Below are 55,806 nucleotides of genomic sequence, written 5' to 3' on the forward strand. Positions count from 1 at the left end.
GTGGCTGAGGAGCTTGGCTTCGACACTGTTGCTTCGGGTGCCGACCCGGTACACACGATCCTGGGGGCAACGGGCGGGGACGGCGCGGACATCGTGTTCGATTCGGCCGCCCACCCCTCCGTGGCGGCACTGCTGCCGAAGGCAGTTCGCGTCTTGGGCACCATCGTGCTGGTGGGTGTCTACAAGAAGCCCGTCGAGGTTGATTTGCAGGCCCTGACTTTTGCGGAAAACACGGTGGTGGGCGTCCGCGTCTACACGCGGGCCGACGTCGAACGGGCCGTCAAGCTCATCGAGGGCGGCGAGCTTGGGCTGGGACGGATCCCTGTGGAGGTCTTCCCGCTCGAAGAAACCCGGGCCGCATTCACCAAGGCCATGACCGCTGGAGCGGTCCTCAAAGTATTCGTTGGGCCGGCTACGGCAGCCGTCCCCGGCAAGGGAGAAGCATGACAGACACAGCAGCGGCGCCGCGCGCGCCTTTTGACCTGACAGGGTCGACGGCGGCCATCACCGGAGCTTCCCGCGGCATCGGCCTGGGGATCGCCCTGGGCCTGATCCGGGCGGGCGCGAACCTTGTTGCGCTGCAACGTGGTCCACTCGCTCCGGAACTGGCCCAGGCTGCGGCGGAGGCAGGCGTTACTGCCGAAGCAACGGCCATCGACCTCTCCAGCCAGGACTCGGTGGCGCACGCGATCGAAACGACGCTGGCGAAGCACCGGATCGACATCCTGGTCAACAACGCCGGCACGCAGATCCGCCATGACTCCGTGGAGTTCCCGTTGGAGGACTTCGATGCGGTCATGAACATCAACACCCGGGCAGTGTTCCAGCTCTGCCAGGGCTTCGGTAAGGCCATGGTGGAGCGCGGAAACGGCAAAATCATCAATTTGGCATCCCTGCTGACGTTCCAGGGCGGATTGCGGGTTCCGGCCTACGCGGCGTCCAAGGGTGCAGTGGCCCAGCTGACCAAGGCGCTGTGCAATGAGTGGGCCCCACAAGGCGTCAACGTCAACGCCGTGGCCCCGGGGTACATAGCCACGGACATGAACCAGGCCTTGCTCGCCGACTCCGTCCGGCATGAGCAGATCTCCAGCCGTATCCCCGCCGCCCGATGGGGATCAGGCCACGATCTCGCCGGCGCGGTGGTGTTCCTGGCTTCCCCTGCCGCAGATTACGTGCACGGCGTTGTTCTTCCGGTCGACGGTGGGTGGCTGGCCCGATGAGCACCATCCAACCAGCGGGCAAACTGCACCGGCCGGCTTCTTCCGCGATCCTGAAAGCCAATCCCGTGGTGGCCGTCATGCGGGCACACCACGCCCGCGAGTACGCCCCCGTGATCGAAGCCCTGGTGCGCGGAGGCGTCCGTTCCATCGAGTTGACCCTCAGCACCCAAGGAGTCTTCGAGGAACTGCCCCGGCTCAAGGAACGCTTCGGCCCGGACGCCGAGATCGGCGTCGGAACCATCACCACCGTGGACCAAGCCCTGCAGGCCCTCGACTGCGGAGCGGACTACCTGGTCACCCCGGCGATGGTTACCGCAGTGGTGAGTGCCGCCGTCGAGCGTGACATCCCGGTGTTTCCGGGCGGGCTGACGCCCACCGAACTGCTGGCCGGCTGGAACGCCGGCGCCACAGCGGTGAAGCTCTTCCCCGCCTCGGCCGTGGGCATTGGGTACGTCGACCAACTCCGCGGGCCGTTTCCGGAGATGCGGATTGTGCCCTCCGGAGGCATCGGGATCGACGACGCACCGGCGTGGATTGCGGCCGGCGCCCTGGCCGTCAGCCTCGGCGGGCCTCTGCTGCGCGATGCTTTCTCAGGCGGAAGCCTGACGGAGCTGACCGCGCGGGCATCGAAGCTCAGCCACCTTGTAGCCGACGCCGTGGAAGCGCGGGCAGCCAAGTGACTACCTACACCGACGTAGTGACCATGGGCGAAACCATGGCGCTCATGAAAGCCGAGACACCCGGGCCCTTGGCCCATGCCGGCTCGCTGGGGCTGGGCATGGGCGGGGCCGAGACCAACGTCGCCATCGCATTGAAGCGCCTGGGCACCAGCGTGACCTGGCTCGGACGCGTGGGGCAGGACAGCCTCGGCGATTTGGTGCTCCGCGAGGTGTCTGCCGAAGGAGTCGCAACCATGGGGATTCGTGATCGTGGGGCACCCACAGGCCTGATGATCAAGGAACGCCGCACCTTGGAACACCTCAAGGTCTGGTACTACCGTTCAGGCAGTGCCGGCTCGAGATTGGCTCCGGAGGACATCCCGACGGACACCATCCGGAATGCGAAGCTCCTGCACCTGACCGGAATCACGCCCGCCCTTTCCAAATCAGCGTGTGAAGCCGCGCTGTACGCGGCGTCCGTGGCGCGGGAAGCCGGGGTGACCGTCTCCTTCGACCTGAACTACCGCGCTGCGCTGTGGACAGAGGGCCAGGCCGGGCCGGTCTTCCGCACGTTCATTGAACTGGCAGACCTTGTTTTCGCCGGCGACGACGAAGCCGCAATCGCAGTGGGCCGCGGCCCGGACTCCCTCGAACTCGCACGCAAGATCGCAGCAATGGGACCACAGCAGGTAGTCATCAAGAACGGCCCGCTCGGTTGCGTCGGTGTGATCGACGGCGCCGAATACCGTCAAGACGCAGTACGCATCAACGCCGTGGACACCGTCGGTGCAGGAGACGCATTTGTGGCCGGATACATCTCCGACCTCCTTGCCGGAGCCTCCGTGGAAGACCGGCTACGCACCGCGGTGCGGACAGGCGCCTTCGCTTGCCTGGTGCCCGGCGACTGGGAAGGCATGCCACGGCGCCATGAGCTTGGTTTGCTGGACGCTTCAGAACCCGTGACCCGGTAGCAGGGATCGGGTCCGGCCCTTCCCTGCGCGGCTCAACAGCACTAGATCCAGGCCCTTTCGAACCCCGGCGGCAGGCAACTTGTGAGCTCCGGCTGGAACTTCTGCAGCAACGTAACGAGGGATTGGATACGCTCGGGATTCATGTGGACACTTGGGGCTGAGACTGACACGGCGGCAGCCATGGCCCCGCTCAAGTCAGGTATCCCGATGGCAAGGCATGTGATTCCGAGTTCGTTCTCTTGGTCATCCATGGCATAGCCGTTGTGCTTGGCCTCATGCAGCGCGGCCAGGAATTCTTCGGCCGTCCTGATGGAGAGCGGCGTTGGCGTGATGGTGTGGTTAAAGGCTTTGATCGCCTCGGCGTCGCTCTTCTCGGCCAGCAGCACTTTGCCCAGCGCCGTAGTCTGGGCCTTCCGGCGAACGCCCGGATAGGACGTCATCTCGAAGCCCCGGTGGCCACGGGCCTTGGCCAGGTAGACCACTTCATCGCCGGACAGTATTCCCAGATGGGTAGCGTCCAAGGTGATGCGGGCAATATCGGAGAGGACTTGCTGCACGGCCCCCGGCAAGTCGATGCTGGTTTGTGCTTGCGTGCCCAACTCCAGGAGTTTCACGCCCAAGTGGTAGCTCCTGTCCTCCGACTGGCTCAGATACTTGGCTCCTACCAAGGAGGTCAGCATGCGATGGGTGGCCGATCGGCTGAGTCCTGCGGCTTTGGTGATGTCCTCCAGCCGGTGAGAGCCGGCCGCTACGCAGTCGATCAGGCTGAGTCCGCGTTCGAGTGTCCGGGCTCCTGCGGTGGTGGCTTCCATGTCTCCGATTCTCCCACGGAACAGCCCTCCATCCCTATATGCGGGAAGCCTCAGGCGCGCGGGAAGCGTCAGACGCGCGGGCAGCGCACAACGGCGAGCTGCCGCCGTCGTGCGCTTGTGTGCTACCCGCCGCAATCCTTGGCGGGCTGGCCGTGGCCTGCCCTCGCCACTGCTGTAACAGCATTTTAGTAAGCATCCTTGCTTTCTAGCTGAAGATGGTGTTTTGCTTGGTTTACCAAAGTTCAGGCAACCGGATCAGGAGCTGACATGGTTGATGGATATGACTCGGGATCAAGCACTCCCAAAGCCCGCAGGGACGAGGTCGTCCGGGCGGAAAAGGACCGTTTTGGCGGCATCAAATGGGGCTCGGCCTTCTTTGGCTGGCTAACGGCCGTCGGGATGACCGTCCTTCTCACCGCCTTGGCTACGGCCATCGGGGTTGGCGTAGGAGCGGCGAACCCGTCAGGCGCCGGTCAGGCAGCAGATCAGGCCCGGCAGAACGCAGAAACCCTGGGGGTCGTCGGTGGAATCGTGCTGGCAGTCGTCCTGTTCCTGGCCTACTACTGTGGCGGCTACGTCGCCGGCCGGATGGCCCGCTTCGATGGTGCGAAGCAAGGGCTCGCTGTGTGGTTGTGGGGCATTATTGTCGCCATTCTCGTGGCGATCCTCGCGACAGTAGCAGGTAACCAGTTCAACATCCTCGATGACCTCAACGGCGCACCCCAGATTCCCCTCGACGGAAGCCTGATGACTGCCAGCGGGATCATCGGGCTCGTCATCGCCTTGATCGTCCCGCTTCTGGGCGCCATCGTCGGCGGAAAGGCCGGCATGCGTTTCCACCGAAAGGTGGACCAAGCAGGCATCGACCACCAAACCGGAGTCGCCGGATAAGAGCCTTCTAACGGCGGCCTGCAGGTATTGGAGGAGCCTCCGACGGTAGTTTTCCACATAGCGCAGATGAGGGCTTATAGCGGTCAAGCCATCGTGACAGGCTTGATTTATGGATGGCATAGGGCAGATCGTGGCGCGGCGGGCAGGTTCGTCCGGCGCCCCTCAAATGTCATCATTCTCTCTGGACTCGATTACCGGACCCGCTGTCCGCACGTGCCCGACGCCGGCAGCCGGCGATGCTGTTACCGACCGGAATTCCGGGCTGCTTCCTCGACTCGATTCGTTGCCCGCTCCCGGTGAACCTCTGCCTCAGGCATTGCTGGAGGCGGCGGTGTCCGCGGGCTCGCGCGAATACCGGGGATCTGCGCCCCCAAAGGTGCCTGAGGCGTGGCCCAAACCCGGGGCATCCGCGCCAGTGATGCCAAGAAGGGCGGCGCTGACCGCGGGATCGAAATCCGCGCCAGGGGAAGGTCGGGGCCCGTTGTCCGCCGAGCCGTCATTACCTGACGTGCCCACATTGGAAGCGGCGCTATTTGAGGGTGCCGCCGCAGCCGACGCGTTGCGATCGATAGCTGCCAGTGAGGCGCGGCTGTTTGGGTTTGTTGCAGCGGCTGATTTTGCCGGCAAGGTCGAGGAGATCGCCCGGTCGGTGGAGTACTTGCAGGTGGTCGCGGCGCAGGCTGTGGAACGGACCCGGACCGAAGCTCTACAGGCCGGTCCGGGGTCCTCGTCGGCTGCACCGCAATGGCGGACCGGCTGGACCGAACCAGAGCCAGGCACCGACACCGCTGCGGCGACCGATGGTGAAACAGGATCAGCACGTTGGGCATCGGAGGCCAAGGTCAGTGTTCTGGATGACGGGTACCGGAACGCGGCCCAGTTCCTGCGCGCACGGTTGCGGATCGGCATCGGAGAAGCCAAGCGCCGGCTCGCCCTCGCACCCGACGTCCTCCCCCAAACCGGGATCACCGGGCAGAACATCCCGGCCCGCCACGCAATCCTCTCCCAAGCGGTTGGTTCCGCACTGGTGCCTTCCCGTTCGGCCTCGATCATCAGCACCGCCCTGGACAAAGTCCGGAACCTCACCGACGAGGACACCCTCACCCGGATGGAACACGCCCTCACCACCACCGCGGTCGAAACCGACCCGGACTTCGTCACCACAATGGCCAAACGCTGGATCGACGCCATCGACCACGACGGCCCCGAACCCACCGAAGAAATCCTCCGCCAACTCCAAGGCGTGTTCCTCCGCCGCCGACGCCGCCACGGACTCCACCACCTCGAAATCTTCGCCACCGACGAACAATACGAAATCCTCACCACCGCCATGAACGTCGCCACCAACCCCCGCCTCACCACCCCCGACACAGGCACCACGGAAAACACCGAAACCGGGGACACCCCACACAACAACCCACACAACGGCCCAGGCACAGGCACAGGCACCAGCCCGGACCTGGACCTGGACCGGCGCAGCCGCCCACAGAAACTCCTCAACGGCCTCACCAGCGCCTGCAGCCTCGCCATGCGCACCGAAAAACTACCCGCCAACGGCGGCCTCCCACCCCAACTCACCGTCACCATCGGATACCAAGAACTCCTCGAACAAGTCCACAACCAGCACAACCCCGGCACCGGCACCGGCACAGTGGCTGGGATAGGGACAGGCACCGGGAGAGGGACAGGGGCTGGGGCAGCACCAGTAACTGGGATAGGGACCGGGGCCGGGGTAGGGACAGGCACCGCGACCTTCACCGGCCCGATGCACCCGAACACCATCCGCAAAATCGCCTGCGACGCCGACATCCTCCCCGTCCTGCTCGGCAGCGACTCCCGCATCCTGGACATCGGCCGCACCACCCGGATCTTCCCACCCCACATCCGCAAAGCCATCACCGCCCGCGACCAAGGATGCGCCTTCCCCGACTGCACCATGCCCGCACCCTGGTGCGAAGCCCACCACACCACCTACTGGTCCAACGGCGGCACCACCTCAACAGACAACGGCACCCTGCTCTGCAGCCACCACCACCACCTCATCCACAAAGAACAATGGCGCATCGACATCAAAACCGGCATCCCCTGGTTCATCCCCCCACCCCACATCGACCCACACCAAACACCCCGACGCAACCACCACCACACACCCCACAGAACATAGGAGGCCCGGGTTCAACTGGGGGGAAGAGGCCAAGGGCCCGACCTTGCTCCGGGGGCGGCGACCCATCGCCATCAGGAGATGAGCCACCGTCAAGCGCTTGCTGAACGGTTCGCCCGGCAAATCCGCGGGCTTAGCGCGAGGCGGGCCAGCCTGTGTAGGACTCTGCGAGGTATGCCTTAGCGTGCTCGGAAGTCACCACCGAGTGCAGTTCACCGAGTTGTCGGGCGCGGTCGAAGTCGTCGGCACCCGGCACCGTGTGCAGCATGGAGGTCATCCAGTATGAGAAGTGCTGGGCCTTCCATACGCGGTCCAAAGCACGGTCGCTGTACGAATCCAACAGCGCCGTGGATCCCTTGGAGTAGAAGGAGTCGAGGCCCTCAAAGAGCATTTTGACGTCATGGATAGCCAGGTTGAGGCCCTTGGCTCCCGTGGGTGGAACAGTGTGCGCCGCATCGCCGGCCAGGAAGAGGTTGCCGTAACGCATGGGGGTGTGGACGAAGCTGCGGAACGGCAGGACCATTTTCTCCAGCACGGGCCCTTCCTTGAGCTCAAACCCGTTGCCGTTGACGCGCTTGCGGAATTCGTTCCAGATGCGTTCGTCATCCCAGTCGGCCACGTTGTCCTTGGGATCGCACTGGAAGTACATACGCTGCACAGTTTCGGTGCGCTGGCTGATCAGGGCGAATCCGTTCTCGGAGTTGGCGTAGATCAGTTCGTCGGCGCTGCGCGGAGCTTCGGCGAGGATCCCGAACCATGCGAAAGGGTACTCGTGGAAGTACCACTTTCGGTCGGCCTCGGGGATCTGGAAGCGGCAGTGGCTGCGGGATCCGTCAGCTCCCACCAGGAAGTCGGCCTGGATTTCGAATTCATGGCCGTCGGCGTCCGTGAACCACACCTTTGGCTTGCCTTCGAGGTCGTGAACCGTGGTGTCCGTGACGCTGTACCGGACGTCGCCGCCGTCGGCCTCCCGCTTCGCTGCGAGGTCCATGAAAACGTCAGTTTGCGGGTACAGCCAGACCGATTCGCCGACGAGTTCCTTAAAGTTGATCCGGTGGCTCTCGCCATTGAACCGCAACTCGATGCCGTCGTGCCGGTCGCCTTCGCGAAGCACCCGGTCGGAGACGCCGGAATCCACCAACAAGTTCACAGTCCCGTGCTCAAGAATTCCGGCGCGAACCGTCTCCTGGATGTCCTTGCGGCTGCGGATCTCCACCACTACGGACTCGATGCCCTGTTTGGCCAGCAAATGGGAGAGCATGAGGCCTGCGGGGCCTGCGCCCATAATGGCCACTTGGGTGCTGATGGGTGTGCGTACCATGGTTGTTCCTCGCTTCGTTGCGGATCCCGGCTTGCTCTGAAGCGGGATGAATCTGGAATCAGTGTGGCCCGCGACGGGTGATTGGCGTTACAGCAATTCCGTTGAACGGAAGCTCCATCAATCACCCAGTTGGCGTCCGATGCCGCGGGCTGCCGTTTGGAGCGCGGGTACCAGCGCCTGCAGCCTCATCTCAGCCAGCGGGACCACGACACCCAGTGCCGCCACGGTCCGACGCTTGCCATTCATCACAGGAACGGCAATGCCCCACGTGTCAGGATCCACAACACCCGCGAGCTGCGCGTATCCCTGCTGGGCCGTTTCGGCCAGGAAATGACGCACGACGTCGGCAGTCACCTTCCCGGATGGATCCTCGAATTGTTCGAGGTACTCCGCCTGCAGTTCCCGTGATTGGTGGGACATCAGGGCCAGCCCTGCCGAGGAGATGTGGACAGGCATCCTTCCGGCGATCCTGGCCCGGTTGGCCACTGATCCCCTCCGCGAAAGCCGCTCCACGAAGAGCGCCTCCCACCCTTCCAGCACGGCAAGGTTCACGTTCTGGTTCAGGACCTGCTGGATATCCTCCATGAAGGGCATGGCAGCTTGCCGGAGGGCCAAGGTAGGCGAATTGCGGTTGACGAGTTCCCACAGACGCAGGCCCAGGCGCACCGTCCCGCCGGCACCAAGATCCAGCAACCCGTGCTCCGAGAGTTGGCGGACCAATCGATGCGCCGAGGATAGCGGGAGCCCGGCCCGGTCAGCCAACTCGGTCAATTGCAGCGAGGTTACCCCCTCAGGAAAGGCTTCTATCACCCGCACTACGCGGTCAACCACGGAATCTCCGGATGCTGAGTTGGCCACGATGCGCTCCTTTGATGGCTGGTCGGTTGCTTGCTGGGCGGTTACTTGCTGGTCAGGGGGCCTGCTGGTCGGTTGCTTGCTGGTCAGGGGGCCGGCTTTGTGGAGAGTGGGTGACATCCATGCCTGCAGACGCCTTCCATTCAATGGTAGAACGTGTGCCACACAACATCAGACGGTGATACAACTCTCATGACCGACCGAACGTTCTTTGGCTCTGGAATCGATCAGCCAAGACCAACAACAACGAAGTACCGAGGACGCTATGCCAACGATGTCATCTGCCCGCCGCTCCCAATGGCCCGTTTGGCTGTGCTGGCTGGCCATGGTTCTGGACGGCTTCGACCTCGTGGTTCTCGGAACTGTCATCCCCACACTCATCAAGACCGGTGAACTGGGCTTCGACGCGGTCGGAGCCACCTTCGCGGCCACTATCTCCTTGGTTGGCGTTGGTCTCGGGGCGCTGTTCATCGCGCCGCTATCGGACAAGTTTGGCCGTAGGAAACTCCTGATCGCCTGCGTGGCAGGCTTCTCGCTGTTCACCATCGGCGTTGCCTTCGCCCCGAACGTTGCGGTCTTCTCACTGCTCCGCCTGCTGGCCGGTCTAGGGTTGGGCGCCTGCCTTCCGGCGGCATTGGCATACATGAACGACTACGCACCAGCAGGATCAGCCGGAAAGTCCACCACCCGGACCATGACCGGGTACCACGTGGGCGCCGTATCCACGGCCTTGTTGGCCATTTTCATTGTTCCCGACTGGCGGCTCATGTTCATCATCGGTGGCGTGGCTGGGCTGGTACTGCTGCCATTCCTGTGGGCCAAGTTGCCCGAATCCCTCCCGGAAGCAACTCCTGCCAACGAGGGCGAGTCCAAGGCGGGCGGATCCGCACAGGCGACGGCCGCCGTCGAACATTCTGCCGGTACCAAACCAAAGACCGGCTTCCGCGACCTCCTGCAGAAGCCCTATCCTCTGGTGGCGGTTGGTATTGGCATTGCATCCTTCATGGGGCTGCTGTTGGTCTACGGGCTGAATACGTGGCTGCCGCAACTGATGGCTGCCGCCGGATATCCCGTGAGCACCGGGCTGACGCTGTTGCTGGTCCTGAATGTGGGCGCCGTGGCGGGGCTGTTCGTCGCCGGAATCCTTGCCGATAAGCATGGGACCAAGAAGATCGTGCTGCTGTGGTTCGGGTTGTCGGCGGTGTTGCTTGCCATCCTCAGCGTCAAGATCCAGAACGAATTCCTGCTCAACGCGGCCGTTTTCGTGACGGGAGTCTTTGTCTTCAGCTCCCAGGTGCTGGTGTATGCCTGGGTCAGCCAGCTCTTCCCGGCCAGGCTCCGCGGAACTGCACTGGGCTTCGCTGCGGGGGTCGGCAGGTTGGGCGCGATCGTTGGTCCTGCGGTGACCGGAACCCTGGTGGCCGCGAATATCGCCTACCCTGCAGGCTTCTACGTCTTTGCAGGTGCCGGTGTCCTGGCCGTTGCCGCGTTGTTCCTGGTGCCGCATGAGGTCAAAGCCGCCGACACCTCCGTGCCGACCCACCACTAACTCCTTTTCACCACCGCGGACTCACCACCGGGGGCTCACCGCCCGGGATTCATTGCCCTTGGCCCTGCCGCAGTGACCCTTGCGCTTTCACGAGCAGCTGCGGACCCTCCGCGAAGAAGCGGTCCGTGGAGTTCTGCAGCGCGGGAAGTGCCAGGACCGCGGAATCGAAATGGTCGCCCCGGATCATGATTTCAAGGGCCCGGCACTGGTTTTCCGTTTCCAAGGCCCCCACCATGGCGGAGGAAATCTTGAGGCTCAAGACCGCGTCCATACTGGCATCGGCATCGCGCAGGCAAAGGCCCGTGGAGATTCTAAGGATCCTGCCCGGCAGCATGGACAGGTATGTGGAGAGGAAGCTGATGGCCGGCGCAGAGTCGTCCAACTCCTCAGCCAGCGCCTGTAGCGTGCACGCCTCCAGAACAGATTCCGATGGTGTCGGGTGTGGTTCAGCGTGACTCATCACTGCCCGCCAGTCACTCACCAGGTGCTGCTTGGGGCTCTGGGGCGCCAGTGGTGATGATCTGGGTTTTCACCCGCTGGTCTTCGCCCGGGATGTGGCAGGTAGTGACCTCGGCTGCCTTGATGCCCGTGCTGGGGGTGCTGTTGAGGGTGCTCATTGTCCTGGCGTTCCTTCCGGGTGTTGATCGGCTTCCGGGGCGAGCCTGCATCGAAGCCTGCATCGCCCGGCTCCGGCTTCCTGCGGAAAGTCCTCAAGGCTGGCTCAGGACCAGGGTGTGACCAGGGATCCGGCGTACTCATTAGTACAGCTGGCCCGGAAATATTGGCTGCCGGGAAAATACCGGCGGACCTGATCGGGCAGGGGGGCGCCCGACCAGGCCCGGCGGGGCTTGATGGTGTTTCTGTTGCGGCAATCGCAGCTGACTGCCCGGTGTTACCGCGGGCTGCCTGTTGGGGGTCAGCGGGGTGGGTGTTATTTGGTGGTTTCGGTGCGCTGGGTGCCGGTGAAGGAGAAGGCGATGGTGGAGGTGGCGCCTTGGAAGTCGTTGTTCGCGCTGGTGGGGAACGCGGTGGTGATTTTGAGGTTGTCGGTCTTGGCGGACGTCAGTGCGGTCAGGTTGGCCAGGGCCTTGTTAGCGGTGATGACCGGGGCGGAGGCCAGGACGGTGCTCTTGGTTCCGGTGCAGGTGTAGGGGGCTGCGGTGCCGGTCCAAGCCACGGAGCAGTTTTCGATGGTCAGTTGCAGACCGTTGGTCACGTCGGTGGTGAGCAGGGATCCGGTGGCCCCGGCGGAGGTGGTGAGGGTGACGTTGTTCAGGTCCGAGTTGCCGGTGTTGGCCAGGGTGACGAGCTTTTCGACCTTGTCTCCGGGCAGCAGTCCTGCGATGGGGACGTTGAGGGTGTTGGCCGGGCCGGGGGCGCCCAGGGCGATGGTGACCGTACCTGCGGTGACAGCCTGTGACGCGGAGGTCGATGAGGTGAACGCACCGTAGGTTCCCATGCCGGCGACGGCGGCTGCGGTGCCGACCAGTGCGACGGAGGCGAGGATTTTGCCGGAGGTGGTCTTGAGGCTGATGGCCATCTGAGTATGGTCCTTTCGGGAGGCCACCGCGGGTCCGGCCGGCCGTTTCTTCCAGCCTCTCTGGCTGACAAGAACTACTGTGCCGGGGCTGGATCAAGAACTAATCCTGCAAACCCGCAACAGTTCCTCAGGAAAACCTCAAGACTCACCACAGCCCCACCAACCCCATATGAAACACTCATGGGGCACGTGAAAGGCAAAGGAAAGGGCACAAGAATGCCGATGTGGTTGCAAGCCCTGATGTGGGGAACACTGGCAGGCGGAGCCCTGGTTCTCGGCGCGGGCATTGCCTGGCTGTGGAAAGTCCCGCCCAAGGTTGTTTCCACGGTGATGGCTTTCGGCGCTGGCGTCCTGATCTCAGCCCTTGCCTTCGAACTGGTGGACGAAGCCGTCCAAGGCGGCGGATTGATCCCCACCATCTTGGGCTTCCTCCTCGGTGCGCTGATTTTTGTGGGCTCGAACGTTCTGCTGGCTCGCGCCGGCGCCAAACATCGGAAACGCTCCTCCGGACCCCAGCCGTCCGAAAAGGACAGCCCCGGCAGTGGAACGGCCATCGCCGTGGGCGCGCTGATTGACGGCATTCCCGAATCGGTGGTGCTCGGCGTCGGCCTCCTTGCCGGCGGGGCGGTGAGCCCCGCCATGCTGGCCGCCGTCTTTATCTCCAATGTTCCCGAGGGCTTGTCCAGCACAGCCGGCATGAAAAAGGCCGGGCGAAGCCCTGCCTACGTCTTTGGCACGTGGACCGGCATTGCTGTGTTCAGCGGACTCGCGGCGCTCATCGGCTACACCGCGTTGGAGAACGCCCCCGGGACTGTCATTGCGTTCATCACCGCGATCGCCGCCGGCGGAATCCTGGCCATGCTGGCGGACACCATGATTCCCGAGGCTTTCGAAGAGCACCATAACCTCACGGGGCTGACGGCCGCTGTCGGGTTCTTGAGTGCCTTCACGATCCATCACGTCGGCGGCTGACGGTGAAGGCCAAAAGAGGCTAGTGCGGCAGCAGCCCCAGCAACGGCAGGGCGACCGCCGTCGACACTGCCATGGCCGCCGTGTTGCCGATCACCGGGTGAAATCCGGCGGGCAGGCGAGCGGAAACCACGCGGGCAAGGGGTGGCGCCAGGACTGCTCCCAGCACGGCGCCTCCCACCACCGCGGACCACGAGCCTCCGTAGGCCAGGACGGCGGCAGGAGCCACGGACACCACGGACGCATAGGTGGCCGCCCACCCACCGTCGCGGTACCAGCGCTGCCAGAGGACGACGCCGATTGCCGAGGTCAGCGCCTGGGCGAACAGTATTTGGGGCAACAGGTGGGTTCCGTACGACGGAAACGCCGGGTTGAGCACGAACGCCGCCGAGACGGCCAGAATCACGCCGATAGCTGCGAGCTCGTTGGCGAAGAAGTGCGTTTCAGTGAAGTCCTTGAGGACGCGGCGGGCAGCCCACGCGGCATCGTTGCGGAAGGTGCCGTGAACGCCCGACGGCGGCCGGCACGGTTCCGGCGGTCGCCCCGGCTTGTGCAGTGCCAGCCACGGCAACCGTCTGGCGACCATGAACGCCAGCACAGAACCAACGGACATCGCGAGGACGTTTGCCACCACCACGGGCAGGCCGAGCGGCATCGAAAGGGCCGGAATGAACAGCAAAGCCAGGGGCGTTGTGGTGGCTGCTCCCAGAACGGCGCCGGTGACACAGGTCTTCCAGCCGGCCCCGTAGAGAAGGACCATGGCGGGAGCGACGCAAACAAAAGGCACGAACGTGGGCTGCCACCCGTCGTCGAGCATCCACCCGAAAGCCAGGTTGGATAGGAGCAAGCTCAGCGACGCCGACGCCAGCACCCACGGCCAGAGGCCGGTTCCGTAGGTGAGCGATCCCACCCAACTCTTCCCCCGCCGTCCGGCCCACCATGCCAGCGCGGCCCCTGACAGCAGGCCAAGTGCGGCGAGGTCCGAAGCCCAGAACAGGGGCTCGGTCATGTCGCTGAGGAACCAGCGAAGGGCAGTCATCGGTGAGACGGCGGCGGCTTCCGACCAGCCCGTGTAAACCGGGCCAATCCGCGGAGACTGTCGAGCGAGTGTGTGCACGAGCAGCGCGAAGACCCCGACGACAGCCGCCATGCTGAAGGCCCCCAGTGCGACCGCTGCCGAATGGTGATGGGGCGCTTGCTCCGACCCTCGCGTGACCTTGGCTTTGGTTGGGAGGTCAACTGCCGGAGGAGTTGGTAAAGAGTGCGTCATTGGAACCCTAAAACGTGCGGTGGTGCGTGGCTTTGAGCAGCGTAACCGACCGTTTGACGCCAACTGCAACGGCCAGGTTATGGGGAATTTGTGACCGGAGCGGGCACCCAGCCCAGCCGCCCGTCGTCGGGCCTCACAATCTCCGCTCACCCTTAGTGGGTGATCTTTCTGCCCAATCGCTGCCGATCCAGCGCAGACTGCCGCTGGCGGGTCCGGGCGAATCGAGAATGGTGTTGTGGTCCCGCCGGGGAACGGGTCCCTTGCCGGATGACGACGGCCCTGCCCCGGGCCGAACGAACGATGGGAAAGACACCATGAACTTTTTGGAATCGTTGTGGAGCATCATTGTCGCTTTCTTCTTCATTGCCTATTTGATCCTCCTCTTTCAGATCATTTCGGATCTTCTCCGCGATAAAGCCCTGGGCGGCGGCGTAAAAGCCCTGTGGATCCTGTGCCTGTTCGTGGCACCGTTTATCTCGGCCCTGATCTACGTCATCATGCGCGGGAAAGGTATGGCGCTTCGCAGCGAAATACGCGTCCGTGAGTCAGTGGAGGAAACAGAAAATTACATCCGGGAGGTTGCTGGAGCGCCGACGCCCACCCAACAAATCGAATCAGCCAAAGCACTGCTTGCCGCTGGCGACATTACCGAGGCGGAGTACGCCCGCCTGAAGGAGCTCGCGTTGGCGTGATTCGCGCGACGGCCCACCATCCATATACCGCCGAAAGGGACCGCATGACGCGATTGAAGGCATTTCCGCTGTTGGAAGCCGGGCCGTTCCGATTCGGCCTGATCACGGCATTGGGTGTCCTGGTTGCCTTGGCTTTGGGTTCGGCCGTCATCACGTTGCGGTACTCGCTGACGTTGATCTTCGCGGCCTTGTTCATCTCCTTGGGCCTGTATCCCTTGGTCCGTTGGCTGGAAAGGTGGAAGCTCTCACGTGGCGGCGAAGTGCTCGTGGTAGCGGTTGGCTTCCTGGTGCTCGTGGTTGTGCTGATCCGTTTCGTGGTCCCCATCCTGGTGGAGGAGGGCGCGGCGCTGGTCAGGGTGCTGCCGTCGAGTTTCGAGGCCGTGAGTGAACAAGAGTGGTTCCGGGACGTCAACGGTTCATTGGGCGGAGCACTGACTCCGTTGCTGGAATGGCTGGAAACCTCGGCGGCGGATCCCAATGTCTGGCTGGCCATTGGCGGCGGAGCGGTCCAGGTTGGCTACAACGTAGTGAACGGGACCTTCGCCGTGGTCTTCGTGGTGGTCTTGACCCTCTATTTCGTAGCCGGACACGAGGTCATGAAATCCAGCCTCTATGCACTGGTGCCGGCATCACGCAGGGAATCATTCGCCGATATCTCCGAAACAATCATTGCCTCCGTGGGTAAATACCTGAGCGGCATGTCGATCCTGGCATTGCTGAATGCCGTCTTCACGTTCATCCTCCTTTCCGTGGCCGGGGTCAGGTATGCCGCTGTACTCGCCGTCCTGGCATTCCCCATTACCCTCATTCCCCTGGTGGGCAGCGCGATCAGCACCGCCATTATCACCGTGGTTTCACTTTTCACCTCGCCCTCAACGGCGCTGGTTGTCTTCCTCGTCATGCTGGCCTACATGCAGATCGAGGCCTACATCCTGACGCCCCGTGTGGTGGGCAAAGCGATCAGCATCCCGGGTTCCCTGGTGCTCATCGGCGCGATGGTGGGCGGAACGCTGCTGGGCCTGCTGGGGGCGCTGATCGCCTGCCCCACCACGGCTTCCATCCTGCTGATCATCAAAAAAGTGGTCATCCCGCAGCAGAACGCCAAGTAGCGCGGCATGCAAGGACTACTGCCCGACGCCGATGCCGCCGCCTTGATCTTGTTGGCGCTCCATATCGTGCTCGGATCAATTGCCGCGGTGATGGTTTCGGCCAACCGGAAACCGTCGTCGGCCATTGCCTGGGTGCTGGCGATCATTTTCATCCCGTACTTGGGCACGGTGGCGTTCCTGCTGGTGGGCCGCGGCAAACTCCCCAAGGCCCGGCGCGACAAACAACGCGCCGTCAACGAGCTGATGCTTGGACGCACGCCTGGCCTCTCAGCAGTCAGCCACAGTGAGGACTGGCCCGCCTGGCTGCGTTCCGCCGTCGAACTTAACCTCAGGCTGGGCGCGCTGCCCATGGTGGGCGGCAACCGCGCCGAATTGCTGGAGGACTACAAGGGTTGCTTCGACCGTATGATCGCGGATATGGACACCGCTGAAGAGTACGTCCATGTGGAGTTCTACATTTTGTCCCTGGACCCCACGACTTCTCCATTCTTCGATGCCCTGGCCAGGGCCCGCCAACGCGGTGTTGCGGTCAGGGTGCTCTTCGACCACCTGGCAGCACTGGGCGACCCCAAATACAAGGACATGCTGCAGGCTTTTGACGGTATGGGCGCCGAGTGGCACGCGATGCTTCCCTTGCGCCCCTTCAAGGGTCAATGGCAACGCCCGGACCTGCGGAACCACCGGAAACTGGTGGTGGTGGATGGAAGGGTGGGCTACACCGGCTCCCAAAACCTGATCGATGCCTCCTACAACAAGAAGCGGAACATCAGACGCGGCCTCCAATGGCATGAGCTGATGGTGCGTTTGGAGGGGCCTGCGGTGCGGGAGCTCAACGCGGTGTTCGTCACCGACTGGTACAGCGAATCCCAGACCCTGCTTCCGTTGGACACTTCACCGGTGATCCTGGGGTCGGAGCCGGAGCTGATCGACGCCCAGGTCCTGCCCAGCGGTCCCAGCTTTGACAACGACAACAACCTCAAGCTCTACACCACGCTCATTTACAAGGCCGAGCACCGCGTCAGCATCACCAGCCCCTACTTTGTGCCCGACGAAGCCATCCAACTGGCCATCGTCACCGCAGCGTCCCGGGGTTTGAGCGTTGAACTTTTCGTCTCGGAAGTGGGCGACCAGGCCATGGTCTACCACGCCCAGCGTTCCTACTACGAAGTCCTGCTGCGGGCCGGCGTCCGCATCTACCTTTACCGGGCCCCGCAGGTCCTGCACGCCAAGCACTTCACCATAGACCACGACGTCGCCGTTATCGGCTCAAGCAATATGGATGTCCGCTCGTTCAGCCTCAACATGGAAGTCTCAGTGCTGGTCCATGGTCGATCCATCGTGGACCGGATGCGTGAGGTCGAAGACAGCTACCGCGCAGCAAGCACGGAGCTGCTGTTGGAGGACTGGCTGCGGCGACCGGTGGGCCAGGTGGCTCTGGACAATCTGGCCAGGCTGACGTCGTCGTTGCAGTAGCGCGGGTCTCTTCAGCAGCACGGGCGGGATAAGTCAGTCGTCCAACTGCAAATACCACGTCACCGCGGCGCTGATTCCCCGGCCCAGCAGCAGCGAGAAGGCAATGGCGATGACAACGGCGAACTCTGTGGAAAGCCCCGGCAAAAGCCCTGAAAGGGCGCCAATCCCCACAGAGTAGGCGGACCACAGGATGCCCGCTGCGACGGAATAGAGGATAAACCTGCCACGCGGCACCGGGGTGATGGCACTGGCTACGTTCATGGTCAACCGTCCCAGCGGGACAAACCGGGACGTCAGGACCCACGATGCGGCGTGCTTTGATAGACGCTCCCTGGAGGCATGCAGGGCCTTCTGCGTCCGGGGGCCCTGGAGGATCTTCCAGGTGGCCATGTCCCGGCGCCGGACCAATTCATACGCACCGAGGTCACCGGCAACCGCTCCGGCCAGCATCGCGGCCACCAACAGGTATCCGTTGGGAAGGTTGTCGGTGGCGGACAGGGCCCCCAAAGCCACAAACAAGGACGTAGTGGGAATGGGTGGAAAGACTGCGGACAACGCCACGAACACGGCCCCGAGCGGGTAGACCCAGCCGGAATCCGCAGCGCTCATGATGTCCCTGAAAGCCTGCACGGTGAAACCCCCCTTCCGGGCTTCGCCCAAGCGTCTCACGGCGGACAACACAATCCTTACGCTCAGGGGCCGCCTCGCGGATCGCCTGTACTGGGTGAATCCTCGCAGTCCCACCCCTACACTGAAGGAACCCTGGCGGACCCTACGCCGGCTCCACCACTGCCGCGTTGTTCCTGGCCGAGTTCGTGGGCGACATCCCGGGGCGCACTCATCGAGTTGGCCCTCGACTATTCAGCCACCTGACCGTACCCCTGAACTTCACCGCTGGACGCCGCACCGCAGAAAGCCACGAGGCCCCGACGCAGCAGCGTCGGGGCCTCGTGGCGTTCAGGCGGTGTGGCTATCAGGCGGTTAGGCCTTCTTGCGGGTAAGCAGTCCCCAGATGATGAGGACCAGCAGTGCGCCGCCGATGGCGAGCAGCCATGTGGACAGCGACCAGAACTCATTGATGCCGACGTTGAAGAGCGCGCTGCCGATCCAACCGCCCAGAACTGCGCCGACGATACCGAGCAGCAGCGTAGCGATCCAGCCGCCGCCCTGCTTGCCAGGCTTAATGGCCTTGGCGATGGCTCCAGCAATCAAACCCAAAACGATCCAACCAATGATTCCCATTTTTCATCTCTCTTTCATAAGTAGGACCCAGTTCGGCATAAGGACGCATGCCGCTATCGACCTGATTGTTGGCTACCAGCTGAGCCGTCGGAGCATGCCGACGGTTTGGCTGGCAGACGGCCTGCCGGCAGGATCGGGGTCTGTCATGGCATGAAGCACCATGGACCAGCGCCGCCGAACCGTACCGGGAATTCGGGGTTCCCCCAGAGTCCTTGCAACCATTGACTCGAGAGGAGGGCCTGGGAACGCTTTGGTTCCGGTCAGGCATTCAAGTGCCACCAAGCCCAGCGAGTAGATATCACTGGCCGACGTGGACGTGCCGCCGCACACCTCTTCGGGACTCAAGTAATGCGGTGTTCCCGACGACGATTTGGGCGCCGAATGGCGCCCGTCGATGGCTATCCCAAAGTCGGTCAACTTTGCGATCCCGGGACCGTCCGGGTCCGCGTGGAAATCCACCAGGATGTTGCCCGGCTTGATGTCGTTGTGGACGATCCCCCGGCGATGGAGATGCGTGAGTGCCCTGGCGATTCCGCTCATCCACGCCACCGTCTGCTCGGGCGAGGCCGGGTGCTCGTGGAGGATGGACCGGAGGTCGTTGCCGTCCATCAGATCCATCACCAGATAGTTGCGGCTTCGCTGGGAGTCCTCGTCCGCCGTCGTGCCCGAACCGAGCACCGCGACGATGTTCTGGTGGCGAAGCCTGCTATGGATGTCCACCTCGCGGCGGAAGGGCGAGTCCTTGGCGAGGTCCGTTGTGGAGGGATCCGTTGCCCGGAAGATCTTCACGGCCACGTGCTTTCCTGTGCGGAGGTCGAGGGCCTCATTGACGTAGGCTTCCGAGCCGCCGCCCAGCCGACCGCCGAGACGGTACCGTCCGCCGAGCACTGCTGCACTTGGTTGGACTGCACCTGGCTGCGCCATGCTTGAACACCCGGCCCCGCGATCAAGGCGGACGGCCGCAACGTCAAGCGTGGTCACGCCAGGAGTGTTTCGATCTCGGCGGCCGGAACGCCGGCCACCTCCGCAAGCGCCTGAGGGTTGACTCCGGCGTCAACGGCCTTCCTAAAGGCCAAGGCAAGAGTGTTCTGGGAGATAGCGAGCTCATGCTGGAGACTCTGGCGGCGAAGCGCAGCGATCCAGACCCCACTCACGGGATCAATGGCGTCGATGTCCATGCGGAAGCCGCACCCGCAGGCCCACTCCGGCCAGATGGGCTCTACCGAAACCCACTTCATGGCGTCATGGGATGGTCCGGCGGAGATGGCCATGTGCGCCCCGCAATGCACTGGTCCCACGGGAATTACCTGGTCCGTAACAACGTGCACGTCATTCTCAGCCACTGGTGTGGAACTTGGTTCACGCAGCGCGACTGTCATCGTCTTCCCACACATTCACTAGTAAGTAGCTTGGCTATCTAGTTATATGTGTACTTATCAATTATGTCCAGCCGGGACGTCAGGGGGTTGCGACGCTGTCAATGGCTGCGCGCATGCGCCGGAGGAACTCCACCACCACGGCGGTGTCTTCTGCGCTCAGGGTTTCCGCGGCCTCCATCATCCGCGCATGCATGTCCCCCAAAGTGCCGCGAACCTCCTGGTCGGAACCCGGGGTCGGCCGCAGAATGAGGGCCCGCCGATCGGTTGGATGCGGTTCCCGGCTCACGTAGCCGGACCTGACCAAGCGGTCCACCAGGGAGGTCATGGACGCCGACGTCACACCGAGACGGACGGCCAACTCCTTGGGTCCCACATCGCGCCCGGCCCGCTCGGCTTCAAGGAGGTAGCGCAAGGCTAGAAGATCGGTTTCTCCCATTCCCATGGAGGCGCGCGTTCGGCGGCGCATATCAGCCTCGGCGGAGCGATAGTCCCTGAGTGCATTCAGGACGTCCACTGCGCCCATCTGCTTACGGCTCTCCAGCCCGTACCAATAGCCCTGACGTTCACTTTTGTCGCTCATCACCAGTCCTTTGGTAGACATGTATCTCGCTTGTCTAACCAATCGATCCTAGGCGATAACTTGCCGCACCGCTGACGTCAACCCGCTCAGGCCCTGGACAATCCCCCGCGCACCCGCCGCCAGACCGCCGGGGCCACCACCACTGCGACGCCGACGGCGGCACCAATGACCGTCTCGATGATGCGGTCCCGGAGGAGCAAAGCAGGATCGACCGGCGCCGCCAACAACGTGGCAATCAACGCGAGCGGAGTCACGAAGACCTGTGCCACCAGGTACTGCCGGGCGATGAACATTTCCGCGCCGAACTGGCACGCCGCGATCACCAGGACCATGGCCCAGGGCGCCGGGTTGAGCCACAGGATGCCGGCCAGCAGCACCAGCCCGATCACCGTTCCTGCGATCCTTTGGATGCCGCGGCTCACGCGGTGGCGCGTCGAGTGGCCCACCAGCGGAACCACGGCCGCAACCATCGCCCAGTAGGTGTGCCCGAACCCGAGCCGCTCCCCCACCAGCGTCGCGATGGTCCCCGCAAGGCCCGCAGCAATCAGGTAACCGCCGCCTTCCAGCCAGATCGCCCGCCGCTCGGCCTCGGTGTGACGGATGGGAGGCGGACGTTTCCACGGTGTCCGGTGGCTCTTGACGACGCGGGACGACATGCCAATCAGGAGGCAAAAAACAGTGGTCAGAAGCGATACCAGCATCGCTTCCCACAGAGGCGGTTGGGCGGCGATGGACGCGATGGCAGCGAACGCAAAGATGTGAAAGAGCGAACCGCCCGGACGGAGCCGCCAGGCAGCCACCACCACGGAGCACACGCCGGCCACAATGGTGGTCGCAGCCGTCAGCAACCACGAATATGCGGCACCTTCCAGCCCCGGGCTCTGCGCAAAGCGGGCCATGAGAGTGGCAAGGAGAATGATGAAAAGCATGAAGCCGCCGGCGCGCAACTGGCTGCGGAAGCGGATGCTGTGGGGCTCGTTGCGGCCATAAATTCCGGTGAAGGCTCCGAACGAGGCAAACACTGCCAGGTCCAGGCGTCCGATCAGCGTCAGCGTGATCAGCGGAACAAACACACCTACGGCGCAGCGGAGGGCGGGATGGTGGTCCTTGTTTCCAGGACCCATCGTGAATATTTCCGCTACAGCCTTCAAGGGGGCGGCTCGCCTTTCGTCGCAAGGATCAAAACGTACGACGACGGCGCTGGCGTCCGTCTCAAGGTTACGCCCCGGCCGCTGGGCTACTCCGGGATTGTGGACAGATAGTGCCCCTCATCACGCGTGATAAGGGGCATTTTCTGTCCAAGGGCTCCGGGGTGCTGCGTTAGAACCGCGAGGCGGTTCCCGGCACTGTGGTGACCACCAACGGGTTGCTGGCTATGTCGGTCAGTCCGGAGGCCGGGGTGTAGGTCGGCGTCGGGAGTGGAAGTGTCGCAGGAACTGTCTTGGTACCCGCGGTTCCCTCACCCAGCGTGATGGTGAGTGTTCGCGCCCCCGCTGCCGGATTCCACTGGAGGATTGATCCGGCGGCGTTGTTTCCGGCGAACGTCAAGGCTGTGGAGGTGTAGTCGCCGCCAAGGGCCACGCTACCGATCCTCAGCGTCTGGCAACCTGCACCCGTCACCGTGAGAACGCTGCCGGAACTGATGTTCACCACCACCTGGCTGCTTCCGTTGCCGGATTGCGTCTGGGTGCCGGTGCTGCTGTTGTTCCAGGCACTGCAGATGGTGTTGGCGTTCAAGGGCTCCGAGAAGGTCAGCGTTACCTTGTCGCCCTTATCCACGACTCCTGCGAGGCCGCCGTTGGTCAACTGGACGCCGGTCACCGTCGGCGATGAGACATCCTTGGTGGACGTGGCCGTTCCCGCGGCGCCGGTGTTGCCTGCCGCATCCGTAGCCCGGGCCGAGTAGTTGATGGTTCCGTCAGTGAAGACCCTGACATCAACCGGATTTGCTGTCCAACTGCCCGAACTGTTGGTGATGATCGTCTGGGTGATCGGAGCAGAGCCAGTGCCACTGACGGTCAGGACAACCGATGAATTGGCTTCGGCCGTGCCACTGACAGGCACATTGGCGGCGTTGCCCTGATGAATCGTCTGAAGTGCCGTGACGAGGGGTGCCAGAGGTGCAGTGGTGTCCGTGACGGGGGTCGTGGCCGTGCTTCGCACACTTTCAGTCCCCTGCCACAGCGAAAGCGTGGGAGTCACCGTGTAATACCAGGTTCCGGCGGGGACACTGGACTCAACGCAGCTCAGCCCTGCGACCGAAGTCCCGCAGGTTCCGGTGGCAGCGACCTTAGTGCCACCGGTCGCGGAACCATAGCGGGCGATACTGTAGCCGGTCACGGGCCGTCCTGCCGCCGTCGTGCTTGCAGTCCAGGTGACCGTCACGCTGGTTCCGGATACGGCTGTGGTGGGCTTGGCGCCTTGTGCTACGGCGTCGGCCTTGGCTGCCCCGAATCCGCTGCTGACCGAACCCCAGAAAGCGCTGGCAGCCGGCCCTCCCCAGGAAACCAGGAATATTCCGAGGACAATCACGACGATCCTGTTCCAGCGCCCGAGGGTGGCGGGCGAAGACGCCACCCTGCCTTTGGTCTGACGAAGCCGGCTCACTTCCGTACCTCCAGAATGACGGGAACATCGAATGCAGCGCCTTGGCAGGCGGACACCGACGCCGCACTCATGCTGGCCGCATTGCCAAGCGTGAGCTGGATGGAGGTGTTCGGCTGGATGGTTACTGCCGGCGCCAAGGGTGTCGGCGGAGGCGTAAAGGTCACCCCCGTCGTGGTGCAGCCGGGGTGGGCCGCATCAGCTGTCACAGGGCCGTTGGCCGCGAAACCGTAGATGGTCACGGGGTGGGCATTGGGGTTGGTGGCGCGGAGGATGACATCAGCAGTCCCACCGGGGACCAAACTGGTCTGCAGGGTATCGCCCGGGACGAGTGCGTCCACCGTGACGGCCTGCATGGTGCCATTCGTTGCTGAGCCGCTGCCGGTTCCGGTGGTAACCCAGTAGGCATAGGCGGAACCCGCACCACCGAGGATGCAGAGGGCCACGGTGGCAGCCGCAGTTCGCGCCAGGCGTCCCTTGCCGGGAATACGGGGAATTCGGACTGTCGTCTTCATGTCAGTTCGCCTGTCCCGTGCCGGAGTATGCGAGCTGGAGGGTCGCGCCTTTGCAACCGTCCTGGAGCTTGGATGTGTCGAGCATGGCAATTTGTGGTCGCTTGGATTCGGGCACGCCCAGCTCCGACAGTGTGCGGGTGCCGGGTGCAACCGTCAGCGGATACGTTCCCGAATATTGGGTGATCTTGTAGTCCGCCGTGGTGCAGACCAGATTGGCAGCGACTGCCGCGGGGGTTCGAACCACCCGGCTGATAGCCACGGTCAGGTTGGTCACCGCGATGCTCTTGTTGTTGGAGTTGGAGATCTGGAGATTCATCGGCCGGGTGATTCCCGGCGCAAGCAATCCGTCCACCGAGCCCGAAACGTCAAACGTCCTCTTGACCTCCAGGATTTGGAGTTGCGCCGGCGCGGAAGCCTGCACTGAACCGCTGCTGCCCTTCACCGTGAAATCCGCCTTACCGGCGGGTGTCGAGGGGGCCGTCTGCACTGTCATGGTCACATGCGCCGTGCTTCCGGAGGTGAGGACCACCGACGACGGTTGCCACGCCGCTACCGCTCCGGTGGGCAACCCGCTGGTGGCGAATGTGACGGTTCCCGTGAAGCCTCCCGTGGACGTGGCCGACACCGTATACGTGGTGGACTGCCCCTGGTCCAGTGTCCGGCTTGAGGGAGACAGCGTGACCACAATCCCTTTGGAAACCTTGGCTGGGGCACCTTGGGATGCGCCCTGCCCGCTGCTTGCCGCGAGAGCCGCCACAGGGACGAGGGCAACCACCAGCGCCAGTATCAGCGCACGGAGTGGCACTCGTGCTTTGCGGAACGGCGTTGTTCGCTGTGGCCGGTGGTCCATGGAAGCTCTTTTCGGACGTGTTCGGTACTGCGGGCAGAAAGACGGAGGCCGGGGACCACCACTCGCGAGGTGGTCCCCGGCGGTCAGGGGCTACAAGCTGGTGACGTTGACCGTGACGACTGCACCCTTGCAGGCATCTTGGTTGACCGTGGTGCTGTCGTTGAACTTCAGCACGCCGCTGCCCACGGACGTCCCTGTGCTGTTGGCTGCGACCGGGCTGTTGCTGGTGGCGGCAGTGACCTCAAACCAGGCTGGAAGACATCCGGCGACGTCGGTGGTGACGTTGGCGCTGAGGGCGCCGACGACGGTGCTCGACGACGTGGAGTTGTCGGCGGTGTACGCCACATCGACTTGGTTACCCGGTGCCAGTCCGCCGTTGAACGTAGCGTGCAGCGTGACGGTTCCGCCGCCGGCCGAGTTGGTCGCAGTGCCGTTGCCCGAACCGGTGGTGGTCCAGTAGGCGTACGCGGCTCCGCCACCTACTGCTACCAATGCCACGCCTGCGACGGCTGCGGTGACCCGGCTCTTCTTGGAAAGCTTGCGCATGATAAGACTCCTTGGTTGATCTACGTCCCGGGGAGCCGCCTCGCAACCCCCAGCATCCGGCCGTTGTTGTCGGATGAAGCGATGCCCCCAATGGTTCAACCAAGCGCGGGCCCGTGGCTACGTTTCCGGGTACGCCTCTTTTCCTTCGAACAGCGGGCGAAAAATACCCACCTTCGCGATGCCATTACTCACTTTTTGAACCCGCACTACTTGGTCCCCCGTCCGAGACCTCAGTCATGGCGGGGGTGTGGGTACTCGCCTTCCCCGGGCATGTCCAAGGAGTGGGCACCGCTGAATTTCGCCGCAATCGTCCTGACCTTGGCTTCGGTGCGCGAACATTGTGCCCGTCTTGAGCAAAAAATGCGCTGGTGTTCGATACTCCCCGCTTCATTACTTAAGGCCCGACGGCGGCCGGCCGCCCCCGGGTTGGCCCCGACGGAGATTTCAACGCGGGTGGGCGGCGAGGATGGTGGAGGCTTCCTGGCGGGTGGTGCCGGAGTCCTGGATACCCTCGGCAATGTGGGCGAGGTGGGCGGGGATGTCCCGGCCCTTCTTCCGCATCGCGGTGGCCCAAAGGCGCCCGGCCCGGTACGAGGACCGCACCAACGGACCCGACATCACACCAAGGAACCCGATCTCCTCGGCCTCGTGCTGGAGATCCACGAACTCCTGCGGCTTGACCCACCGGTCCACCGGCAAGTGCCGCTCGGACGGGCGCAGGTACTGGGTGATCGTGATCAAATCACACCCGGCCGCGTGCAGGTCCCGCAGGGCCTCGGAGATTTCCTCCCGGGTCTCGCCCATGCCCAGGATCAGGTTGGACTTGGTCACCATGCCCAGATCACGGCCCTGCGTGATGACATCAAGGGACCGCTCGTACCGGAACGCCGGACGGATCCGCTTGAAAATCCTCGGCACGGTCTCGACGTTGTGCGCGAACACCTCGGGCTTGGAATCACAGATCGCCGCGATGTGCTCCGGCTTGCCGGAGAAATCCGGGATCAGCAGCTCCACCCCGGTGCCCGGGTTCAGTTCGTGGATCTTCCGGACCGTTTCGGCGTACAACCACACACCCTCATCGGCCAGGTCATCACGGGCCACACCGGTCACGGTCGCGTAGCGCAACTGCATCGCCTGCACCGATCGGGCCACCTTGGTGGGTTCGAACATGTCCACCGGGGACGGCTTGCCGGTATCGATCTGGCAGAAATCACACCGCCGGGTGCACTCGGACCCGCCGATCAGGAACGTCGCTTCCTTGTCTTCCCAGCACTCAAAAATGTTCGGGCAGCCGGCCTCTTCACACACAGTGTGCAGGCCTTCCTTCTTCACCAGGTTCTTGAGCTGGACGAACTCAGGACCCATCTGGACCTTGGCCTTGATCCACTCGGGCTTGCGTTCAACCGGGACCGCCGAGTTACGCTGCTCAACGCGCAGCAACTTACGGCCTTCAGGTGCGAGTGTCATGAGTTTCTTCCCTTGTTGGTTGTTCAGCATTCGACGACGTTGACGGCGAGGCCGCCCATCGCGGTTTCCTTGTACTTATGGGACATGTCCTTGCCCGTTTCCCGCATGGTCACGATCACCTCATCCAGGGACACCCGGTGCGTCCCATCACCCCACAACGCCATCTTCGCCGCGTTGATCGCCTTCGCCGCCGCGATCGCGTTCCGCTCAATACACGGAATCTGCACCAACCCACCAATCGGATCACACGTCAGCCCCAGGTTGTGTTCCATCGCGATCTCCGCCGCGTTCTCCACCTGACCCGGCGTACCACCCATCACCTCAGCCAACCCGGCAGCAGCCATCGACGACGCCGACCCCACCTCACCCTGGCAGCCCACCTCAGCCCCCGAAATGGAGGCCTGTTCCTTGTACAACACACCCACGGCACCGGCAGTGAGCAGGAACTTCACCACCACATCATCCCGATCCTCCTGGGAGGCCTGATCCATGCCCGGGGCATAATTCAACGCGTAATACAGCACCGCCGGAATGATCCCCGCAGCACCATTGGTCGGCGCCGTGACCACCCGGCCACCCGAGGCGTTCTCCTCATTGACGGCAAGGGCGATCAGGTTCACCCACTCCTGCCAATACTTCGGATCGTTCCGGTCCTTGTCCTCCTTCAGCAGCCGCTCCAACCAGTCAGGAGCACGACGCCGGACCCTCAACCCACCGGGCAACACACCCTCACGCTTCAAACTCGTTTCAACACAGGCTTCCATCACATGCCAGATATGCAGCAAACCCTCCCGGATCTCCTCCTCCGACCGGGACGCCCGCTCGTTGATGAACATGATGTCGCTGATCCCCAAACCCTTGGACGCACACCGGCCCAACAACTCCGCCGCCGTCCGGAACGGCAACGGCAACTCCTTCTTCGACTCCTCCAACTCCTGCTGTGCAGCGTTCTCCTCACCCTCCCGGACAATGAACCCGCCACCGACCGAAAAGAACGTCGCCTCCCGCAAGGTGTTTCCCTCAGCGTCGGCCACGGCGAACTTCATCCCGTTCGTATGCCGCGGCAACACCGTCAACGGATGCAACACCATATCCTCCACCGCATACGGCAGCTCCACACCTTCACCGGATGCACCGGCCAGGTTGAGCTTTCCCGTCTCAGCAATGGAAGCCAACCGCTCCTCCACCTCGTCAGGAAGGATCTCCTCGGGGTCGTATCCTTCCAGCCCCAGCAGGACAGCAGTGAAGGTGCCGTGCCCCTTACCGGTGGCGGCCAACGATCCGTACAGATCAACCCGCAAACCGGCAATGGATTCAAGGTCACCGGATTCACGAAGCTCACGGGCAAACACCGCCCCGGCACGCATCGGCCCCACAGTATGAGAGCTCGACGGCCCAATGCCTACAGAGAACAGATCGAAGACCCCAACGGCCATGGCTATTTCCTCACTAGTAAAACGACATTGAACCCGCCCCGCCCCCAACAAACGGAACGGACCCCAAACCCCCCTTCGCCGATTCGGGGCTTCGCTGCACAACATGCCGCGCGAACGGCACGTCCCGCAGCAACCCCCCGAACCGGACAAAACACCAACGAGCCAAAACCCCGATTAGGCGAGGTTCGCGACTCCCGGGTACAGCGGGTGCGCCTTCGCAAGAACATCAACACAGTGACGCAGCCCGGAAAGGTCCGCGTCGGCGTCGGCGATTAATGCCTCGGCGATGATGTCGGCCACCTCGCGGAAGGCTGCTTCACCGAAGCCGCGCGTCGCCAACGCCGGAGTGCCGATGCGCAGTCCGGAGGTGACCATGGGCGGGCGGGGGTCGAACGGGACAGCATTGCGGTTGACGGTGATGTCGATCGTGGCAAGGCGGTCTTCGGCTTGCTGGCCGTCGAGTTCGCAATTGCGGAGGTCGACGAGGACCAGGTGCACGTCCGTTCCTCCGGAGACGACGCTGATGCCCTTGGCGGCGACGTCGGGCTGGACCAGTCGCTCGGCAAGGATGCGGGCACCCGCGAGGACACGTTCCTGACGCTCACGGAACTCCTCCGAGGCGGCGATCTTGAACGCGACGGCCTTGCCGGCGATCACGTGCTCCAGCGGTCCGCCCTGCTGTCCCGGGAACACGGCCGAGTTGATCTTCTTGGCGATGTCGGCGTCGTTGGAGAGGATGATGCCGCCACGCGGACCGGCGAGGGTCTTGTGCGTGGTGGACGTGGTGACGTGCGCGTGTGGGACGGGCGAGGGGTGCAGCCCCGCAGCCACCAGGCCGGCGAAGTGGGCCATGTCCACCATCAAGTAGGCGCCCACGGAGTCGGCGATCCGGCGGAACTCGGCGAAGTCCAACTGCCGCGCATAAGCGGACCAGCCGGCAACGATCAGCGCAGGTTTGTGCTCCTGTGCCAGGCGCTCAACCTCGGCCATATCCACCGTGTGGGTGTCCTCGCGGACGCCGTAGGGAACCACGTTGTAGAGCTTGCCGGAGAAGTTGATGCGCATGCCGTGCGTGAGGTGCCCACCGTGAGCCAGGTTCAGGCCCATGATGGTGTCGCCGGGCTTGATGAGGGCGTGCATCACGGAGGCGTTGGCCTGCGCACCGGAGTGTGGCTGGACGTTCGCGTACTCGGCCCCGAAAAGGGACTTGATGCGGTCGATCGCGAGCTGTTCGATCACGTCAACATGCTCGCAGCCGCCGTAGTAGCGCTTGCCCGGGTAACCTTCGGCGTACTTGTTGGTCAGGACCGAGCCTTGGGCCTGCATGACGGCAACGGCCGTGTGGTTCTCCGAGGCGATCATTTCCAGGCCGTCGCGCTGGCGACCCAGTTCGTCGTCGATCTTCGCAGCGATCTCGGGATCCAGCTCTGACAGCCGGGCGTCCAGCGACGCCGACACCACTTGCTGGTACTCAGTTACGGATACCGGGTTCACAGTTCTCCACCGTTCGTTGCAGCGTATTCTTCGGCCGACATGAGGGGCCCTTCTTCTGTGGCAGCAACCTTGAACAGCCAGCCCGCGCCGTAGGGATCGTTGTTGATGAGGGCGGGATCAGTGACAACGGCGTCGTTGATCTCGGTCACCTCCCCCGTCACGGGCGAGTACAGGTCCGATACCGACTTGGTGGATTCAACCTCGCCACAGGTCTCCCCTGCGGTCACTGTGGAACCAACCTCAGGGAGGTCCACGTACACAATGTCGCCCAGGGCGTCAGCAGCCACCGCGGAAATCCCGATCCCCACAGGCCCTTCACCGTCAGCGGCAACCCACTCGTGCTCAGCCGAGTACTTCAATTCAGCAACTACCTTGCTCATAAGATTCCTTCTCTCACTAACTGAAAACTTTTCAAGATCACCCGCTGTAGGGGCTACTTCCGACGCTTGTAGAAGGGCAGCGCGACTACTTCGAAGGGCTCAGCCTTCCCGCGCAGGTCCACCTCGACCGTCGTGCCCGGCTCTGAATGCTCGACGTCGACATACGCCATCGCTACCGGGTAACCGAGCGTGGGGCTCGGTTGGCCGGAGGTGACTTCGCCGATGAGCGAGCCGTCTTTGAGGACCGAGTAGTGTCCGCGGGCGGCGCGGCGGCCGGTACCTTTGAGACCGACCAGCTTCTGGCCGATGGTGGATCCGACCCCGGCTGCCTTGATCGACGTCAGTGCTTCCCGACCAACGAAGTCGCTTTCCTTAGCTAAGGAAACTACCGGGCCGAGCCCTGCGGCGTAGGCATTGACGTGGATGGAGAGCTCGTTGCCGTAGAGCGGCATTCCGGCCTCCAAACGCAGTGAGTCGCGGGCTGCGAGGCCTGCCGGGATGAGGCCGTGGCCTTCGCCGGCTTCGAGCAATGCTTCCCAGAGGCCCGGGGCGTCGAGGTTCGGGACGTAGATTTCGAAGCCGTCTTCGCCGGTGTAGCCGGTGCGGGCCAGCAGCAGGTCCTGGGTGCCGCCGTCGAACGTCAGCCCAACCTCAACCGCAGCGTAGTACTTCAGATCGGTGACCAGCGCGTGCTGATCGGTGGGAACCAGGGTCAGCAGGATGGCTTCGGCGTTCGGGCCCTGCACCGCGATCAGTGACGTCTCGGCAGAAACGTCCTCAACGACGACGTCGAAACCGGCCGCGCGCTTCAGCAGCGCCGCGGCGACCACCTTGGCGTTGCCCGCATTGGGGACCACCAGGTACTTGTCCGCGCCGTCCTCAGGAGAGGGTCGACGGTAGGTAATGAGGTCGTCGATGATGCCGCCGTCGGTGTTGCAGATCAGCGAGTACTTCGCTTTGCCCACGGCGATCGCGGACAGCTTGCCTACCAGCGCGTAATCCAGGAAGGCCGCAGCGTCCGGGCCGGACACCCAGACTTCACCCATGTGGGAGAGGTCGAACAAGCCCGCGGACTTGCGGACTGCGTGGTGTTCGGCGAGTTCGGACTCGTACTTCAGGGGCATCTGCCAGCCGCCGAAGTCCGTGAAGGATGCACCGGCCTTTTTATGCTGCTCGTAGAGAGCGGTGTAGTTCTCAGACATGTCGGGAGTCCTTAGTTTTCGAAGTCTTCGAGCGGAGGGCAGGAGCACACAAGATTCCGGTCACCGGCGGCGCCGTCGATCCTGCCTACCGGCGGGAAGTACTTGTCCTGCTTCAGGTGGTGGACCGGGAAGGCGGCCTGCTCGCGCGGGTAATCCCGGTCCCAGCCGGAATTCACGACGGCGGCAGCCGTGTGCGGCGCGTTGCGCAGCGGCGAGTTCTCAACGGTGAAATCACCGCTGGCCACCTGCTCAATCTCGGCGCGGATGGTGATCATGGCTTCGATGAAGCGGTCAATCTCCACGAGGTCCTCGGACTCCGTCGGCTCCACCATCAACGTGCCGGCAACCGGGAACGCCAGGGTGGGGGCGTGGAAGCCGAAGTCGATCAGCCGCTTGGCCACGTCTTCGGCCGTGACACCTGTGCGGGAGGTCAGTTCGCGGAGGTCAAGGATGCACTCGTGGGCCACGAGCCCGCCCTCACCCGTGTAAAGGATGGGGAAGTGCTCATCCAGGCGGGAAGCAACATAGTTGGCTGCAAGCAGGGCCGACTTGGTAGCTTCCGTCAGCCCCTGCCCACCCATGAGCTTCACATACGCCCAGGAAATCGGCAGTACACCGGCAGAGCCGTAACGTGAGGCGGAAATCGCGACACCATGACCAGGCTCGTGCGCAGCCTTGTTCGCGTCACCGGGCATGAACGGTGCGAGGTGTGCCTTGGCAGCAACCGGGCCCACGCCCGGTCCGCCACCGCCGTGCGGGATGCAGAAGGTCTTGTGCAGGTTCAGGTGGGACACGTCGCCGCCGAACTTGCCCGGCTGTGCCAAGCCAACCAGTGCGTTCAGGTTTGCGCCGTCAACGTAGACCTGGCCGCCGGCTGCGTGGATCGCGTCGCACACCTCGCGAACGTCGGCGTCGTACACACCGTGCGTGGACGGGTAGGTGATCATGATGCAGGACAGGACGTCCTTGTTGGCTTCAATCTTGGCGGTCAGGTCCGCGTGATCGATGGTGCCGTCAGCAGCCGTGGCCACCACCACTACCTTCATGCCCGCCAGCACAGCAGACGCTGCATTGGTGCCGTGGGCCGACGCCGGGATGAGGCAGACAGTGCGCTGCTCATCACCGCGGGACAGGTGGTAGCCGCGGATTGCCAGCAGACCTGCGAGCTCACCCTGGGAACCGGCGTTCGGCTGGATGGAGACCTGGTCATAGCCCGTGATCTCCGTGAGGTCAGCTTCCAGATCCTCAATCAGTTCCCGCCAACCAGCAGTCTGGTGGTCCGGAGCGAACGGGTGGATGGAGGCGAACTCCGGCCAGGAAATGGCTTCCATTTCAGCAGTGGCGTTCAGCTTCATGGTGCAGGAGCCCAGCGGGATCATGGTGCGGTCCAGAGCAAGGTCCCGGTCGGACAGCTTGCGGATATAGCGCAACAGCTGCGTCTCGGAACGATGCGTGTTGAACACCGGGTGCTGCAGGAAGTCGGACGTCCGGACCACGTCAGAGGGCAGCTCAAACCCGGCCGCGTCCCCCACGGGTCCGGCGCCAAAGGCGACGGCTACCGCGGAGAGGACGTCCGGCGTCGTGGTTTCATCAACGGAGACACCAACGGTGTCGGCGTCGATGAACCGCAGGTTGATGCCGCGGGCTTCCGCGGCGGCGATGACCTTGTCGGCCTTGCCCGGGACCCGGACGGTGATGGTGTCGAAGAAGGCCTCGGAGACGAGTTCGCGGCCGGCCTTCTGCAGTGCGGTGGCAAGCGTACGTGCGTGGCCGTGGACGGTCTCGGCGATCGCCTTCAGGCCCTCGGGGCCATGGTAGACGGCGTACATCGAGGCGACAATGGCGAGCAATGCCTGGGCCGTGCAGATGTTGGACGTGGCCTTTTCGCGGCGGATGTGCTGCTCGCGGGTCTGCAGCGCCAAGCGGTACGCGGGGACGCCTGCGTTGTCCTTGGAAACACCAACGATGCGGCCGGGAAGTGTACGTTCCATGCCTTCGCGAACGGCCATGTACGCAGCGTGCGGGCCGCCGAAGAACAGCGGAACACCGAAGCGCTGCGCAGTTCCGACGGCGATGTCCGCACCTTGCTCGCCCGGGGGCGTGATGAGGGTGAGCGCCAGCAAGTCAGCGGCCACGGTGACCAGGGCACCGCGTTCCTTGGCGTCGGCGATGACGCCGGAGTGGTTGAAGACCCGGCCGGAAACGCCGGGCTGCTGCAGGACGATGCCGTTGATGTCGCCATCGGGAAGACCGGCAGACAGGTCAGCAATCTCCACCTCGAAGCCCAGGGCCTCAGCACGGCCCTTGACGATCGCGATGGTCTGCGGGAGGAGGTCGGCGTCCAGGACGGTCTTGCCGTCCTTGGCCGTCTTGGACTTGTTGGCCCGACGCATCAGCAATACGGCCTCGGCAACGGCGGTGGCTTCATCCAGCAGCGAGGCGTTGGCTACGGGAAGTCCGGTGAGGTCCTGCACCATGGTCTGGAAGTTGAGCAGCGCTTCGAGGCGGCCCTGCGAAATTTCCGGCTGGTACGGCGTGTAGGCCGTGTACCAAGCGGGAGCTTCCAGGATGTTGCGGCGGATCACCGGGGGCGTCACGGTGTCGTAGTAGCCCTGGCCGATCATCTGGACAGCGGTTTTGTTCTTGGAAGCCAGTTTGCGCAACTCGGCGAGGACCTGGACTTCAGTGAGGGCGTCCTGCAACTTCAGGGCGGTGTCCTGCCGGATGGAATCGGGGACCGCGACGTCTACCAGGCCGTCGACAGAGTCGTAGCCGATGGCCTTGAGCATGGTGTCAACGTCGGCTTGGCGGCGGGCGCCGATGTGCCGGTCCGCGAAGGCGGTGGGGGTTGATTGAACAGTCAAGAGGAACTCCATGATTCAGGCGCCCAATGAGCGCCACGATGATGTGGGGTTCCTCCCCGCTCTGTATTGGACCTGAGAGATTCCGCAGGAATGGTTGCCTGCTTGCACCGTCGGTGAGCCCGGTTGCCCGGACTGCTTTCCAGAGTTGCCTAACCGCGGCGGTACATGGGCCTGAGAGATTCCTGGGGAGGATTTGCTCCTACGGCGCCTGACTGGATGTACCGGCAGGACTCTCCCGCCGCAGATCAAAAGCGTTGCGCCACCATGAGTGACACGCTTCACACCATAGCCGGTTGTTTTGAAAAAGTGCAAGCAAGGTGTGGTTACTGATGCATCGCCTCATGGATCTGCAGCGCGAACCACAGCTGCGCAACGGTGGACGTTTCCCCCATGTCCAGCCCCGTCAGCTCGCCGATTTTGCGCATCCGGTAGATGATGGTCTGCCGGTGCGCGAACAACGCTGTCGCGGTCTTTTGCCACGAACGCTGCGAGTCCAAGTAGGTCCTCAGCGTCAGGATGAGATCGCCTTCCTGCCCCTGCTCGTAGTCGAAAATTGGACCCAGAAGCCGCCTGACCAGCGCCGTTCCTTCCTCGAAACTTGTGAGCCCCAGCCACGATGGTCCCTCCGCATAACGGGCCAGCCCCAGCCCGTTCGCACGGGCAGAACCCAGCGCCCACAGGGACTCCTGCAGTGCCCTCTGGATGCTGGCAACGGCAGCCGGCGCACTGATTCCGATCGCGGCATCTTCCCCTGCGCAGTGCACCAGGACGCTGTCCGGAACGTCTGCCGAAACCACCACGTGGAGCCTGTTGTTCCGCTTCAACGACGCCGACGCAACCCCGTGCCGCCATAGTTCGATATGGACGTTGGCCAGCCTGCCGCCGTCGTCCGCTGTGGCACCGTCCGCCGTCATGGAGGCGAGCAGGAGTCCTTGTGGCGGAACGTCAAAACCAGCCAACCGGCTCTCCATCTCCGCTGCGCCCAACCGTCCGTCCATGGCTTGCAGCAGGAACTCGCCGGCCAACCGATGCCGGCCTTCCAGCGACAGCACGATGCGTGAAAGCTGGAGTCCCAGCACGGTTGCGGCGTGGAGGAGGACGACGGCGTCCGGGTGGGGTTCGTTGTGGGGCAGCACCACCAGGAGCGCGTTCGCATGCGTGGGAATGTCCATGGTGAGCACGTGCCGGCCGCGGATGCGGTGCCACTGGAAGTTCTTACCGGCGAGGGACACGTGCCCGGACAGCGGGGCCCATTCCTCGGCGAGGAACGCCGGGAGTGCCTGCCCGTCCGGATGCCAAGGGTGGAGGCATCGGCGGTCCACCACAAACAAGTCCGCGTCGAGCTCGGTCGCGAGCCGCTGGACCAGGCTCTGCCAGTGGTCTTCGGAGGCTCCGGCGGTGCGGAGCAGATCGTAGACGCGGGCTGTCTGCCGCAACCGACGGGATTCTTCGAGCAAGGAAGACTCGGCCACCGAGCGGGCAATGGCGATGAACGGCAATGGGTACGGGATGTTGATCAGGGGCAGCGGGAGCTTGTCGCATGCATCCAAAAACTCCGGGGTGAGCGGAGGCGCGTGCATCTTTTCACCGATGGCCAACGCGCTGGCACCGCTGTCCATCAATGCCTCGGCGAGCGCCACCTGCCCATCGGCGTCCGCGGGAATGGATAGGCCATTGGTCATCATGAGCTCACCGCCCGTCACCCACTCCCACAGCCTGGGCAGGTCCGAGGTGTGGGCCCAGGTGATGCGGTTGTCCGTGCCGGCCGGACCGGCCAAAAGAGTGAGCCCCAGTTGCGGCTCAGCCACGAGTTCGGCCACGGTGATTGCCATCTCTTGCGCTCCGGTTCTGTGCGTGGGCGGCGGTTTTGCGCCGCACTCGGCGGCTCTTAGACATTCGTCTAAACGCCTCCACTATTTGTAGTCAATGTATCGCTATCCGAGGTGATCCGCGTCACCAAGAATGGAAGTACTTACTTCCCGCTCAACGGCGAGCACCCCTCACCCCAAGGATCCGTCAATGACAACGCACAAGCCCATCGGCCCAGTCGACGCAACCAAAGTCCCCCGGTATGCAGGCCTCGGTACTTTCGCCCGTCTCCCCCAAATTGACCGCGTTCCCGACTACGACATCGCTATCGTCGGCGTCCCGTTCGACGGCGGAACCTCCTTCCGGCCAGGCGCCCGTTTCGGTCCTGCCGCAGTCCGCGAGGCCTCACGGCTCCTCCGTCCCGGGTATCACCCGGAGCTCGACGTTGAACCCGTGTACGAAGCCCAAGTGGTGGACGCGGGTGACATCGCCTGTACTCCCTACGACATCACCCGGGCAGTCCGTGAGATCGAAGAGCAGGCGTTGCCCCTGATCAGCGGGGGAAATGGGCTCAGCGGGGACAAGCGGCTCATCTCCATCGGCGGCGACCACACCATCGCCCTGCCCATGCTGCGTGCCCTGAACAAGGTCCATGGCCCGGTAGCGCTGCTGCACTTCGACGCCCACTTGGACACCTGGGACACCTACTTCGATCAGCCGATCACGCACGGCACCATCTTCCGCCGCGCATTCGAAGAAGGCCTGCTCGTGGAGGACAAGTCCATGCACGTGGGTATCCGTGGCCCGGTCTATGACCGCAACGATTTCCTCCGCGACCATGAGTTCGGGTTCCAGATCATCCGCTGCTCGGACCTTGACGTCATCGGCGTTCCGGCGGCAATCCAGCGCGTCAAGGACAGGCTGGGCGATACCCCGGTGTATGTGTCCATCGATATTGATGTCCTGGACCCGGCCTTCGCACCCGGCACGGGCACCCCGGAAATGGGCGGGCTCCACTCCCGCGAACTCCTCGCCCTGCTGCGCGGACTGAACGGCATCAACATCGTGGGCGCCGACGTCGTGGAAGTGGCTCCGGCGTACGACCACGCTGACATCACCACGGTTGCCGCAGCCACCTTGGTGTTCGACCTTCTGGGGCTGATGGTGAACCGCAGCAAGGCAGACACCACCGGTGTTCGTGAACTCGCTGCAGCTTCCCGGAGTGCGTCATGAGCACCGCGCCGGCCACTGAAGTACCCAGGCTCGAGGATAAGACCATCCAGCCGATCCCCGCCAGTGAGCGCCACGGCAAGGCCCGGGACCTCTTCACCATCTGGTTCGGCTCCAACATCATGATCATGACCATCGTGACCGGCGGACTCGCCACCACGGTGTTTGGCCTCGGCTTCGTCCCGGCGATCGTGGGCATCATCATCGGGAACGTGGTGGGCGGCATCTTTATGGCGCTGCACTCGGCCCAAGGCCCCCAACTGGGGGTTGCGCAGATGATCCAGACCCGCGGCCAGTTCGGTTCCTTCGGAGCCCTGCTGATTGTGGTCATCGTGGTGGTCATGTACGTCGGATTTTTCGCAGCGAACCTCGTGTTCGGCGGCGAGGCAATGGCCGCCGTCAGCCCTGGGATCAGCGTTGATGCCGGCATCATCATTATTGGCATCGTCAGTGTGATTGCCACGATTTTCGGTTACCGCCTCATCCACGCCTACGCGCGCGTCCTCAGCGTCGCTGCCGGCCTGGCCCTGCTGCTGGCGTTCGGCTGGATCCTGGTGGTCCATGGACTCCCCGGAAACTTCCTGGAGACAGGCAACTTCAACTGGGTTGGCTTCATGGGGACCATCTCCGTCTCCGCCCTGTGGCAGTTGGCCTATGCACCCTACGTCTCCGACTACTCCCGTTACATGCCACAGGGCACAGGCTCCGCTCCGGCATTCTGGGCCTCCTACTCAGGCTGTGTTCTGGGAACGCTGTTCCCCATGATTCTCGGCGCCTTGGTGGGTACGCTCGCCGTTTCCATGAGCACCGGCGACGTCGAAATCGTCGGCAGCCTGGGCGCACTGCTCCAGCCATGGACGCTGATCATCGTGGGCATCTTCTGCCTGGGCGTCGCGGCGTCAAACGCCATGAACCTGTACTGCGGCGTCCTGTGCACCCTCACCATCGGGCAGACCTTCAAGCCCTCCTGGTTGCCGCGGGCCAAGACCCGCAGCATCGCCGCGATCATCCTCTTCGTCGTCGCCGTCTCCATAGCCCTCTTTGCCCGCGACAACTTCATCCTCTTCTACACCAACTTCCTGTCCTTCCTGATGTACGTCCTGGTTCCGTGGACGGCCATCAACCTGGTGGACTACTACCTTCTCCGCCACGGCGAGTACCGGGTTGAAGACTTCTTCAAGCGCGACGGCGGCGTGTACGGGCGGTTCAATTGGGTGGCCATCGGCTCCTACGTTGCAGGCGCCCTGATCCAGGTTCCCTTCTCGGCAACCGCCATCTACACGGGCCCCCTGGCCGCAGCGATGGGCGGGGTGGACATCTCCTGGATCGTCGGCCTCGTCGTTGTCGCTCCCCTCTATTACGTCGCGGCCCGCGTCTTTGGCAAGAAGCCAGAAGCCGCGCCCTTTCCCGCCACTGCCCTCACCCCAGACCTGATCTGACCAGCACCTCCTCTGAAAGCGAAGCATCATGACCACCCAGACCGAACAGTTCACCGTCCGACGCTCAGACGCCTTCCACACCTCACTCCCCCAGCAGCTTCCCTTGCCCCTGCCCTTGCCTCCGACAGGCCACTTCATCAACGGTTCCTTTGTCCCCGGATCCTCAGGTCACTCCATCGACGTCGTGGATCCCGCCACCGAGCACGTCATCGCCTCAGTCCAGGCGGGCACCGCCGATGATGTAGACGCCGCTGTGGCCGCCGCCGTCGTGGCCCAAAAGAGCTGGGGTGCCACCACCCCGAAGGAACGCGCGGATGTCCTGAACCTCATTGCGAACATCATCGAGGAGAACCGGGAAGCGTTCCAGGCCATCGAGTCCGCCAACACCGGCAAGCCCCACGCCGTGTCCGAGGACGATGTCTCCAGCACCATCGACACCTTCCGTTTCATGGCCGGTGCCTCCCGCACCCTGACCTCCATGGCCGGCGGTGACTACGCCACGGACCACACGTCGGTGATCCTGCGCGAACCCGTGGGCGTCGTCGGCGTCATCACTCCCTGGAACTACCCGCTGCTGATGGCTGCCTGGAAGATCGCACCCATTCTCGCCGCCGGTAACAGCATCGTCATCAAACCCTCGGAGCAAACCCCTTTGTCCACGCTCAAGCTGGTGGAAGTGCTGGCCGGGCGCATACCTGACGGGATCCTCAACGTCGTCACCGGCCGCGGACGGACTGTAGGCCAGCGACTGTCGGAACACCCGGACATTGCGTTGGTGGCCCTGACCGGCAGCGTTGTCAGTGGCCAGGCCGTGGCTGAAACCGCTGCGAAGTCCGTCAAGCGCGTGCACTTGGAACTCGGCGGCAAGGCTCCTGTTGTGGTCTTCCCCGACGCCGACCTTCGCGCCGCTGCGGTCGGTGTACGCAACGCCGGCTTCTGGAACGCCGGCCAGGACTGCGGCGCTGCCTGCCGTGTCCTGGTGCACGAGTCCGTAGCCGAAGAGTTCACGCAACACCTGGTTCGCGAAGTCAGCACCCTGGTGGTCGGCGCACCCGATGCCGGCGACGACGTCGAAATCGGTCCCATGATCTCCCTCCCGCACTATGAGCGGGTCAAGGAATCGCTGGCTGACGCACGCGAGGCAGGGCACACCGTGGCCATTGGTGGTTCCGCGTTGGAAGGTCCCGGCTACTTCATCGAGCCCACGGTCATCAGCGACGTACCGGCGGGCGCGCACATCGCCATTCATGAGATCTTCGGACCCGTGGTCACTGTGGAAACCTTCAGCAGCACCGAAGAAGCCGTGACCCGCGCGAACGAGAGTCCCTACGGTTTGTCGGCCTCGGTGTGGACGCGCGATTCAAGCCTTTCCCTCCGCATTCCCAAGCAGCTGGACTTCGGCACGGTGTGGGTCAATGCGCACCTTGTCCTGGCGTGCGAGGTACCGTGGGGCGGATTCAAAGGTTCCGGCTACGGCCGCGACCTCTCGCTCTACGCCCTGGATGATTACTCGCGCACCAAGCACGTCATGATCAACCACGGCGCGTAAGCCCTCAGACAAGCAACGGAGCTTCACCATGACCACTCATGCTTCCCGGGGATCTGGCGCACCGGCCGCAGCCACTCCCACAGCCCCCTTCACCACGGACGCCACGTGGACCAACTGGGGCGGTAACCAGAGCGCAACGCCCGCCTTCACCGTGCGGCCCAGGAATGAACAAGAAGCGCTCGACGCCGTCCGTTTCGCCATCCGCGAGGGCTTGCCTGTGCGGGCGGTGGGCTCAGGGCACTCGTCCTCGCCGCTGGTCCAGACCGGCGGCGTGCTGATGGACATGTCCGGCCTGTCGGCCATCACGGGAACTGATCGGGCGGCACGCCGCGCCCGGGCGCTGGCCGGCACCACCATCAACGCGTTCGGCGATGCCCTGTGGGACAAGGGACTGGCCCTCAGCAACCAGGGCGACATCGACAAACAGCAGATCGCAGGGGCGCTGGCCACCAGCACCCACGGGTCCGGTAAGGACCTGGGCAGCTTCTCCTCCAAACTGCGCTGGGTGAAGCTGATCAACGGCTACGGCGAGATCGTGGAGATCGGCGAGGGCCAGCTGCGGGAACTCCGCGCCGCACAGACAGCCCTTGGCACTCTGGGGATCTTCCTTGAAGTGGAGCTGGACGTGGAGGACAGCTACTACCTGCAGGAACAGATCACCTACCCCACGTGGGCGGAAACCACGTCCACCTGGCAGGCCGACATTGATGAAAACCGGCATTATTCCTTCCTGTGGTGCCCGGAGGACGACTCGTGCGAACTCCTGGACTTGCCGGGTTCCCCGGACCACAGCATGGGTGGCCGCAGCTACACCAAGCGGTACAACGTAGCTGCCGTCCAGGACGAAAGCCAACTCTCCGCCGTCGAAGGTGCCCGGCTGGACCGTTCCTACCGGATCTACCCGGGAGGCTTCACTACCCAGTTCCACGAACTCGAGTACTTTGTCCGCAGCGAGGACGGCTTGGTGGCTGTCGAGGCCATCCAGGACCTGATCCGCAGCAAATACCCCGAGCAGAAGTACCCGGTTGAGGTCCGCTGGGTGAAGTCCGACGACGCCTACATGTCCCAATTCCAAGGCCGCGACAGCACCGTCATCACGCTGACCACCGAGCCCGGGACCGACTACTGGCAGTTCTTCCGTGACGCCGACGCCGTGCTGCAGGAATTCGAGCCACGCGCCCACTGGGGGAAGATCCACTTCATGACCCGGAGCCGCCTGGAACGCCTCTACCCGGAGCTGGACACCTTCATCCAGGTCCGCCGCGAGTTCGACCCCCGCGGAATGTTCCTCAACGACCACACCAGGTCCCTGCTCGCCTGACAGGGAGTCATGGGTGTGCCGGGATGTGGGAGAAAGCAACGCTCTCTCACATCCCGAGCCCTTCCCACCAACGCTCTCTCACATCCCCGCTTACACCGGCTGGAAACCCCGGAGTGGTATTTTGATCTCTGCTGGAGGCAGACACTGCACCTATTCGGAGGATCATCCATGTTCAAGGGTTTCAAGGACTTCATACTTCGCGGCAACGTGATCGAGTTGGCCATTGCCGTAGTCATCGGCAGTGCGTTCACAGCCCTCGTTGCGGCCTTCACCACCAACATCATTAACCCCGTGATCGCCGCCGCAGGCGGAGTGAACGCTGATGGTCTTGGCTTCAGGATCTGGCAGGACAACCCCGCCACCTTCATCAACATCGGTGCCGTGCTGACGGCTCTCGTGACCTTTGTGATCACCGCTGCCGTGGTCTACTTCATCTTTGTGGCACCCATGAACAAGATCAATTCCCTGGTCAAGGACCGCCTCTCCACCGAGGAGCCCGAGGAAGAGCCGCTTCCGGCAGATACTGCCCTTCTGGCCGAAATCCGCGACCTCCTGAAGGACGCTGCTGCCGCCCGCAGCACTGCCCGGACCTCTGGCCTTGGATCGGACCTGGACTCCGAACTCGATTCCGACCGAACCCGCTAGGATCGCCGGCTCCCTGCGGGCATCAGTTCCCAGTTGCTTCACCGAACCCGGTGTTCTCTCCGCGAGGGCGCCGGGTTCTTGCACGTTCACCGGCCCGTCCACAGAACGTGACGCGCTGGCAACCGGCGCGAAACGGGGGGAGGGCAGCATGGGAACATGAAGCCCAACCCGAGCACTTCCGTCACCGCGGATCTTCTGTGTGATGTCTGCGGACAATTGCCTGAGCCTCCCAAAGCCCGGCTCACCCTCGCCAACATCGCGGTGATGCTTCCTATCGAACTGTTGGTTCATGCGGCCGTGGTGGGAACCACCCTCCCCTACGTGGCCAAGGTCCTGCTGCTTGCAGTGACCGCCACCGTTTTGGTGATCTGGGTGGCCGAACCTTCAGCTGCCAAGGTCCTCCGGGGCTGGCTGCACGCGCCGGCCCTCCGCCAACGGCACAGACTACATCTGGCGCCGGCCTTGTGGCGGGCCCGGACAGTGCTGCTGGACCAGCCAGGTTCACTGCAGACGGTCACACAGTCCTTGGCCAAGTTGGGCACCAACATCCTCAGCCTTCACGTCCACCCGGTGATGAGAGCCGGGTCCCTCGCCCCGGGACACATCGGAACTGTCATGGACGAGTTTGTTCTCTCCGCCCCGGGGGACGTCACCGAGCAGGAACTGTTGAAAGCCCTGGCCGACGGCGGCGGGTGTGGGTCCCTTGTTTGGCCCACCACCGCTTTGGCCATGGCAGATGGCCAGACCAAAGCACTGACCCTGGCGACCCGGATTGCCGGAAACCCGAAGGAACTTCCGCACGCAGTGGCCGAGCTGCTTTCCGCCAAAGTCGTCCCGAGCGATCCGGAGCATCCGGCGCCCGAGACGAGCGCCGGCGTCGGGCCTTCACCGGACGTCCTCAAGATCCCCACGGCCTGGAATGGCCCGCTGGTCTTTTCCCGACCCGGCGAACCCTTCACGCCGGCCGAGTCCGCGCGGGCGCATAGGCTGGCTGAGCTCGCGGAGATCCTGGCGCACAGCCCGGCGGCCCCGGAGAGAGCGCGCTGCTGAACCCCACAGCGTTCAGTCCTGGTCTATCTTCTCGAGGAGCTTCCCCAGGGCATCCCGGATGTCGTCGTAGTCGTACTGGCCGGCCCTGCTCTCGGCGGCGATCACACCACAGCGGTGGATCTTCGTGAAATCACCGATGGGGAACTTGTAGTGGCTCTTTTGGTCATCCGGGTGGTCGTCGTCCACCCCGAGGAACCACTTGGAGTATTCGGCGTGCCCGTGCTTGTCCAGGAAGGCATTTTCGTCCTTGGAGGAGGGCGCGTGCTCACTCCAGTCGTCTCGGGTGTCCTTGACCACCTTGCCGTCCGTGACCAGGCGCTTCGCATGGTCAAAGGCCTTTTTGTTGAGTTTCACTGTCATGGCGCACCTCGCTGGGGTTGGTGGCTTGGGCTGAATCCGGCAGCTCGTGCAGCCCAGCATAGGACGCCGGCGGACGGGTGGAAAGGCCGTTGGGTCGGAGGGTCGGAATGGCAGCCCCGGCGCTCAGGCTCAGCTACCGCGCACAGCCATAGCGGTCAGTCCACCAGCCGGATCCTGAGACCGGTCCCCCGCTCTTTCTCCACCAACCTCCGCTCTATGGGCCCGCTTTGAGCAAGCCAGAGGACTTTGCCGTCATAGGTGACGGACTCCACGCAGCCTTGATCCACTACCTCGTTGTACCGCCAGACCTCCACCGTCTGGCCCACGAGGACCCGCCAATTGGTCACGGCCCTGCCTTCGATGTGGCTGAAAGGCGTCCCGGTCGACGATTTTTTGTTGCTGTCCTTCACGTCAATGACTCCTAGCGGTGCTTGACAAACTGTCTGTAAAGACTTGTGCCGCCACGGGCCAGTACATGACGCGGTTCGCGGGTTTTTCCTAGAGTCCCTTCACCGCGCCCAGGACCTTGGTCAGTGAATCCTTGGCATCTCCGAACAACAAGGTGGTTTGGGGTTCGTAGAGGAGTTCGTTTTCGATACCGGCAAATCCCGGACGCATGGAACGTTTGAGGAATACCACCTGCCGGGCGTCGGCAACTTCAAGGATGGGCATTCCGTAGATCGGTGAGCCGGAGGTGGTCTTCGCGGCAGGGTTGACGACGTCGTTGGCGCCCACCACCAATGCAACATCGGCGGTCTTGAATTCGGAGTTGATATCGCCCATTTCCTTCAACGATTCGTAGGGCACGTTGGCCTCAGCCAGCAGCACGTTCATGTGTCCGGGCATACGTCCTGCCACGGGATGGATGGCGAAATCCACGTCGATTCCGCGGGCTTCCAACGCCAGGGCGAGCTCGGCCGCGGTGTGCTGTCCTTGTGCGACCGCAAGCCCGTATCCCGGCACAATGATGACCCGCTGGGCATAGCCGAGCAGCACTGCAACGTCCTCTGCGCTGGAGGACCGCACTGGCCGCTCGCTCACTGCGGTGGATCCTGCCGTCGAGCCACCTTTGAAGGCGCCGAACATGATGCCAGCGACACTCCGGCCCATCGCCGCCGCCATGGCCCGGGTCAGGATGGTGCCCGAGGCTCCCACCAACGTTCCGGCGACCAGCAAAAGAACATTGCCCAGCACCAGCCCCGATGCCGCGACAGCCAAGCCGGTGAAGGCATTCAGGAGCGAGATGACGATCGGAACATCCGCGCCACCCACCGGAAGAACCAAGAGGATGCCGGTAACAAGACCCAGGACCAACAGCACCAGCGCCACCGCGAGCGAGCCGTTCAGGATCACCACCACACCGGCACCCACCGCAGCCAGTAGAACCACTGCCATCAGTGCGGGCAGGCCCGGGAATGTGACGGGGCGGGTGGTCATGAGCCCTTGGAGCTTGGCGAACGTGACACCGGAACCGGCGAAGGACACCGCACCGACCAGCAGCGTAAAGACGATGGCCAGGCGAACCCAGGGATCGTCTGAGTGGGAGAGTTCCAGCATGGCAACAAGCGCAGCAGCACCACCACCAACACCATTGAAGAGGGCCACGAGCTGTGGCATTTGCGTCATCTGCACGCGGCGGGCCACCGGCGCCGCCACACCTGAACCCACCGCAATGGCACCGAGGATCCAGGGAACGTTGTCCAACTTAACGGAGACAAAAACCGTGACCACGGCCAACAAGGCGCCCAAGGCGCCAATCAGGTTGCCGCGACGGGCCGTTTTCGGTGAGTTCAGCCCCTTCAGCGCGAGGATGAAGCACGCCGCCGCAGCCAGGTAGAGGAGTGCCGTCCACGTGGGATTGAGCAGCGTCACGGTTGGCGCTCCTTCGTCACGGCTTCGGCGGAGCCCGGACCAGCCGGCTCAACTTTCGACGGCGGCCGTTGCCTTCCGCGGAACATCTCCAGCATGCGGTCGGTCACCACGAATCCGCCCACTAGGTTGGCCGTGGCAAGGACGACAGCCAACAAGGCTACTGCCAGCACCCACGGGTCAGCAGCCTGTCCGGCAACGATGATGGCTCCCACCAGGATGATGCCGTGGATGGCGTTCGCGCCGGACATGAGCGGCGTGTGCAGGGTGCTGGAAACCTTGGAAACAACCTCGAAGCCCACGAACACGGCCAGCACGGTGATCGTCAGCAGGCTCATGCCATCCATCAGCGCACTCCTTCAGTTCCGGGACGGGTTGTGCCAACGGGTGCTGTTTCGCCTGCGAGCGCCGTGAGTGCCTCCGCGGTGGGTGCGTGCCTGACTTCGCCGAGGTGGGTGAGGCAGGTGCCCGCCACTACTTCGTCGTCGAAGTCCGGGGAGACCGTCCCGTCTTTGGTCATGAGCGCCAGCAGATTGGCCACGTTCTTGGCGTAGAGGCGGGAGGCGTCTGCGGGCATCGCGGAGGCTGGGTCCTTGATTCCCACCAGTGTCACGAGCCCTTGGCCGTCAGCGGTGGGCACGGGGATGTCCTGCCCTGGGATGCTTCCCTCAACATTCCCGCCGGACTCGGCCGCCAGGTCCACTACCACGGAGCCGGGGCGCATACCCTGCACCATCTCGCGGCTCACCAGGAGCGGCGCCCTTCTGCCGGGAACAGCGGCGGTGGTAATCAATACATCGGCTTGGGCAACGTGCGGTGCCAGGAGTGCCCGCTGCAACGCGCCACGGTCTGCGCTGAGTTCGCGGGCGTATCCACCGGATGCCTCGGCGGTTTCCAGGTCCAGTTTGATGAACGTGCCGCCCATGGACGCTACTTCGTCCGCCGAAGCCGGGCGGATGTCGTTGGCGGAAACCCTGGCCCCGAGCCGCTTGGCTGTGCCGATCGCCTGCAGTCCTGCAACACCTGCACCCAACACCAGCACCTTGGCGGGCGGGATGGTCCCGGCCGCCGTCATGTACAGCGGGAAGAACCGGGGCAAACGCATGGCCGCCTCGAGGACGCAGCGGTAGCCGGCCACCAGGGCCTGCGAAGTGAGCGCATCCATGGATTGGGCGCGGGAAATACGGGGAACCAGCTCGAGGGCAAAGGACGTGATTCCACCTGCGGCGAGCGCCCGCACCGTAGGCAACTCCGAGGACGGCGACCCCAACCCGACGGTGACCGAACCCCGGCGGAGGGCTCCCGCCGTCGACGGTTCCATGGGACGTACGTGGCAATAGACATCAAGCGATCCGAGAACCAACGACTGCACCACAGCGGCGCCCGCCGCCCGGTAGTCCTCGTCGCCATGCCCGGACGCCAGCCCCGCACCGGACTCGATCTCAACCTCCAGCCCCAACCCCACCAGCTGCTTCACCGTTTCCGGCGTTGCGGCCACACGTCGCTCACCGTCGAGCCTCTCGCGCGCTATGCCTGCTTTCACCCGCCACCCCTTTTCCGGAATTCTCCAGAACTCAGTTGGCATGAGTCTATGACCGCAAAGGTCCCGGCGGGAGTAGGGGCTGCGCTATGTGCATAAGTCAATTAGGGTCGGTAAGAGCTGGGGCAACCAGTCACCACACCGTCGACGAGCCGGTTCCGGCCGTGCCGTCGGAAAGGAACGCCGCAATGGACACTTTCAAAATCGGTTACTTCGTCGGAAGCCTGGCGAGCAATTCCATCAACCGGGTCCTCTCCAAGGCGCTCATCAGCGTCGCGCCTTCGGAGCTCGAGTTCCATGAGATCGCCATCAAGGACCTGCCTCTTTACAGCTCGGATTACGACGCCGATTTCCCGCCGGCGGGCCGGGAACTGAAGGATGCCATCGCCGCATCGGACGGCATCCTGTTTATCTCCCCTGAGTACAACCGCTCCATTCCGGGCGCGTTGAAGAACGCCATCGACTGGGGTTCGCGCCCATGGGGCACCAACTCATTCGCCAGGAAGCCCACGGGAATCATCGGCGCATCGCCAGGCGGCATTGGAACGGCGGTGATGCAGTCGTCGATGCGCAGCGTGTTGAGCTTCCTGGACGCGCCGCAGCTGAACGCACCTGAGGCTTACATCCGCTTCGTCGCAGACGCGTACGACGACGACGGGTCAGTTAAGGACGAGGGAACCGCGGCCTTGTTGCGGCATTACATGGAGGAATACAGCGCGTTCGTGCAGCGTGTCCTCACAGCCAACGCCCCGGGCCACATCGGGGACCAGGAACCGGATTCCGCCAAGCTCACGCGGTAGAGGCCGGTGGGTGCGGGTTACGTCCCCCCGGTGGCTGCACCGGCGAAATCACCCACCACCACGGTTTAGTCAGTATCCTTACGAGTACGAGGATTCACGCCCCTAAACCTTGGAGGTATCGATGTTTCGAAGATTAGCCACCACTACCTTGGCCGTGGCCCTTTTCGCAGGGTCCATGCTCCCTGCAACGGTCGCAGCCAACGCGGCGCCAGCCGTCCAGGGCAGCGCGGTCCAAGGCAGCGCGGTCCAAGGCAGCGCGGTCCAAGGCAGCGCGGTCCAAGGCAATGTAGCCGCCACGACACCGACACCCACAGCGGATTCCACCAACCCCTCCGGCCCCTCGACGCAAACACCAACCAACCCGGCACCATCATCCGGGGCTCCCAGCTCGCCGAATCCGGCAGGTAGTGGGCCCGCCAATCCGGGGACGGGAGAATCGGGCCCCCAAGAGCAGACCCGCACCGACGCCACGCCATGGGTGCTGGCCGGAGTAGCCGCAGTCATCATCATCGCCTTGATTATCTGGACCGCGCGCAATCGGCGCGGGCGGGACAAGGGGATCAGCGACGAGCCGCGCTAGGCGACGGGCTACGCCTTGGGAGCGCCCGCCGCCAACCGGCCGATGATGCTGCTTTCCAGGTGCTCCAGCAGGTGCCGCGGATTGTCATAGACCTCTGCGGCACCTGCGTCACGCAGCTCCGCCTCACTGATTCCGCCGCAGGTCAGGGCAATCACGGGAACACCAATGGCAGCGCCGGCCATGACGTCCCAGACTGCGTCGCCAACAAAAACTGCATCCTCCGGGCTGACGTCAAGCTTCTCCAGGCAGGCGATCAGGATGTCCGGCGCGGGCTTGCTCTCCTTGGCGTCGTTGGAGCTGGTCCACGCATCGATGGAGGATCCGGCGTCGAGGATGTGCCTGCTGACCTCGAGGTCCCGCTGTTGTGCTGACGACGCCAAGCCCACTGCCAGCCCTGACTCAGAACACGCTGAGAGGAGGTCGCGGACGGAGTCGAAGGGCCGCAGCGTAGGCCAGAACGTTGAGAACACTGCGCTGTGGGCTGATTTCAGTTCTTCCTGCAGGTCTTCGGTGCAGTCAGGTACAAGGCTCTGGATCAGGCGGTCGCCTCCCATACCCACCCGCCGATGGATGGCGGACATCTCTATGTCCAAGCCTTCACGCCGGAACGCCTGCCACCACGCCATGGCGTGGAAGTAGCTGGAATCAATCAGCGTGCCGTCCACATCGAAGAGGACCCCGCGCGTCTTTGGTGATGCTGAATCAGATGTCATTACCAACCACCTTCGGCTTGGTCTGGATGCCCTGCGCCGCAAGGGCAGGATCGGTGACTGGTTCCTCGAGCATGAGGACGGCATACCGCTCGGGGGATCCCGTTCGCAACAGGCCCGTCCCGGCCACTTCCCTCATGGCAGCGACTCCATCAACAGCCTCGTCCAGCGAGGAAAAACGTTTTGAAAGCCCCATCAATTCGTCGCTGCCGTCCAACACCAGAATGCGAAATCCTCCGTCGGGGGTCTCTACCAGTTCCAAATGACCGGCCATACCGACCTCCTTGCCTCAACAACCCACCCCATAGTAAGACTACTTAGTATAGGGCTGATCGACATATTTCGTCACGCGGGAATTAGGCGCCTGCAACTTCTTGTTGGCACGGACATGACAACAATCGGAATCATCGGTGCAGGACACATTGGCAGCCAGGTTGCACGCAAGGCCGTGGAATTGGGCTATGACGTCGTGATCAGCAATTCACGGGGACCCGAAACACTCGGCGAACTCGTCGCGGAACTGGGGCCGCGCGCCCGTGCCGCCACGGCAGCCGAGGCAGCAGCGGCGGGCGATTTCGCCGTCGTGACCGTGCCCCTCAAGAACTATCAGAGCATCCCGTCAGAGCCGCTCGAGGGCAAGATCGTCATCGACACCAATAACTACTACTGGGAACGCGACGGCCGCATCCCCGAGCTGGACAACGGCGAAGCCACCACGTCCGGCCTGCTCCAGAAGCACCTCCCCACGTCCAAAGTGGCCAAGGGCTTCAATCACATCTTCGCCAAGGACATCACCACCGACGGCACCCCGGCCGGCACGCCCAACCGCCGCGCGCTGGCCACCTCAAGCGACTTCCCGGAAGCCGCCGAGCTGGTTACCAAGCTGTACGACGAATTCGGCTTCGACACCGTCAACGTCGGCCCGCTGGAGGACAGCTGGCGCGTCGAACGCGACCGCCCAGCGTACGTCATCCGGCAGACCGCCGTCGAGCTCCAGGACAACCTCGCCAAGGCGACCCGTACGGTCTAAACCAACAACGCACGACGGCGGGCAAGCGGCTGGCGCTTGCCCGCCGCCTTGTTCTGGGCTGCTCCCCTGAAAAAGGGGATGGAAACGGTGTCATAAACCGGGTCCGTGGCGCACTTTATGGGTGGCTGCTTCCTCAGGTGCTTGGCGCATCAGGCACCTGGGGAAGCAGTTGCCCCCAGCGCCCCGACCCGAGGAGTCCCATGTCCACCAAGATTTCGAGCTGGCCCGCCGCAACCCCCCTGTGGGTGGACCTGGGTGTTGACGACCTTAATGCCGCGAAGACTTTCTATGGAGACCTTTTTGGTTGGGAGTTCGTGCCAGTTGGCATGGAATCCGGCGACTACGTCCTGGCTCATCTGAGGGGCCGCGCCGTGGCCGGACTGGGCCCCAAACAAGATCCCGGCATGCCCACAGCCTGGACCACCTTCCTGGCCTCTGACGATGTTGACCTCACAGCGAAAAAGATCGGCACGGCCGGAGGGCAACTCCTGGCCCCGCCCTTTGATGTCATGGAGTCCGGCCGCATGGCCCTGGCCACCGACAGTGCCGGTGCGGCGTTCGGCGTCTGGCAGGCCGGCACCCACATCGGCGCTGAACGCGTCAATGAGCACGGCTCCCTGTGCTGGAATGAACTTCACACCCGCAACTATTCCGCGGCCCGCTCCTTCTACTCGGAGGTCTTCGACGTCAGCTACCAGGATGTCACCGAAGAGGGCTTGGTCTACTCCACCTTCCGCCGCCCTTCGGACGGCCGGGAAGTGGGCGGGATGCAGCACGACACCGCACTTCCAGAAAACGCGCCCAACCACGGGATGACCTGGTTCGCCAGCGATTACGTGGCGGGGACGGCAACCCGGGCCGTCGAGTTGGGCGCAACCCTGCTGGGCCCCGTGGCGGAAACCACCCTGGGCCGGATGGTGGTGGTCCGGGCGCCGCAGGGTGAAGTGTTCGGCGTCATCGACGCACCGCGGACCAGCGACTAATCAGGCTGCTGCGGGGTCCAGGGCTTCCGCGATGACCTCGTGGGCGTGGGCCGCGGCCAAGGGTGCCGCCAGACGATGAACTGCCTGGAACGTCCTCCGCACCGCCGGACCGTGCCATTCCGGCGGAAGGTAGTCGGTGGGGAGGTTTGGGTCGCGGTACGGGAACTTACGCCACATGGTGAGCATGGGAATGTAATAGCGGAAGGCGTCACGGCGCAACTCTTCGGTGGAATCAGCCAGAGCCCTCTCGGGATCGTCGCCTACCTTCTCCGTCCATTGCTGCTCCGCACCTTCGTACAGCCCAAGGAACTCGGTGAATTGCTCATCGAGCTCCTTGAGGTCCCACCATTCCGAGATCTTGGGTCTCATGGGACCGTCAAAAACGTAGTCGCTCCGGAACAGGTCCACGAACTCAATGAGCCCCCCGGCGGTAAGCCGCTCCCGGGCTTGCTCCAGCTTGTGGGCCGGCGCGATCCACACCCCGTTGGCCACCGAACCGAACCCCAGGGCCAGCAGCGCGGAACGGAGCTGGTGACGGCGGTTGCGCATGGATTCCGGCACTGAGAAAACAGCAAGGACCCACGTGTCCACCGGGGCGGGCGGTTCCGGTGCGAAGATCCGCCGGTCGCCCTCACGGAACACATCGCTGATGGACTCGGAGATCTTGTACTTGGCGATTCCACCCTCGCGGACACTCTTCAGCACGCCCTTGGCCTTGAGCCTGGAGACCGACGACCTTACGCCCGGAGCGTCATAACCGAGCGAACCCAGCATGGAGATCAGCGCAGAAACCGGCAAAGCATCGCCCGCGTTCCGGCCATAGAGGCCGAAGATCGTAACGAGCAACTGCTGGTGGCGCACCGGGGGTGCCGGGACGGCGAACATCGAAGGATCCTCATTTCCGCGCCCCCAATCAGGCGCCAGTCCAGTTCATCATAGGTGCGGTGATGGTCCCCGCCGATGTTCCGGATCAGCCCAGCGAAAGAAGAAGGAAGAGGATTGCGAGTACCAGCGCCACAGGAGTCATGACGAAACGCTCGGGCTTGCTGCGTGAGATCGCATTCATGACGACGCCCAAGGTGAAGTAGCCGGTGAGGACCCACATGAAAACCCCGGTAAAGGATTGGTTGACCAGCACCGGTACGAGGCCGGCCTGCGCCAAAGCCGTATAGCCGAAGAGGGCGTACAGCAGGATGGAGACGATGCTTCCGATCCTCAGTTTCCGCGGCAGGACGTCATGCTGTCCGCCCCAAGCGAATCGTCCAATAGGCGCGCCAGCAACCAAAGCCACTTGGAAAACGGCCAAACAACCAAGGATTATGCACGCGAGAATCGCGTAGAGCTGCTCCACCGGCTAAGCGTAACCGCCCGGCGCCGCACCGTCCGCGAACCTGACATGAACGCGGAACGAAAAATCCATTACGACTGGCCGCATCTTTGTAAGCATGCTTACTATAGATGGACGCTGTTCGAGGCCCCACGCCTCACAAGGTTCTTTCCGTATCAACGACAGGAAGCACATCATGGCAGGAAATCTCGTAGCCCGTTCCCTTCACGACCTCACCGCCGCGGCATGGTTCGGCGGCTCGCTGATGGGGGCCATCGGACTGAACGGTGCCGCAGCAGAAGCCAAGGATCCCACCGAACGCACCCGCCTCTCAAGCAAAGGCTGGGGTAAATGGGCTCCCGTTCAGACAGCAGCGTTCGCCGGACACCTGGCCTCGGATCTGGCCATCGCTTGGGAGAACAAAGGCCGGATCGCCAAGCAGGACAACGTGGCCGCAAACACTGTCTATAAGACTGTGGTGACTTTGGCGGGAGCTGCCGTCACCTTGTACGCAGGTGTTGTTGGCAAGAAGGTTGATGAGCTCTCGGGCGAGGGCGCTGAGGGTGCCACCGAACCCCGCGCCGGCGCGTCTGACGAGTTGAAGGCCGCCCAGACGCAGCTGAAGGCGCTCCAGTGGGCCATTCCTGCATTCGCTGCCTGGGTGATCATCCTTGGTGCCAAGCACGGCGAGATGCAGCGGCCCAAGAACATTCTGAAGGGCCTGCGCTAGCCACCCGCCCGCGCACCCCACCCCGCGAAAACCCCCAGCCCCTCGCTGGGACGGCAGTAGGTGACAGTCCCAGAATCCGGCGTTGTCACCTACTGCCATCCCGGCGGGGCTATTCGGTAATTCGCCCGGCACGTTCCGCCTTGACGGCGCGGACCAGATCTTCCGGCCAAGGCTGCGCCGACGTCGCGCCTTGGGGGACATACGCGGTGGTGACCGTCCCGTACGCGGCGACATCACCGGCGTCGGACGTTACCTCGAAAGCCAGCGTCAGCGAGGTTCGGCCAAGCGCACTGACCTTCACGGTGGCGGTGATGCGCTGGCCGAACCACAGCTTGGCCTTGTAATTTACCACCTGCTGGACGCGGGGAGCGCTGGGGAAATAGTCCGGCAACTCCAGCGAACGGAAGAGCTCGGCCTCCGCAGCCTCAACCCAGCGCAGGATGGCCGAGTTGTGCTGGTGTCCGGAGGCGTCGGTGTCCACCCATTCCACCGTCCGCTCGACGCACGCCTCCGGAAACCTGTCCATGCTGGCTCCTAGCGGGCGCTGACGGTGGCGTCGTCGGGATCAACGTCGACGACGCCGACGGGCACCTCAGGCTGTGGTTTGGGAATCATCGCCACAGCACCGGCTGCCAGTACTGCGATGCCGGCGAAGATCGCAAAGTTGGCCTCGAAAGGCAACTTGGAGCCTGCGATCCAGCCGCCGATCAACGGCCCGGAGATGGCACCCAGACGGGCGAAGCTCAGGGCCCAGCCCGTTGCCGTGCCACGGACCTTGGCCGGGTAGTAGTCGGCGATGTACCCGGTGAGCACCAGTGACGTGGAGATGGAACCGACACCGGCGAAGGCGACGAACAGCAGGTTGACCACCATGGTGTTCGGGAAGACGAGCAGCATGATGCCCAAGCCGCCCAGAATGTAGAACACCACCAGGATGAGCTTCTTGCCGTACTTGTCTGCGGCACGGCCCAGGAGCAGGCCACCGATCGCGGAAGCAAGGCTGAAGACCAAGAGGAAGGTCAAGGAAGATCCGAGGTCATAACCGGCCTTCTTCATGATGCTTGGCAGCCAGGTGTTCAGGCCATAGACGAGGACCAGGCCGCAGAAGAGCGAGATCCAGAAGAACACCGTGGAGCGCAGGTACTTTCGCGAGAACATGGTGGTGATGGTTTTCCACCAAGGATCCGCCTGTACACCTGCTTTGGGAGCCACGGCAACAACAGGCGTGTAGTTGGAGATGTTCAGCTTGGTGGCCAGTGCCTTGGCCTCGGTCTTGCGGCCCTTGGATTCCAGGAATTCCAATGACTCGGGGAGGAACTTCCAGATGATCGGAATCAGCACCACTGGTGCTGCGCCGATGGCGACGACGGCACGCCAGCCACCCATGGGGAGGACGAACAGGGCGGCCAGCGCAGCTGCGACGATGCCCAGTGAGTAGCCGGAGTACATGAGGCCGTAGTTGTAGGAGCGTTTGTTAGGCGCCGAGTATTCAATGGTGAGGGCTGCTGCCACCGGGATGACACCGCCCATGCCCAATCCACCGATGAGCCGGAACAGCCCGAAGAGCTCCGGTGTCGGAGCCCAGGCAGCACCGGCCTGGGTGAGCGTGAAGATGGCCATGGAGGCCAGGAGCATCTTCTTGCGTCCCACGAGGTCGCTGAGCGTACCGATGAAAAGGGCACCAATAAGCATGCCAATCAAGGCATATGAGCCCAGGCCGCCCAAGGCCAGCGGGCTGAGGTTCCATTCCTTGTACTCGGCAAGTGCCGGAAGGATGGCTCCGAGGACGCCGACGTCGTAGCCCTCGGCGAGGATCGCGAGCCAGCAGCAGAACAACACCAGGCCGGTGGTCTTCTTGGGCACGTTCCAGTTGTTGACGGGTGCGGTGGCCATGGCTACTTCACCAAAACCGATGCGGTGGCGGACTCGGGGGTCCAGCGGAGGTGGGTATTGGCCTCTTCGATGTCCGCTTCCTTCAGCAAGGACAGACGCGGACGAACGGCGTCAGTGCGGGAGCTGGGTGGTTTCCGGCGACCGGCACGGAACTGCGGGATCCAGTCAGCGCCGGGCCCTTGGTACTCCTGCTCGGCGGCGGCGTGGAGGGTCCACTGGGGATCGTAAAGGTGCGTGCGGCCCAACGCGATAAGGTCCGCGCGGCCTGCGAGGAGGATGGAGTTCACGTCGTCGTAGGTGGAGATGGCGCCGACGGCGATTACCGCCACGCCTGCCGGTACGGCCACTTCCTGACGGATGCGGTCCGCGAACGGTGTCTGGTAGCTGCGGCCGAAGGCGGGCTTCTCTTCTTTGGCGACCTGACCGGTGGAGACGTCCAAGCCGGCAGCGCCGTGTGCCACGAAGGCGCGGGCGATTGCCACGGAATCGTCGGAAGTGTTGCCACCCTCGATCCAGTCAGTCGCGGAGATGCGCACCGTCACCGGCTTGCCGGCGGGCCACGCCGCGCGAACGGCGTCGAACACTTCCAGCGGGAACCGCAGCCGGTTCTCCAGGCTGCCGCCGTATTCGTCGGTCCGCTTGTTGGACACCGGCGAAAGGAAGGAGGACAGCAGGTAGCCGTGGGCAGCGTGGATTTCGAGGAGGTCGAAGCCTGCCTCGTCGGCGCGGACCGTGGAAGCGACGAACTCCGCCTTGATGGCGTCCATGCCGGCGCGATCCAACTCCACGGGAGTCTGGTTCTCCGTGCTGTACGGCAGGGCTGAGGGCCCGACGGTGGTCCAGTTGCCGGACTCGAGCGGCTGGTCGATGCCTTCCCACATGAGCTTGGT

General features: G+C 63.6%; 58 protein-coding genes and 1 riboswitch (2 of these 59 cut by a window edge). Of the genes, 22 read left to right on the forward strand and 36 right to left on the reverse strand.

All coding sequences use genetic code 11. The annotated features are described in order from the left end of the window. The 4 genes in view from QEH68_RS20335 to QEH68_RS20350 are tightly spaced (each overlapping or abutting the next) and all read left to right on the forward strand, a layout consistent with a single transcriptional unit that may run on beyond the window. Window positions 1-447, forward strand: partial view of an alcohol dehydrogenase catalytic domain-containing protein gene (locus tag QEH68_RS20335; protein ID WP_280624675.1) — the 3' portion only. It extends 630 nt beyond the left edge of the window; 447 of the gene's 1,077 nt are visible here — the last part of the coding sequence; its start codon lies beyond the left edge, outside the window; its stop codon occupies window positions 445-447. Then, window positions 444-1,220: an SDR family oxidoreductase gene (locus QEH68_RS20340; RefSeq protein ID WP_280624678.1), complete on the forward strand. Its 777-nt coding sequence runs from the start codon at window positions 444-446 to the stop codon at window positions 1,218-1,220. The genes QEH68_RS20335 and QEH68_RS20340 overlap by 4 nt, the downstream gene beginning before the upstream one ends. Further along, window positions 1,217-1,900 carry a bifunctional 4-hydroxy-2-oxoglutarate aldolase/2-dehydro-3-deoxy-phosphogluconate aldolase gene (locus QEH68_RS20345; protein ID WP_280624680.1) on the forward strand — a complete coding sequence of 228 codons (684 nt, stop codon included), beginning with the start codon at window positions 1,217-1,219 and terminating at the stop codon, window positions 1,898-1,900. The genes QEH68_RS20340 and QEH68_RS20345 overlap by 4 nt, the downstream gene beginning before the upstream one ends. Beyond that, the gene (locus QEH68_RS20350; protein ID WP_280624683.1) at window positions 1,897-2,850 is read left to right on the forward strand and encodes a sugar kinase; all 954 of its coding nucleotides are present in this window, start codon (window positions 1,897-1,899) and stop codon (window positions 2,848-2,850) included. Before QEH68_RS20345 ends, QEH68_RS20350 begins: the two co-directional genes overlap by 4 nt. A 41-nt stretch (window positions 2,851-2,891) precedes the next feature. Here QEH68_RS20350 and QEH68_RS20355 read toward each other — a convergent pair whose 3' ends face one another. Then, window positions 2,892-3,662: an IclR family transcriptional regulator gene (locus QEH68_RS20355; RefSeq protein WP_280624685.1), complete on the reverse strand. Its 771-nt coding sequence runs from the start codon at window positions 3,660-3,662 to the stop codon at window positions 2,892-2,894. Window positions 3,663-3,929: 267 nt separating this feature from the next. Here QEH68_RS20355 and QEH68_RS20360 point away from each other — a divergent pair, with 267 nt between their 5' ends. Beyond that, window positions 3,930-4,553: a hypothetical protein gene (locus tag QEH68_RS20360; protein WP_280624687.1), complete on the forward strand. Its 624-nt coding sequence runs from the start codon at window positions 3,930-3,932 to the stop codon at window positions 4,551-4,553. 508 nt (window positions 4,554-5,061) lie between these two features. Next, entirely contained in the window at window positions 5,062-6,717 is a 1,656-nt protein-coding gene (locus tag QEH68_RS20365; protein WP_280624690.1) for an HNH endonuclease signature motif containing protein, read from the forward strand. A 130-nt stretch (window positions 6,718-6,847) separates the two neighbouring features. Here QEH68_RS20365 and QEH68_RS20370 read toward each other — a convergent pair whose 3' ends face one another. Beyond that, the gene (locus QEH68_RS20370) at window positions 6,848-8,035 is read right to left on the reverse strand and encodes a 4-hydroxybenzoate 3-monooxygenase (RefSeq protein ID WP_280624692.1); all 1,188 of its coding nucleotides are present in this window, start codon (window positions 8,033-8,035) and stop codon (window positions 6,848-6,850) included. A 117-nt stretch (window positions 8,036-8,152) separates the two neighbouring features. Continuing rightward, window positions 8,153-8,893 carry an IclR family transcriptional regulator gene (locus QEH68_RS20375; RefSeq protein WP_207595421.1) on the reverse strand — a complete coding sequence of 247 codons (741 nt, stop codon included), beginning with the start codon at window positions 8,891-8,893 and terminating at the stop codon, window positions 8,153-8,155. A 262-nt stretch (window positions 8,894-9,155) separates the two neighbouring features. On the opposite strand from QEH68_RS20375, the gene QEH68_RS20380 reads away from it, so the two are divergent. Beyond that, window positions 9,156-10,439 (forward strand): aromatic acid/H+ symport family MFS transporter, encoded by a 1,284-nt coding sequence (locus QEH68_RS20380; protein WP_280624695.1) that lies wholly within the window; start codon window positions 9,156-9,158, stop codon window positions 10,437-10,439. Window positions 10,440-10,488: 49 nt separating this feature from the next. Here the strand turns inward: QEH68_RS20380 and QEH68_RS20385 are convergent, their stop codons facing one another. The 3 genes from QEH68_RS20385 to QEH68_RS20395 form a co-directional block, all read right to left on the reverse strand. Next, on the reverse strand, window positions 10,489-10,920 hold the full coding sequence (locus QEH68_RS20385) for an Hpt domain-containing protein (RefSeq protein ID WP_280624697.1): 432 nt from the start codon (window positions 10,918-10,920) through the stop codon (window positions 10,489-10,491). After that, on the reverse strand, window positions 10,913-11,056 hold the full coding sequence (locus tag QEH68_RS20390) for a hypothetical protein (protein WP_280624699.1): 144 nt from the start codon (window positions 11,054-11,056) through the stop codon (window positions 10,913-10,915). Before QEH68_RS20390 ends, QEH68_RS20385 begins: the two co-directional genes overlap by 8 nt. Window positions 11,057-11,370: 314 nt before the next feature. After that, the gene (locus tag QEH68_RS20395) at window positions 11,371-11,979 is read right to left on the reverse strand and encodes a TasA family protein (protein ID WP_280624700.1); all 609 of its coding nucleotides are present in this window, start codon (window positions 11,977-11,979) and stop codon (window positions 11,371-11,373) included. 216 nt (window positions 11,980-12,195) lie between these two features. Here QEH68_RS20395 and QEH68_RS20400 point away from each other — a divergent pair, with 216 nt between their 5' ends. Continuing rightward, window positions 12,196-12,951 carry a ZIP family zinc transporter gene (locus QEH68_RS20400; RefSeq protein ID WP_207595425.1) on the forward strand — a complete coding sequence of 252 codons (756 nt, stop codon included), beginning with the start codon at window positions 12,196-12,198 and terminating at the stop codon, window positions 12,949-12,951. A 19-nt stretch (window positions 12,952-12,970) separates the two neighbouring features. Here the strand turns inward: QEH68_RS20400 and QEH68_RS20405 are convergent, their stop codons facing one another. Continuing rightward, on the reverse strand, window positions 12,971-14,218 hold the full coding sequence (locus QEH68_RS20405; protein ID WP_280624703.1) for a hypothetical protein: 1,248 nt from the start codon (window positions 14,216-14,218) through the stop codon (window positions 12,971-12,973). A 314-nt stretch (window positions 14,219-14,532) separates the two neighbouring features. Between QEH68_RS20405 and QEH68_RS20410 the strand changes: the two genes are divergently transcribed. From QEH68_RS20410 to cls, 3 genes are read left to right on the forward strand one after another with little or no spacing between them, the layout of a single operon-like run. Further along, on the forward strand, window positions 14,533-14,910 hold the full coding sequence (locus QEH68_RS20410; RefSeq protein ID WP_280624705.1) for an SHOCT domain-containing protein: 378 nt from the start codon (window positions 14,533-14,535) through the stop codon (window positions 14,908-14,910). A gap of 44 nt (window positions 14,911-14,954) precedes the next feature. Then, window positions 14,955-16,019, forward strand: coding sequence for an AI-2E family transporter (locus QEH68_RS20415; protein ID WP_280624707.1), 1,065 nt, complete (start codon window positions 14,955-14,957; stop codon window positions 16,017-16,019). A 6-nt stretch (window positions 16,020-16,025) separates the two neighbouring features. Beyond that, the gene (cls, locus tag QEH68_RS20420; RefSeq protein WP_280624709.1) at window positions 16,026-17,492 is read left to right on the forward strand and encodes a cardiolipin synthase; all 1,467 of its coding nucleotides are present in this window, start codon (window positions 16,026-16,028) and stop codon (window positions 17,490-17,492) included. Between the two features lie 33 nt (window positions 17,493-17,525). On the opposite strand, the gene QEH68_RS20425 is transcribed toward cls, so the two are convergent. From QEH68_RS20425 to QEH68_RS20505, 17 genes are all read right to left on the reverse strand, one after another. Further along, window positions 17,526-18,122, reverse strand: a complete 597-nt coding sequence (locus tag QEH68_RS20425; RefSeq protein ID WP_280624711.1) for a VTT domain-containing protein — start codon at window positions 18,120-18,122, stop codon at window positions 17,526-17,528. 351 nt (window positions 18,123-18,473) lie between these two features. Continuing rightward, on the reverse strand, window positions 18,474-18,734 hold the full coding sequence (locus tag QEH68_RS20430) for a GlsB/YeaQ/YmgE family stress response membrane protein (protein WP_207595429.1): 261 nt from the start codon (window positions 18,732-18,734) through the stop codon (window positions 18,474-18,476). Window positions 18,735-18,806: 72 nt separating this feature from the next. Beyond that, window positions 18,807-19,715 (reverse strand): serine/threonine-protein kinase, encoded by a 909-nt coding sequence (locus tag QEH68_RS20435; protein WP_280624712.1) that lies wholly within the window; start codon window positions 19,713-19,715, stop codon window positions 18,807-18,809. Then, entirely contained in the window at window positions 19,712-20,113 is a 402-nt protein-coding gene (locus QEH68_RS20440) for a hypothetical protein (protein WP_207595431.1), read from the reverse strand. The genes QEH68_RS20435 and QEH68_RS20440 overlap by 4 nt, the downstream gene beginning before the upstream one ends. Before the next feature lie 79 nt (window positions 20,114-20,192). After that, on the reverse strand, window positions 20,193-20,693 hold the full coding sequence (locus tag QEH68_RS20445; protein ID WP_280624716.1) for a MarR family transcriptional regulator: 501 nt from the start codon (window positions 20,691-20,693) through the stop codon (window positions 20,193-20,195). A gap of 86 nt (window positions 20,694-20,779) precedes the next feature. Then, window positions 20,780-21,817: an FUSC family protein gene (locus QEH68_RS20450; protein ID WP_280624718.1), complete on the reverse strand. Its 1,038-nt coding sequence runs from the start codon at window positions 21,815-21,817 to the stop codon at window positions 20,780-20,782. A gap of 196 nt (window positions 21,818-22,013) precedes the next feature. Next, window positions 22,014-23,300 carry a hypothetical protein gene (locus QEH68_RS20455; RefSeq protein ID WP_280624720.1) on the reverse strand — a complete coding sequence of 429 codons (1,287 nt, stop codon included), beginning with the start codon at window positions 23,298-23,300 and terminating at the stop codon, window positions 22,014-22,016. Further along, window positions 23,297-23,812, reverse strand: coding sequence for a hypothetical protein (locus QEH68_RS20460; RefSeq protein WP_207595435.1), 516 nt, complete (start codon window positions 23,810-23,812; stop codon window positions 23,297-23,299). Before QEH68_RS20460 ends, QEH68_RS20455 begins: the two co-directional genes overlap by 4 nt. Before the next feature lies 1 nt (window position 23,813). Next, window positions 23,814-24,662 carry a hypothetical protein gene (locus tag QEH68_RS20465; RefSeq protein ID WP_280624723.1) on the reverse strand — a complete coding sequence of 283 codons (849 nt, stop codon included), beginning with the start codon at window positions 24,660-24,662 and terminating at the stop codon, window positions 23,814-23,816. Window positions 24,663-24,752: 90 nt separating this feature from the next. After that, window positions 24,753-25,208, reverse strand: coding sequence for a hypothetical protein (locus QEH68_RS20470; protein WP_207595437.1), 456 nt, complete (start codon window positions 25,206-25,208; stop codon window positions 24,753-24,755). A gap of 444 nt (window positions 25,209-25,652) precedes the next feature. Further along, on the reverse strand, window positions 25,653-26,675 hold the full coding sequence (lipA, locus tag QEH68_RS20475; protein ID WP_207595438.1) for a lipoyl synthase: 1,023 nt from the start codon (window positions 26,673-26,675) through the stop codon (window positions 25,653-25,655). Window positions 26,676-26,698: 23 nt separating this feature from the next. After that, a complete protein-coding gene (locus tag QEH68_RS20480; RefSeq protein ID WP_280624726.1) occupies window positions 26,699-28,111 on the reverse strand; it encodes an L-serine ammonia-lyase in 1,413 nt (470 codons plus the stop codon). A 174-nt stretch (window positions 28,112-28,285) separates the two neighbouring features. Beyond that, entirely contained in the window at window positions 28,286-29,605 is a 1,320-nt protein-coding gene (gene glyA / locus QEH68_RS20485) for a serine hydroxymethyltransferase (protein WP_280624728.1), read from the reverse strand. Next, window positions 29,602-29,985: a glycine cleavage system protein GcvH gene (gene gcvH / locus QEH68_RS20490; RefSeq protein WP_207595440.1), complete on the reverse strand. Its 384-nt coding sequence runs from the start codon at window positions 29,983-29,985 to the stop codon at window positions 29,602-29,604. The genes glyA and gcvH overlap by 4 nt, the downstream gene beginning before the upstream one ends. Before the next feature lie 53 nt (window positions 29,986-30,038). Next, window positions 30,039-31,187, reverse strand: a complete 1,149-nt coding sequence (gene gcvT / locus QEH68_RS20495; protein WP_280624730.1) for a glycine cleavage system aminomethyltransferase GcvT — start codon at window positions 31,185-31,187, stop codon at window positions 30,039-30,041. Between the two features lie 11 nt (window positions 31,188-31,198). Further along, a complete protein-coding gene (gcvP, locus tag QEH68_RS20500) occupies window positions 31,199-34,051 on the reverse strand; it encodes an aminomethyl-transferring glycine dehydrogenase (protein ID WP_280624732.1) in 2,853 nt (950 codons plus the stop codon). A 149-nt stretch (window positions 34,052-34,200) separates the two neighbouring features. After that, window positions 34,201-34,299, reverse strand: a riboswitch (glycine riboswitch). A 75-nt stretch (window positions 34,300-34,374) separates the two neighbouring features. Beyond that, window positions 34,375-35,883 (reverse strand): PucR family transcriptional regulator, encoded by a 1,509-nt coding sequence (locus QEH68_RS20505; RefSeq protein ID WP_280624734.1) that lies wholly within the window; start codon window positions 35,881-35,883, stop codon window positions 34,375-34,377. A gap of 187 nt (window positions 35,884-36,070) precedes the next feature. Between QEH68_RS20505 and speB the strand changes: the two genes are divergently transcribed. The 6 genes from speB (at window position 36,071) to QEH68_RS20535 (ending at window position 43,094) form a co-directional block, all read left to right on the forward strand. Continuing rightward, entirely contained in the window at window positions 36,071-37,093 is a 1,023-nt protein-coding gene (gene speB / locus QEH68_RS20510) for an agmatinase (protein WP_280624737.1), read from the forward strand. After that, the gene (locus QEH68_RS20515) at window positions 37,090-38,529 is read left to right on the forward strand and encodes a cytosine permease (protein WP_280624739.1); all 1,440 of its coding nucleotides are present in this window, start codon (window positions 37,090-37,092) and stop codon (window positions 38,527-38,529) included. The genes speB and QEH68_RS20515 overlap by 4 nt, the downstream gene beginning before the upstream one ends. A 28-nt stretch (window positions 38,530-38,557) precedes the next feature. Beyond that, a complete protein-coding gene (locus tag QEH68_RS20520; protein WP_280624741.1) occupies window positions 38,558-40,078 on the forward strand; it encodes an aminobutyraldehyde dehydrogenase in 1,521 nt (506 codons plus the stop codon). A 28-nt stretch (window positions 40,079-40,106) separates the two neighbouring features. Next, window positions 40,107-41,399: a D-arabinono-1,4-lactone oxidase gene (locus QEH68_RS20525; protein ID WP_280624743.1), complete on the forward strand. Its 1,293-nt coding sequence runs from the start codon at window positions 40,107-40,109 to the stop codon at window positions 41,397-41,399. A 168-nt stretch (window positions 41,400-41,567) separates the two neighbouring features. Next, complete coding sequence (gene mscL / locus QEH68_RS20530; RefSeq protein ID WP_207595443.1) at window positions 41,568-42,044, forward strand: large conductance mechanosensitive channel protein MscL; 477 nt, start codon at window positions 41,568-41,570, stop codon at window positions 42,042-42,044. Window positions 42,045-42,200: 156 nt separating this feature from the next. Beyond that, a complete protein-coding gene (locus QEH68_RS20535) occupies window positions 42,201-43,094 on the forward strand; it encodes an amino acid-binding protein (protein WP_280624746.1) in 894 nt (297 codons plus the stop codon). 12 nt (window positions 43,095-43,106) lie between these two features. Here QEH68_RS20535 and QEH68_RS20540 read toward each other — a convergent pair whose 3' ends face one another. The 5 genes from QEH68_RS20540 to QEH68_RS20560 form a co-directional block, all read right to left on the reverse strand. Next, window positions 43,107-43,454, reverse strand: coding sequence for a hypothetical protein (locus QEH68_RS20540; protein ID WP_280624748.1), 348 nt, complete (start codon window positions 43,452-43,454; stop codon window positions 43,107-43,109). A gap of 155 nt (window positions 43,455-43,609) precedes the next feature. Then, the gene (locus QEH68_RS20545; RefSeq protein WP_280624750.1) at window positions 43,610-43,864 is read right to left on the reverse strand and encodes a hypothetical protein; all 255 of its coding nucleotides are present in this window, start codon (window positions 43,862-43,864) and stop codon (window positions 43,610-43,612) included. Between the two features lie 88 nt (window positions 43,865-43,952). Then, on the reverse strand, window positions 43,953-45,326 hold the full coding sequence (locus QEH68_RS20550; protein WP_280624752.1) for an NAD(P)(+) transhydrogenase (Re/Si-specific) subunit beta: 1,374 nt from the start codon (window positions 45,324-45,326) through the stop codon (window positions 43,953-43,955). After that, complete coding sequence (locus tag QEH68_RS20555; protein ID WP_280624754.1) at window positions 45,323-45,670, reverse strand: NAD(P) transhydrogenase subunit alpha; 348 nt, start codon at window positions 45,668-45,670, stop codon at window positions 45,323-45,325. Before QEH68_RS20555 ends, QEH68_RS20550 begins: the two co-directional genes overlap by 4 nt. Beyond that, window positions 45,670-46,866 carry a Re/Si-specific NAD(P)(+) transhydrogenase subunit alpha gene (locus tag QEH68_RS20560; protein WP_207595449.1) on the reverse strand — a complete coding sequence of 399 codons (1,197 nt, stop codon included), beginning with the start codon at window positions 46,864-46,866 and terminating at the stop codon, window positions 45,670-45,672. Before QEH68_RS20560 ends, QEH68_RS20555 begins: the two co-directional genes overlap by 1 nt. A gap of 185 nt (window positions 46,867-47,051) precedes the next feature. On the opposite strand from QEH68_RS20560, the gene QEH68_RS20565 reads away from it, so the two are divergent. Further along, entirely contained in the window at window positions 47,052-47,663 is a 612-nt protein-coding gene (locus QEH68_RS20565; protein ID WP_280624756.1) for an NADPH-dependent FMN reductase, read from the forward strand. A 121-nt stretch (window positions 47,664-47,784) separates the two neighbouring features. Continuing rightward, window positions 47,785-48,243, forward strand: coding sequence for a hypothetical protein (locus QEH68_RS20570; protein ID WP_280624757.1), 459 nt, complete (start codon window positions 47,785-47,787; stop codon window positions 48,241-48,243). Between the two features lie 8 nt (window positions 48,244-48,251). Here the strand turns inward: QEH68_RS20570 and QEH68_RS20575 are convergent, their stop codons facing one another. Together QEH68_RS20575 and QEH68_RS20580 are read right to left on the reverse strand one after the other, a co-directional pair. Continuing rightward, entirely contained in the window at window positions 48,252-48,956 is a 705-nt protein-coding gene (locus tag QEH68_RS20575; protein ID WP_280624759.1) for an HAD family hydrolase, read from the reverse strand. Beyond that, window positions 48,946-49,227, reverse strand: coding sequence for a hypothetical protein (locus QEH68_RS20580; protein ID WP_280624761.1), 282 nt, complete (start codon window positions 49,225-49,227; stop codon window positions 48,946-48,948). The genes QEH68_RS20575 and QEH68_RS20580 overlap by 11 nt, the downstream gene beginning before the upstream one ends. Before the next feature lie 114 nt (window positions 49,228-49,341). Here QEH68_RS20580 and QEH68_RS20585 point away from each other — a divergent pair, with 114 nt between their 5' ends. Both QEH68_RS20585 and QEH68_RS20590 read left to right on the forward strand, forming a co-directional pair. After that, window positions 49,342-49,983: an NAD(P)-binding domain-containing protein gene (locus QEH68_RS20585; RefSeq protein WP_280624762.1), complete on the forward strand. Its 642-nt coding sequence runs from the start codon at window positions 49,342-49,344 to the stop codon at window positions 49,981-49,983. A gap of 200 nt (window positions 49,984-50,183) precedes the next feature. After that, on the forward strand, window positions 50,184-50,966 hold the full coding sequence (locus tag QEH68_RS20590) for a VOC family protein (RefSeq protein WP_280624764.1): 783 nt from the start codon (window positions 50,184-50,186) through the stop codon (window positions 50,964-50,966). On the opposite strand, the gene QEH68_RS20595 is transcribed toward QEH68_RS20590, so the two are convergent. Together QEH68_RS20595 and QEH68_RS20600 are read right to left on the reverse strand one after the other, a co-directional pair. Continuing rightward, the gene (locus QEH68_RS20595; RefSeq protein WP_207595455.1) at window positions 50,967-51,851 is read right to left on the reverse strand and encodes a PaaX family transcriptional regulator C-terminal domain-containing protein; all 885 of its coding nucleotides are present in this window, start codon (window positions 51,849-51,851) and stop codon (window positions 50,967-50,969) included. A gap of 85 nt (window positions 51,852-51,936) precedes the next feature. Continuing rightward, window positions 51,937-52,317, reverse strand: coding sequence for a hypothetical protein (locus QEH68_RS20600; RefSeq protein WP_280624766.1), 381 nt, complete (start codon window positions 52,315-52,317; stop codon window positions 51,937-51,939). A 172-nt stretch (window positions 52,318-52,489) separates the two neighbouring features. Between QEH68_RS20600 and QEH68_RS20605 the strand changes: the two genes are divergently transcribed. Continuing rightward, window positions 52,490-53,023 carry a hypothetical protein gene (locus tag QEH68_RS20605; RefSeq protein ID WP_089596882.1) on the forward strand — a complete coding sequence of 178 codons (534 nt, stop codon included), beginning with the start codon at window positions 52,490-52,492 and terminating at the stop codon, window positions 53,021-53,023. A gap of 109 nt (window positions 53,024-53,132) precedes the next feature. On the opposite strand, the gene QEH68_RS20610 is transcribed toward QEH68_RS20605, so the two are convergent. The 3 genes in view from QEH68_RS20610 to QEH68_RS20620 are tightly spaced (at most 8 nt apart) and all read right to left on the reverse strand, a layout consistent with a single transcriptional unit that may run on beyond the window. Continuing rightward, window positions 53,133-53,549, reverse strand: coding sequence for a thioesterase family protein (locus QEH68_RS20610; protein WP_280624771.1), 417 nt, complete (start codon window positions 53,547-53,549; stop codon window positions 53,133-53,135). A gap of 8 nt (window positions 53,550-53,557) precedes the next feature. Then, window positions 53,558-54,916, reverse strand: coding sequence for an aromatic acid/H+ symport family MFS transporter (locus tag QEH68_RS20615; RefSeq protein WP_207595458.1), 1,359 nt, complete (start codon window positions 54,914-54,916; stop codon window positions 53,558-53,560). Between the two features lie 2 nt (window positions 54,917-54,918). After that, a protein-coding gene (locus tag QEH68_RS20620; RefSeq protein WP_280624774.1) for a bifunctional salicylyl-CoA 5-hydroxylase/oxidoreductase crosses the window boundary here: on the reverse strand, window positions 54,919-55,806 show its 3' end. The gene runs 1,503 nt beyond the window's last position; only the last 888 of its 2,391 coding nucleotides appear in the window; the start codon falls outside the window, past its right edge; the stop codon is at window positions 54,919-54,921.

It is taken from the genome of Paenarthrobacter sp. OM7, assembly GCF_029873575.1.
Taxonomy (GTDB): Bacteria; Actinomycetota; Actinomycetes; order Actinomycetales; family Micrococcaceae; genus Arthrobacter.

Bases quoted from the DNA above. Each gene is read 5' to 3' on its own strand.
- QEH68_RS20615 (WP_207595458.1), bottom strand. From the start codon at position 54,916: ATGGCCACCGCACCCGTCAACAACTGGAACGTGCCCAAGAAGACCACC.
- QEH68_RS20340 (WP_280624678.1), top strand. From the start codon at position 444: ATGACAGACACAGCAGCGGCGCCGCGCGCGCCTTTTGACCTGACAGGG.
- QEH68_RS20415 (WP_280624707.1), top strand. From the start codon at position 14,955: ATGACGCGATTGAAGGCATTTCCGCTGTTGGAAGCCGGGCCGTTCCGA.
- QEH68_RS20440 (WP_207595431.1), bottom strand. From the start codon at position 20,113: ATGACAGTCGCGCTGCGTGAACCAAGTTCCACACCAGTGGCTGAGAAT.
- QEH68_RS20575 (WP_280624759.1), bottom strand. From the start codon at position 48,956: ATGACATCTGATTCAGCATCACCAAAGACGCGCGGGGTCCTCTTCGAT.
- QEH68_RS20540 (WP_280624748.1), bottom strand. From the start codon at position 43,454: ATGACAGTGAAACTCAACAAAAAGGCCTTTGACCATGCGAAGCGCCTG.
- QEH68_RS20410 (WP_280624705.1), top strand. From the start codon at position 14,533: ATGAACTTTTTGGAATCGTTGTGGAGCATCATTGTCGCTTTCTTCTTC.
- QEH68_RS20395 (WP_280624700.1), bottom strand. From the start codon at position 11,979: ATGGCCATCAGCCTCAAGACCACCTCCGGCAAAATCCTCGCCTCCGTC.
- QEH68_RS20535 (WP_280624746.1), top strand. From the start codon at position 42,201: ATGAAGCCCAACCCGAGCACTTCCGTCACCGCGGATCTTCTGTGTGAT.
- QEH68_RS20555 (WP_280624754.1), bottom strand. From the start codon at position 45,670: ATGGATGGCATGAGCCTGCTGACGATCACCGTGCTGGCCGTGTTCGTG.
- QEH68_RS20610 (WP_280624771.1), bottom strand. From the start codon at position 53,549: ATGGACAGGTTTCCGGAGGCGTGCGTCGAGCGGACGGTGGAATGGGTG.
- QEH68_RS20505 (WP_280624734.1), bottom strand. From the start codon at position 35,883: ATGGCAATCACCGTGGCCGAACTCGTGGCTGAGCCGCAACTGGGGCTC.
- QEH68_RS20355 (WP_280624685.1), bottom strand. From the start codon at position 3,662: ATGGAAGCCACCACCGCAGGAGCCCGGACACTCGAACGCGGACTCAGC.
- QEH68_RS20430 (WP_207595429.1), bottom strand. From the start codon at position 18,734: ATGGGAATCATTGGTTGGATCGTTTTGGGTTTGATTGCTGGAGCCATC.
- QEH68_RS20565 (WP_280624756.1), top strand. From the start codon at position 47,052: ATGGACACTTTCAAAATCGGTTACTTCGTCGGAAGCCTGGCGAGCAAT.
- QEH68_RS20370 (WP_280624692.1), bottom strand. From the start codon at position 8,035: ATGGTACGCACACCCATCAGCACCCAAGTGGCCATTATGGGCGCAGGC.
- QEH68_RS20590 (WP_280624764.1), top strand. From the start codon at position 50,184: ATGTCCACCAAGATTTCGAGCTGGCCCGCCGCAACCCCCCTGTGGGTG.
- QEH68_RS20480 (WP_280624726.1), bottom strand. From the start codon at position 28,111: ATGGCCGTTGGGGTCTTCGATCTGTTCTCTGTAGGCATTGGGCCGTCG.
- QEH68_RS20580 (WP_280624761.1), bottom strand. From the start codon at position 49,227: ATGGCCGGTCATTTGGAACTGGTAGAGACCCCCGACGGAGGATTTCGC.
- QEH68_RS20570 (WP_280624757.1), top strand. From the start codon at position 47,785: ATGTTTCGAAGATTAGCCACCACTACCTTGGCCGTGGCCCTTTTCGCA.
- QEH68_RS20405 (WP_280624703.1), bottom strand. From the start codon at position 14,218: ATGACGCACTCTTTACCAACTCCTCCGGCAGTTGACCTCCCAACCAAA.
- QEH68_RS20460 (WP_207595435.1), bottom strand. From the start codon at position 23,812: ATGAAGACGACAGTCCGAATTCCCCGTATTCCCGGCAAGGGACGCCTG.
- QEH68_RS20345 (WP_280624680.1), top strand. From the start codon at position 1,217: ATGAGCACCATCCAACCAGCGGGCAAACTGCACCGGCCGGCTTCTTCC.
- QEH68_RS20605 (WP_089596882.1), top strand. From the start codon at position 52,490: ATGGCAGGAAATCTCGTAGCCCGTTCCCTTCACGACCTCACCGCCGCG.
- QEH68_RS20450 (WP_280624718.1), bottom strand. From the start codon at position 21,817: ATGGGTCCTGGAAACAAGGACCACCATCCCGCCCTCCGCTGCGCCGTA.
- QEH68_RS20360 (WP_280624687.1), top strand. From the start codon at position 3,930: ATGGTTGATGGATATGACTCGGGATCAAGCACTCCCAAAGCCCGCAGG.
- QEH68_RS20470 (WP_207595437.1), bottom strand. From the start codon at position 25,208: ATGCGCAAGCTTTCCAAGAAGAGCCGGGTCACCGCAGCCGTCGCAGGC.
- gcvH (WP_207595440.1), bottom strand. From the start codon at position 29,985: ATGAGCAAGGTAGTTGCTGAATTGAAGTACTCGGCTGAGCACGAGTGG.
- QEH68_RS20380 (WP_280624695.1), top strand. From the start codon at position 9,156: ATGCCAACGATGTCATCTGCCCGCCGCTCCCAATGGCCCGTTTGGCTG.
- QEH68_RS20525 (WP_280624743.1), top strand. From the start codon at position 40,107: ATGACCACTCATGCTTCCCGGGGATCTGGCGCACCGGCCGCAGCCACT.
- cls (WP_280624709.1), top strand. From the start codon at position 16,026: ATGCAAGGACTACTGCCCGACGCCGATGCCGCCGCCTTGATCTTGTTG.
- lipA (WP_207595438.1), bottom strand. From the start codon at position 26,675: ATGACACTCGCACCTGAAGGCCGTAAGTTGCTGCGCGTTGAGCAGCGT.
- QEH68_RS20585 (WP_280624762.1), top strand. From the start codon at position 49,342: ATGACAACAATCGGAATCATCGGTGCAGGACACATTGGCAGCCAGGTT.
- QEH68_RS20400 (WP_207595425.1), top strand. From the start codon at position 12,196: ATGCCGATGTGGTTGCAAGCCCTGATGTGGGGAACACTGGCAGGCGGA.
- QEH68_RS20520 (WP_280624741.1), top strand. From the start codon at position 38,558: ATGACCACCCAGACCGAACAGTTCACCGTCCGACGCTCAGACGCCTTC.
- QEH68_RS20390 (WP_280624699.1), bottom strand. From the start codon at position 11,056: ATGAGCACCCTCAACAGCACCCCCAGCACGGGCATCAAGGCAGCCGAG.
- QEH68_RS20515 (WP_280624739.1), top strand. From the start codon at position 37,090: ATGAGCACCGCGCCGGCCACTGAAGTACCCAGGCTCGAGGATAAGACC.
- QEH68_RS20595 (WP_207595455.1), bottom strand. From the start codon at position 51,851: ATGTTCGCCGTCCCGGCACCCCCGGTGCGCCACCAGCAGTTGCTCGTT.
- mscL (WP_207595443.1), top strand. From the start codon at position 41,568: ATGTTCAAGGGTTTCAAGGACTTCATACTTCGCGGCAACGTGATCGAG.
- speB (WP_280624737.1), top strand. From the start codon at position 36,071: ATGACAACGCACAAGCCCATCGGCCCAGTCGACGCAACCAAAGTCCCC.
- gcvT (WP_280624730.1), bottom strand. From the start codon at position 31,187: ATGTCTGAGAACTACACCGCTCTCTACGAGCAGCATAAAAAGGCCGGT.
- QEH68_RS20465 (WP_280624723.1), bottom strand. From the start codon at position 24,662: ATGGACCACCGGCCACAGCGAACAACGCCGTTCCGCAAAGCACGAGTG.
- QEH68_RS20445 (WP_280624716.1), bottom strand. From the start codon at position 20,693: ATGAGCGACAAAAGTGAACGTCAGGGCTATTGGTACGGGCTGGAGAGC.